Source organism: Dethiosulfatarculus sandiegensis (assembly GCF_000931935.2).
In the GTDB taxonomy this organism is placed as follows: domain Bacteria; phylum Desulfobacterota; class Desulfarculia; order Desulfarculales; family Desulfarculaceae; genus Dethiosulfatarculus; species Dethiosulfatarculus sandiegensis.
In genome coordinates this window covers 1-57,671 of sequence record NZ_AZAC01000078.1, presented here as the reverse complement: position 1 = coordinate 57,671, position 57,671 = coordinate 1, and the positions used below count along the sequence as shown (strand labels likewise).

Here is a 57,671-nt window from a genome sequence, read left to right as displayed (position 1 = left end):
TCGTCGAGTCTTATCTGGGCTCCGCCGGGAGATGAGATTATCAGGTTTTCAATGTCTTTGGGGCCCTCAAAGGAACCCGTTTCCGAAATACGCACCCTGGCGTCTCCGCAATTGACCGCGCCTGAGGCGAGCATTCGGTTTTGGGAGGAGAGGGTTTTGACTATGCTGACCGGGCTGATTCCCGCACCACTGCATTTGGCGCGGGAAATGCCGACATTTATTACTTCAGTGCGCTCACCCACCAGGTTGATGCGTTTGACATCTTTCACCAGGACCAGTTCGCGCTTCATGAATTCGGCATAATCCTTGAGTTCCGCGTAACTGAAACCCTCGCCTGTCAAGGCCAGGAAGATGCCGAAGACATCGCTGTAATCGTCCATCACAATCGGCGGCCCGGCCTGGGGCGGGAGTTTGCCCTGCACCTCGCCGACCCTGCGCCTTAAGATGTCCCAGAGCTGCTGTATCTTGTCGGTGCGGTTGTATTCATATATATTCACCCAGATTATGGATTGTCCGGGCCGGGAAAGGGATTTGATGCTCTCCACCTCTTCCGCAGCCTGAATGGCCCTTTCAACCACCCTGGTCACCTGTTGATCAACCTCATGGGCCGAGGCGCCGGGATAGGCGGTTACCACCATGGCTGTCTTGATGGTAAAGGTGGGGTCTTCCAGCTTCCCCATTTTGGTGTAGGCCAAAACGCCGCCCACAATCAAAATAAACATGAAAAATAAAACAGTGACCCTGTTTTTCAGGGAATAGTTAACCAGATTCATGAGACGATTCTTTCCCGATAATGGTCCTTAAAACCATTTTGCCGCGGTTTTTCATAGGCATCCCTTTTGCCAAGGGTCTCTGACCGCTTAAACGCCTTTTACATTTCTTTTCCGATATTGGTTGTGCTCGGCTCATCGAAAAGCCTTACCTGGGAGTCTTTTTCAAGTTGGCTCACTCCGGCGGTGATCACCCATTGCCCAGGATTAAGCTCTCCTGTGATCTCGGCTCCCTGTTCCTTAAGGCCCAGGATGGAGACCTGGGTGAGGACCGGCTTTTTGGTCTTGGTGTCAAGCACCCAGACATAGGACTTTTGCCCACCCTTGTTGACCAGAGCGCTTAAGGGCACCACAAAGCTGTTGTTTAAGGGCTTTGGCGCAAGTTCGATTAAGACCTCGGCCGACATACCCGGCCGCACCAGGGCTGCGGGCCGGTCATCCAGATAAAGTAAAAGGGGATAGGTTCGGCTGGCCGGGTCTGATTTTTTACCGACTTCCTTGAAGCGGGCTTTAAAGGCCTGGCCGGGCAAGGCCTCGAAAGTGCAGGAAAAGGACTTGAACCGTTTGATTATCGGCAAAAGGTCTTCGGAAAGGGAGAGCCTCACCTCCATATTCTCAAGATCCACCAAAGAGGCCACTGGCTGGCCCGGCTGCACGGTTTCATGGTTGTCCACGAATTTTTGGTTTATGTAGCCGGAAAAGGGGGCTTTCAGCACTGTATCCACCAGTGCGTTCCCGGCGTTTTCCAAGGCCTTTTCCGCGCTCTGTTTTTGGGCCAGGGCCATTTCATAGGCGGCCTTGACGCGGTCATACTCGGCTTGGGCCACCGCCTTGTATTTAACTAATTTGGAGTAGCGCTTGTATTGCAGTCGCGCCTCTTCCAAGTGGGCCCTGGCCGAGGCCAGAGCGGCTCGGCAGGTCTTGATCCTGATCTGAAAATCCCGAGGGTCTATCCTGGCCAACACCTCGCCTTTTTTGACCTGTCTGCCCGTATCCGCGTTCAAGTGGATCAAGGGACCGCCAACCCGAAAAGAAAGGTCCGTGTCTTTATGCGCCTTGGCCACGCCGGGCAGATTAAGGCGGTTTTCGCCTTGTGATTCGCTGAGTTGAACCGCCTTAACCGGCCTTATGGTTTTAGGGGCCGGATTGGTCTGGGCTCCACTGGGGTCGCAGGCGGAAAGGCTTGCCAAGAGAGCCGCGATTGCGCTTAATCCTAAAATTGTTTTAGCTTTGGATTTGAACCGTAATATCATTTTCTGACTTTCTTAATTTGCGTGTTTTTTGGGGAAAATGTGCTTTGCTTCACCCTTCCAGAAAAAATGGTTAACCATGCCCTTTAAGCGCAGGGACTCTGCCAGATGGGTGCCCAAAGGCGTTTTTTCTTTTTGTTCAACTCCCCAGAAAAGCTGAATGCTGAAGTCTCCGGGCAATTGACGGTTTTTAAACAACCTGGCTTCTTGAGGCGGCATCAGATCTGCCCAACCCCCCAGCAGCTGTTCAAAAATCATGGTCACCAAATGGCTGTCAGCGGGGTTGAACAACCTGATGTTTATGGTTTCCATTGGTTCCATATAATTTTTCCGATTTATTGGTGTGACGTTTCTCTTTGAGATCTGTGCCTTGTTTATGCTTTTTGTGTCCGCGCCTCAGGCAGGCGTCAAAGCACGCTTCCAGCCCCAGCTGGCTTGAAAACGCAGTGAGGGAGCCGGATAAAAGAGCAAGACCAAGCCGTGAAACAATTTTAAAAAGATCGCCTTGGAGCAGGGAGTGGTCCGGGATGACTAATAAAAGGCCGCTCAAGCCGTATGCCGCCCACAGATTGCCTGTCCAAAGGAGTTCTTTGATAAAGCAGAGGCTCACACCGGCGCCCAAAAAAAAAGCGCATGAGTAGGAGAGGGCTCTCGCTATAAGTGTCGAATATCTCATTTAAAATACCTTTAAGCCTGTCCGGTGACGGCCAGTGGCCTTCGTTATCTGGGTTGAATCACTCTCAGCTTTCAGACAGGGGAATAGCTATAACTGTGCCAAGATAATTAGTTGTGTAAAAATAATGGGTTGTCTATTTGACTGGAAATAGAAATATCTTATATGGTATTTTAAATATCGAATAAGATATTTTTTGAGGGTAAGTGTCTAATATGACATGGAGGTGGTTTTGCAGGTTGATGAACATGCCTTTTTCCATGCTGCCACAATGCACATATGCAGCAGCCTGGATATCTCGGAATCAGTGGCCAACTGTTATGAATTTTTGCAGAATTACATACCGTTGGAAGGCCTGCATATAAACATCTACGAGCCTGAGCTAAGGAGCATCCGCATAATAGCCGCCCAGGGGGGGAGATCCAAAAAATCTTTAACAAACCAACTTGTTCCTCTTGATAAAAGGGGCATTGAGTTTGTTGAATACACCAGCGACCACCTGGAGGAGCTGGACAGGGTCATGGTGGGCCGGTTGCCGGATGCCAGGTCAATTGCGACAGGCATGCAGGAGCGCATTGGTTTTGAAAACGGCTCTTACATGGTGCTGCATTTAAGCGTGCAAGAGGTGAAGCTGGGGGTGTTGGTTGTTTCATCCAGTTCTGAAAACGCCTTTACCGAAAAACACAAATCCCTTTTAACCCTTTTACACGACCCCTTTGCCATAGCCCTTTCCAATGCCGTGCGTTTTCGTGAAGTTCTGCGCTTTAAGGAGATGTTAAACGATGAAAATATATTTCTGAGAAGGGAGCTTTTACATATCACCGGTGACGAGATTGTGGGCCGGGATTTTGGCCTGCGCGAGGTGATGACCATGGTGGGGCAGGTGGCAACCCTGGACAGCAATGTGCTTCTTCTGGGTGAGACCGGAACCGGCAAAGAGGTGATAGCGGGAGCTATTCATCATTCTTCCACCAGGGCCGCAGGCCCCATGATCAAGGTGAATTGCGGGGCCATTGCCGATTCTATCTTGGACAGCGAGCTGTTTGGCCATGAAAAAGGGGCTTTTACCGGCGCGGTGGAGCAAAAGCGGGGACGTTTTGAAAGGGCTCATAAGGGCACCATTTTTTTGGACGAAGTGGCTGAACTCCCTCCGGCGGCTCAGGTCAGGCTTTTGAGGGTTATCCAGACCAGGCAGATCGAGCGGGTGGGCGGAACCAAGACCGTGCCTGTGGATGTAAGGATTATCGCCGCCACTCACAGAAACCTGCCTCAGATGGTTAGAGACGGCAAGTTCAGGGAAGACCTTTGGTTCAGGCTCAATGTGTTCCCCATAATCATTCCCCCTTTGCGCATGCGCAAAATGGATATACCGGCCTTGGTGGAGCATTTTATCCAGCGCAAGGCCAAGGATATGAAATTATCCTATACTCCCCCCTTGGCCAGGGGGGCCCTTGGCAGGCTTAACGCACATGATTGGCCGGGAAATGTGCGCGAGCTTGAAAATGCAGTGGAAAGGGAGCTGATTCGGTCCCGGGCGGCAGGGCCGGGGACACCCCTTGGGTTTGATGATTTCAATCCCGGCGCGGACTCGGTCAAGGCCCCGGTGCAAGCCCGGGCCAAAAGCCTTTTCGAAAACCTCACCTTAGATGAAGCCATCCGGGCGCACATTGAGCAGGCCATGAGAAAATGCAAGGGCAAGGTGCAGGGAGAGGACGGGGCTGCCGCACTGTTGGGATTGCATCCCAGCACCCTTAGAAACCGCATGCGAAAGTTGGGCATTCCCTTTGGCAGGTCCAGTTCTTGACCAAAAAATTCCCGGTTTTTTGCTGAAAAAACCTCTTTTTTGAGGCTTGCTTTTTCTTTGGCCAACATGGCAGGGTTGTAAGCTGGATTTAAAGATTGCCAAAACCAATTACCCGAGGGGAAGGTTGCTTTGCCGGGCGGATTGAAAAAATATTCAGATAAATGGTATTCAGGCTATGCCTTTCAAGGCGCGGCCGTGCTGGGGCTGATCCCGATTCTCCTTCCCATAATTGTGGCCAAGCTGGGAGGCAGTTCCCAGGCGGGCATGGTGGTGGCGGCTTTTTACCTTGGCCAGCTCACGGCTCCCTTTTGGGGGCAAATCACCGACCGCACGGGGTGCCACCGCCTGATCTATTCTTTGGGCTATGTGCTTCTTGGTTTGGGCATGGGTTTTTTTGCCTTGACCGAGGATCTTTATTTCTGGTTGGGGCTTGCCTTTATGCAGGGGGCGGGCTCCGCCGCCACCAACACCGTGGCGGCCATGTTCATTGTGGAGTTCAAGCCCAAGCAGGAATGGAATCCGCGCATTGGCTGGTTGCAGACCTTTTACGGCACAGGCCAGGCCCTGGGCCTGGGGCTGGCTGCGGCGGCCCAGCTGGCCCCTTTATGGGGAATGGGCCTGGCGGCCCTTTTGATGGCGCCCGGGCTTTTCCTGGGTCGGATGGGGTTGCCGCCTGCAAAAAATCATAAAAAGGTGACAGTTGCACTTTTAAATCACCATAAGCTCAAACATCCGGCCCGGGCCTGGCATCAGCTTCACTTGAGCCACAGCATATCCATCAAAGGCATAAAGCATTTGATAGATGAATGGGACGGCCCTTTTGGCATTTTTATCCTGAGCTGGTTTGTGACCATGCTCGGCACCTGGATGGTCTACAACCTCTTCCCCCTTTTAATGGAAAGCCTCTACGGAGTGGACGCGGGCATGAGTTCCCTGGCCTATGCCATTGCCGCCACCTTGGGCATCTTCGCCTATGCGCCTTCAGGTGTTATCGCCGAGAAGATCGGCGATGGGCCGGTGGTGTTGATCGGCATACTCATGACCTTGGTTTCCATGGTCGGCATGGCCGTTTTGGCTTATGTGGACACCGGGATGAACTGGTGGCTGAGCCAGGTGGTTTTTATTTCCATGCCTGTTGCCTGGTCTCCCTTGATTGTGGCTGGAACCGCCTACACCGCCCAGTTGGCCACCATGCCGGAAGGCAATGCCCTGGGGGTCTTCAACTCCAGCACGGCAGTGGCCTCGGTTTTAGGCGCTTTGGCCGCGGGCTGGCTCTCTGATGCCTGGGGTTACGGCGTGGTCATGATAGGAGCATGCGTTTTGACTGTTGCCGGTCTTTTTGTTCTGGTTGTTTGTCTTAAAAAAACGCCCGCCAAGTGATTGATATATAATTGCCTTTAGCCCGCTTATGGTGAAAGTGTATATGGCTGATGGCTTTTATAGTGGTTGGCTAGGTTGTTATATTAGGATTCTATTACTTTTTTTGTAACCCCAAAAACAATCAGGATTACTATTTTTACGTAAGGTATTTAAAATGCCTGTTGGTATAGAACCGCATAAATGGGCCCATAGCCCCAAAAAAAACTTAACTGACCGTTAGTAAAAGGAGAAAATGGTGTCGCCTGTTTTGAAAGAGATCCAAGGTGTGGAGATCTTGAGCCTTCAGGACAATTATATTGACGTACTCACCATGGATGCGGGAGAAGTGGTGAAAAGGCCCATGCTGGTGAGGCCCGAGGCTGAGAAAGAGGTTACTCTCACTAAAAGCCCCAAGGCAGAGCACGGTTTTTCTTCCTTTATTACAGTCACGGGCGAGGCCGGCCCCAAAAATATGCTTTTTGATTTCGGCTGTTCGGATGACGGCGCTGCCTTTAACGCCGATCTTTTGGGAATAGACTTAAGCCGGGTCGAGGCCCTGGCCCTTTCCCATGGCCATTTTGATCACTTTGGCGGCATGAAAGAGCTGGTAAAACGCACCCGTCGAGATGATCTCACCCTGGTCGCCCATCCCGGAGTTTTCCGGAGAGATCGTTTCATGGCCCTGCCCGGAGGGGTTAAACTGAAATTCCCGCTTTTCAGCCGGGAAGACGTCAAGGCCGCCGGAGCCGATATCGCCGAAAGTAAAGAGCCGCGTTCCCTACTGGATGGAACCTGCCTGTTTCTGGGCGAGATCCCCAGGGAGACAGAGTTTGAAAAGGGAATGACAAACGCCTATTACCTGGAGAAAGGGAAAGAGGTTTTTGATCCCCTTGCCGACGACACCTCCCTGGTATTTCATGTAAAGGGAAAGGGCCTGGTAATCCTCTCGGGCTGTGCCCATTCCGGCATAATCAATACAGTCAAACACGCCTGCCGGGTGACCGGCGTGGACCGGGTATACGCTGTTATGGGCGGCTTTCACCTGACCGGCCCGACCTTTGAACACCAGATCAAGCCCACCATCAAGGCCCTCTTGGAGATCAACCCCGAGTATGTGGTTCCAGCCCATTGCACCGGCAGAAACGCCACCCTGGCTATTGAAAGAGCCATGCCCGGTAAGTTTTTGCTGAACATGTCATGCACCAGCATGTTGTTTAAAGCTTGATTCCGTTTTATTTTGCCTCCCCGGTTTTATAGCCGGGGAGGTTCACAAAAAACGGCTACTTGCGTTTCCAGAAAACCTTTTCCTTGTCACCCTTGTACCAGGACCAGCCACTGACTGTTTTGAGATCCTTGGCCAATTTAACCTCATAGCGGACAGTATCGCCGTTTACCTTGAATGAGAATTTGAGACTCTTCCCAGACAATCTGGCCTGTCCCCCGACCTTGATCCCATAGGTGTTTTTAAAGCTAAAAACATAAGCTCCCGGGCCTTTTTGGGTAAAGGTCCAGGAGCCACTGGCCTGTTTGTCGAGCCAGACCCCGGCCAAGGGGTCTTTTTCCGTTTGTTTGGGCAAGGGGGCGGGTTTGGGCATGGGCGCAAGGGAGACCACCGGCCTGGGCTTACCCGGGGCCACATATTGATAGATGTATTTCTGCTCCCATCCCTTGGGGCAGACATTCAGGGTGAGCTGGTCTCCGTGTTTGGAGGGCTTGGGTATCTTAAATTGCACTTTTTTCCGGGCGCTTGATTCTTTCACCTTGGAACGGACTCTGACACTGCCAAGGCTGCCGCCGGTGGTGTAGCCGCAGGAGATGCGAACCGGCTCCAGATAAACCGTTATGCCTCCGTTTTGAAAGAGACTCTTTTCCTGGGCCAGGCGGGTGGCGGCTATCTCCACATGGGCCTTTTGTTCCGGAAGCAGCCTGGCAGGGGGCCTGGTCCAGGTTTGGCTGGCCACGAATTTGGATTTGGGCTTGGTGCAAAGGTTATGCACCGTAAAGACCACAGAGCCTTCGCCTCCGCTAACAACATCTTTGTAGCATTGATGCTTGCCGGGCTTGAGTTTTCGGCCAAGCACCTTGACCAGGAGCCATTCGCCCTCACCTTCGGCCACTTGGTTTTTATCCGTCTTTGCGGCAAGCTTTTTTTCAATGGCTTTCAGCTCACGATTTCTTTGCGGGCTTGCCTGAAGCTTAAGGCTTTGCTTGAGCAGTGAAAGCCCTTCATCGGTTTTTCCTTGATTGATAAGCAGCTTGCCCTGTTGCCAAAGCTGGTCTGCATTCTGCTTTGGCGAGACTTGGCCGGTTTGGGCGGCCAGGACCTCTGGGGAACGCTCACCGCCGTTGGCAGAGAGGATGCCTATGCGGTCCATCCAGATGATGCCGAGGTCTATCACCCCGGCCTTGGCCAAGGCCGGGTCCAGGTCAAAGAGGTAGGTCTTCACAGGCCACAGATCCCGGTTGACCGTCTCGGCCGGGCCAAGGTCTGTGCGGCGCTCCCTTTTCTGGATCATAATTTCATATCGACCCGAGCGCAGGTCGTTAAAGGTGCAGTTAAAGGTCCCGTCCGCCCGGCTGTTGCAGATCTTCTGAGTCCATTGGGGGGCCAGGTAGATGTCGGCCTGGCCCACCGGGGCCTTGCTGCCCCTTCTGAGGGCGCGCCCCTTTATTTTCACCATTGGTATATCCGCAGGCGGTGCATTTGGCGCGGCCAGGGTTTCGGGCTTTTTCTTGCCCTGGTAAGCGGCCAGGGCTTCCTTGCCGACTAAAACAAGGTATTGCAGGTCTATTCTGTGGTTGTCTTCATTGCTGCCGTCCTCCAGGGTTACATTTATGCTGTAGCTCAACACAACCGTGCCTGCTCCCGCCTTCAGGCCGGTCACGGTGACGCCGTTGCCTGTGGTGCGGCTTTTCAGAATTCCAGGGCTGGCATAGTGGCCGCTCAGGCTGAGTTTTCGCCAGGAGGTGATGCGCAAGGGGGTTGGCTTGCCTGGGATGCGGGCAAACCATTGTCCGTTTTTAGTGAGCGACAGGGTCTGGCTTTCACCCACGCTAAGGGCTATGGTCCTTGAAGGCTTGGAGACAGCCAGGTCGGACGGCATTTTAAAGGAAGCGGCCGGCGCTCCCAAGGATGTGTTGTCCTGTTTTGGGGCTATAAGGGTGAAACCTGTCGAAGAAGCGGCCTGACCGCCCGAAAACGGAGACGATGCCGATGCCTTATACACCTTTCCCAAGGGCTTGAACACATAGCCATAGCGGGAAAGGCCCTGACGTTTAAGATAGACTTCCAGCCCGGTTCCACCGAAATCCGTATTGGGGCGCACCACTATGGTGAGGTTGCCCTTGGTGGGGTAATTTTTCATCAGCCCGCCGGTGCAGCCATAGTCCCCGCCTTTCCACTGGGCGGTAATGCTGGATCCGCTTTTTTCCCAGGAGCCGCTGAGGGTTCCCTTGAATTCGATTTGGGTCTTGGTCAACCGCATGCCGACTTTGCAGACCGGGTCCGCGGTCATGCTGCCGCTTACTTGCTTGCCGGTAAATATCAACTTGAGGCGGGTTTTTCTGCCGTCCGCCTCTGCCCTGCCGGAATTGTATTCAAAGACTTCCGCTTGAGAAGGAAGAGCCCAGGCGAGCAAAAAACAGACCAGAGTCGAAAAAAGGATTTTAATCAAGGCCGGTTGGTGGGGTCTTCTCATGTTTTGCCTCCAAAACCCAAAAAAGCGCACTAATTGTCAGACAAAGTCTTTACGGCGCCAGGTAAAAAGGCCTTTCAAATCCAAATGGAAAGTCCATTAGAGGTTTTTCCCTTTTTGTTGTGAAAAGTTGTTTGGTTGCTGCGAATGGTTTGAGACTGAAACATCCGGGCTAATAAATCAGGCAGGTCCGGGAAAAGATGTCAGTGCCAAGTCTTATTCGGTTAAGTCACTTCAGTCTCCCTATGATTTTGATATTAATCCTCTGGGGCCATTATGGTCAATCAATCCGGGCATGGAGAGCTGTTTTGGCGGAAGAATGCGGTTTGGCCTGCCTGAGGCGGGCAAATGCGTCAATTTTTCAAATTAAAGTAAAAGGTGGAAGTTTGCTGGCTGATGTGGAAGGGGGCGAACACCCGCGCCCCTGTGTCCGGGGCGCGGGTGTTTTTGGTTCAGCGGGTGGCCATGGCTTTTTGCGGTTCGCCGGTGGGCAAGATGCTCAAGCGGCCGTTCAGTTTTACAAACCAGGCCGCGGACTGGACCTGGATGATATAGGCCACTGCCACCACCAGGGCGGCGATGGAGCCTTCCTGGCCAAAGGCGTTCATGGCAATGGCCAAGGCAATGGAAAGGTTTCTGCTGACTGTGCCGAAAACCAGGGCAATGGCGTCTCCCTGGGGCAGGAACATGCGGCCGGTTATGGTGGCCAGGGTGAAATTTATGGCATACAAGAGTGCCAGGGGAGCCAGGATCAAAAGTAACAACTGGGGGGAGGCCACAATGGTTTGGGCCTTTAAGCTGATGGCGATAAAGACAATGCCCATGACCCCCAGGGTGGAGAGGGAGGGAAAGCGGGGGGCCAGTTTGTGCTGGAACTCCATCTCACCGTAACGCCGCACCAAAAGCCGCTGGGTCATGAAACCGGCCAACATGGGCAGGAATACGATCAAGAGGATCTGGCGCATCACCACCATCACATCCACTGAAAGATTTGTTCCCATTAAAAACTTAACGAAAAAGGGCGTGGCAATGGAACCCAGGGTCAGGCCCACGACAGTCATCTTGACTGCGGCAGCCACGTTGCCCTTGGCAAACCCGGTCCAGGAGATGGTCATGCCGCTGGTGGGGACAAGCCCTGCCAGCAAGAGCCCCAGGATCATGTAAGGCTGGTCTTTGAAAAAAAACGAGCCCAGGCCAAAGGCCACAAAGGGGATAACCCCGAAGTTAATGGCCTGGGTGATTATCTGAGCCTTCAAGTCTCCGCCTTCAAATACTTTTTTTATCTTAAGCGTCACCATCATGGGATAGACCATGAGAAAGGTGAAGGGGATTATCAGGCTCTTCAGGGGCTTGGGATCAATAAACAAACCTGTTATAAATCCGGCCAACATCATTACAGGGATGGCTATCACCAGGTTCTGACTTATCTTTTTCAGGGCATACCACATATTTCTACACCTCCGGCCAATTGGCTTGTGCTTGACCTTCAGACTGCGGAATTTTTAATTTTTCTGCAGTCTGTATTAATTTTAGTATTTAGTTTTATACGTTTATGAAGATTTTTATCTAAGACGGCCCGCCCCTTTCTGGTATGTTTTCGCGGTCCGTTTCGGGGCGGGCCTTTTGCGGCCTATTTATTCAACTCCTTGACCTGATCGGCCAGAAGATCTTTCAGGCGATCAAGGGTTATCGGGCAGGCCTGCATGGGAATCCCCATCCAGTCCGACATTTCAAGGACCTTTTCCGGGTCTTCATTCAGGAGCTTGTCAAAGTAGCCCAGCCCGTCCAGGACCGTGGCTCCGCCGGTGTGGCGGGGAAAGTTTTCATTGGCCATGGCCTTGTCCCAGCCCTTGAACACATCGTCTTTGAACCTCACCCAGCCCGGTGTCATCCACCAGACCGGTTCACCCCCTGCCGTTTCATTGCGGAAAGACTCGGAAGCCAGCATATCCATGCAATGGGTGGCGTTGATCCGGGCCACTCCCTCCCCCTGTTCGGCAATGATTTTCTGCATGGTGCGGGTGGGTTCGGCTGTGTTCACGTAACAGAATTTGCCCCCGTAAACCACCAGCACCTTGGCAAAGCGTTCCCTGGCCCTTTTAATGGCTTTCAGCAGTTGCCGCTCCAACTCTACACAGTCCTGGTGCAGGCCCGGAGTGGTGAAGATGATCTGGCCCGCATTAAGGAATCCTTCTTTTTTGAGCCGGTTAAGCTCAGGCGCCAGGGTTCCGCAGGCAACTATCGCAATATCCGAAAAATCAGGCTGATTCATTTTTTTGTTCCCGTTTGCGCCAAATGCGCATTAAAGTGTTTTCTTTAAGACTGTATATTCCTCGGGGGCACGGTAATAGGCTTTTGAATGACAGTGTGCATCTGTCGTCTCCGCTGCTTTAATCTTGGTTCATCTTGGCTTTTCCGGCCTATGATCATTTTCCGGCATCTGCCTGGGAGACATATCCGGATCCGGGGCATGTTCCGTTTTTAAAGACCAGTGTTCATCCAGGGAGCAGACCTGCCCCGCAGCAGGCCTTCAGCCGCCTTTACGGGGTGGCGGATTTTCGTCGGGCTTGGGCCAGGCCAGGCCCTGCGAGGCGTTATCCCGAACCGGACGGACCAGAAACACCTGTTTCCCCCGAGCGGTTGTGATCTCCAGGAGCTGATGGCCAATGGCTTGAATAAATTTCAGCAGTTCGTGGCCGCTTTTGTTTGTCGGGGCGATTATGCGGGCCTTTTGCCCTGGTCCAAGCTGGTCCAGAAAATTTTTCACCTTGAGCAGCATCAAGGGGCCATGCCATTCGGTTACATCAAAATCCCTTATTGGTTTTTGTTCTCCGTTTTTCAGGGGCATGGGCTCTTCCGCTTTGAGGTTTCCTGGCTGCAATAGTTAGTGGCAAACTGTGTGCCAGATTCCCAGGTGCGGGGCAGGTATTTTATAATTAGTTAGATTGACAGGGTTTTTTAACGGCAACCAGAAAGGGGTGAGTTGTGATAAACTGCTGTTAACCAGTGTTAGTTTTGTAAATTTATACTGTTAACCAGGTGCGGCATGGAACAGGATTACGGCCAGTATTGGCAGACCATAGTGGAGACCATGGAAGACGGGCTTTTGGTGGTTGCGCCGGACGGCACCATTGTGAGCCTGAACCCGGCCCTGGAGCGCATGTTGGGCTATAAACAGGAAGAGCTGGTGGGGCGGCCCTGCACTGTACTGGGCTGTGACCACTGCGCCGGGGTGATCACCGCCGGCGGGAAGCACCATTGCGCCCTGTTCAGCCAGGGGGGCATCAAACGCGGCCACTGCAATTTGACCCGCAAGGATGGAGGGTTTGTACCGGTTATTAAAAACGCCGCCCTTTTGCGGGACCCTTCGGGCGAGGTCATGGGCGGGGTGGAGACCCTGACCGACCTGAGCGCTGTGGCTGCCAAGGAAAGGGAGCTGGAAAACCTGCGCCGCCGCATGGGGGTCAACAACTCCTTTCAGGGGATTTTGGGAGTCAGCCGCCCCATGTTGGAGCTGTTTGAACTGATCCAGGCTGCTGCCCAGTCCCAGGCCCCGGTGCTTATCCTGGGCGAGAGCGGCACAGGCAAGGAGCTGGTGGCCGAGGCTATCCACAGCTTAAGCCCCCGGGCGAATAAGCCCTTTATAAAGGTTAACTGCGCCGCCTTAAATGAATCCCTTTTGGAGAGTGAACTTTTCGGGCATGTGCGGGGAGCCTTCACCGGTGCGGACAGGGACCGGATGGGCCGCTTCCAGGCGGCTCGGGGCGGGGATTTTTTCCTGGACGAGGTGGGGGATCTTCCTGCCTCCACCCAGGTTAAGTTGTTGAGGGTGTTGCAGGAAAACCTGGTGGAAAGGGTGGGGGACCATAAGCCCATACCTGTGGATGTGCGGGTTATATCAGCCACCCACCGGGACTTAAGGGCCAAGGTGGCTGAAGGCGTTTTCAGGCAGGATCTGTTTTTCAGGGTGGCGGTGATTCCCATCGAGGTGCCGCCCTTGCGCGAGCGAAAGGGGGATATTCCCCTTTTGACCGAGGCCCTGGTGGAAAGGCTGAGGGGCCGCACCGGCCGCAACATCATGGGCGTGGACCGGGATGCGCTGGAACTATTGGAGGCCTATAACTGGCCGGGCAATGTGCGGGAGCTGATAAATGTGCTGGAATACAGCTTTGTGGTCTGTAAAGGCGGGGAGATAAAACCCAAGCACCTGCCCAGGGAGGTTAGAGGCGAAAAAAAGGGCGCTGTAAAGGTGCGCACCCGCAGACCGGGCGGGCCCTCCAAAACAGACCAGGATTCAGTGCGCCAGGCCCTGGAAAAATGCAACGGAAATCGCACCCAGGCGGCCCGCCTTTTGGGTGTGAGCCGGGTTACCTTGTGGAAATGGCTGAAAAAAATGGAAGAAAACCAAAGGTGACAACAGGGCCGTTTTCACAAAGTTTGTCCAAAGCAGGCCAAGGATATTTCTCCAAAAAATAGAGGATGTTTATGACCAGATTAACGGCCGCTAAGTTAACAACAACTGTTAAGTACAAGATAATTATTTATTAAAACGGGAGTTGGTGAATCCGGCTAAGCCCAAGTAATGAATGACCTATCCAATTATGGGTTGTATTGGCACAACCCCTGCAAATCATTTGGTTAATCCCCAATAAGGGGGGTAACCCCAACCGGAGGATTAACCATGAGCCAGTTACAGATTACCTGCCCCTATTGTCAACACACCGAAACCATCCTGCACGACGGCCTCTTTGCACCCCGCTATGCAGACTGCTCCAAATGCGGCATGCAGTACATCTATGAGCCCAGGGCCGGTTATGTGGCCTTTTTCAAAAAAGGCGAAGCCGACTGCTGGAGCGACCCGGACTGCCGCGCCATTGAAATGTGCAGCCACGACGAGGAATAGGCCCAAAAAGGCTTTTGCCGGGGGCGAAAAGGCGGCTTGGGAAAGATGTTTTTCAATCACCCGCCGCTTTCAAGGCCTTACCCAGCCGCCCAGGCCAGGGAGGGGGGAGTGCGGGTTTTGAGACTTGCATGGGCGGGGAAAAGGGAAAGGGGTAAGAAGTCCCCGGTATAGGGCTATGATTCATCCCCGCGTATGCGGGGAACACCTTGGCGGGTGGTTGGTGGCTCAATCGCCCGCCGGTTCATCCCCGCGTATGCGGGGAACACGCGCACAGCGCCGCTCAGATCGCGTTGCCAGCCGGTTCATCCCCGCGTATGCGGGGAACACGCGCACAGCGCCGCTCAGATCGCGTTGCCAGCCGGTTCATCCCCGCGTATGCGGGGAACACACGTGCATAATTCGCCGCAGCCTCAACGATATCGGTTCATCCCCGCGTATGCGGGGAACACAAATAAAGGGATGTAGGTGTAATCATCATAATCGGTTCATCCCCGCGTATGCGGGGAACACTTTCCAGGTAAGATCAAGGGATTTACCAATCTCGGTTCATCCCCGCGTATGCGGGGAACACATGTCTGTTCGTGCGCTTTCCCGTCTTTCAGGCGGTTCATCCCCGCGTATGCGGGGAACACATAGGCATTAATACCTCGAATTCTCGCGTATACGGTTCATCCCCGCGTATGCGGGGAACACTCAAAACTAAACTTTTTTGCCAAATTTTATTACGGTTCATCCCCGCGTATGCGGGGAACACGGAACTTAACCGCCTTTGGCGCGCTCCAGTGGCAGGTTCATCCCCGCGTATGCGGGGAACACTTGAAAGGTTCGACAAAGGGAACATTCAAGTGCGGTTCATCCCCGCGTATGCGGGGAACACTAATCAAATCGATGATCTAACTAATGTGTTGCCGGTTCATCCCCGCGTATGCGGGGAACACTTAGACACTCCCCTGCTCCCGCTAACGCAAAGCGGTTCATCCCCGCGTATGCGGGGAACACCTTCACCACTAACGCGTTTTGCCTGTTCTGTGCGGTTCATCCCCGCGTATGCGGGGAACACTCGAATGCGAGGACGAACACGGGACTAGTTATCGGTTCATCCCCGCGTATGCGGGGAACACACTAAGCGCGTGCTTGTATTTAAGGTTTAAACCGGTTCATCCCCGCGTATGCGGGGAACACGCCACACCAGGGGCACGTTCAACCTCTTGGCCAGGTTCATCCCCGCGTATGCGGGGAACACCGACCAGTCTTCAGTTTTTCCTAATAATATGTCGGTTCATCCCCGCGTATGCGGGGAACACCTTATTTCCACGGCGTGGTCAGTGTCTAATGACGGTTCATCCCCGCGTATGCGGGGAACACTTTTGGACCTTGGCCAAAACCAAAGCCCCGGCCGGTTCATCCCCGCGTATGCGGGGAACACAACTTCGTTTTTTAAAAAACGAAGATACATTGCGGTTCATCCCCGCGTATGCGGGGAACACCTGCCGGTTTGTTTTGGTGACGATAAATATTCCGGTTCATCCCCGCGTATGCGGGGAACACTTGCCAGGTCAACACTTGTTTTTTCCCATTGCCGGTTCATCCCCGCGTATGCGGGGAACACAGCCTGTCTGGTATGACGAGAAAAGTCAACAACGGTTCATCCCCGCGTATGCGGGGAACACATGGTGGTCGGAAAAATGAGTGAGCGGCCATTCGGTTCATCCCCGCGTATGCGGGGAACACCCGAGGATTATGTAAGACATACAAAGTTTTGCCGGTTCATCCCCGCGTATGCGGGGAACACCTGTCGTTCTAACTGTGTAGAAAGCGCTTCACCGGTTCATCCCCGCGTATGCGGGGAACACTCTTCTTAAAAACACTTGAAATAATTGCGTTTTTTGAACGCGATTTTTTTACCGATTATTTTGCCTTTTTTAAGGCCTTAATCTGCCTTGGTTTCCAAGGGTAAAAAGGAGACCAGTTTAAGACCGTCCAGCTCCAGGGGTTCTCTTCTGTTCTTGCCCAGGGTGCGGAAATCAAACCCCTGTTCCGTATTAGTGGTCCAGGCCATGACAGCGTTTCCCTCTTCAATGCCTGTGGCTACATTGTCCCAGACCATCTCCCTGGCCCTTTGGGAGAGCTTGCCCACATAAACCCCGGCCCTTATCTCCAAAAGCCAGACCGCCAACCTGCCCCTGAGGCGCGGGGGCGCGTTTTCAACTACGATGACCAGCATCGCCAAGACTCTTTTCTTCCGGCAGGACCGGACCTTGAGAATCCTTCGGCGCTTTGGGCATCTTAAGGCCGCCAGCCGCCAGCACCTTTTCAATAGTTGGAATAATTCGCTTTAGAATCTTGGTTTGCCTGAACATATCCCGGCATCCCAGACGCACCTCCCTTTCCCAAAGAACGCCGGTTTTTGCGGCAACGCGAAAAGCCACCGGAACCACGGTCTGGAACTTGAAAAGGTCTGCCATGTCATAGACAAAGGAAAGTGGGCGTCCGCTGTGGATAAAACCGACAGCCGGTGAATAACCGGCGGCCAGAACGGCGGCCTCGGTTATGCCGTAAAGGCAGGCATTGGCCGCACTCAGGCATTTGTTGGCAATATCGGCCCTTTCCCAGTTCTGGGGGTTGTAGCGGCGTCCATGCCATTCAATGCGGTATTTACGGGCCAGTTGTTTGTACATCTCCCGCACCCTGGCCCCTTCGATTCCCCGCATCTGCTCCACGCTGCGCTTGATCGGCGGCTCCTGGCCAAAGCGCAGCTTATACATCTCGCGCACAACCTTGAGCCTGGCCTGGGGATCAGAGGCCAGGGCGGCCTGATACAAAAGGCGATCCGCCCTGGCCCCGCCGGGTTGCCCGGATGAATAGACCCTCACCCCGGCCTCTCCGACCCAGACCAAAAGGCAGCCCACCCTGGCGGCCAGGCTCACCGCGGCATGGGATACCCGGATCCCCGGTTCAAGCATAAGGCAGGCAACGCTGCCTATGGGAATGTGGGTGCGCACCCCGTTTTTATCCACCAGGACAAAAGAGCCGTCCAACACATCCAGCCTGCCCCTTTCCAGGAAAAGAATAGAGGTCCTTTCCTTCATGGCCAAGGGCTTCAGTTTGGGCAGTATGTCACTCATAGGGGCCTGACCAGAACCAAGCCGAAGCCATAGCCCTTGGCCGGGCCAAGGCCTTGATAAAGGGTCTTTAAAAACAATTCCTCGTCTGTGATCAAAAGCTCGCCGGACAGGTCAAGGCTGCTTAAGCTGACCGGCCTCCTGCCCTTGAAAAAGCGCTTTTGGTGATACCCCTCTGCCCTTATTTTATCTTTTGCAAAAGAAAATCCGTTTGGCTCGGCCCGGTTTTCAAGCCAGCCAACCCCGGCCTTTTGCACCAGTTCGGCCTGCATGGGCCAGCTGTCTCTGGCAACCCCGGCTGTTTTTAATTTTTGCTTTTGGTCCATGACCAGGTCGTGCCGGGTCTGTTTGCCGTTTGCATCCCTTCTTTTGACCACCGGGTTTATACGCATGGTAAACCCCAGTTTGGTTCCCTTGCTGAGGCGGGGTTCATAGGGCTTGGTTTGGATATTCCATAAAGGGTTTTGCAAAGGGGCGCGGTCTGATATGGCCAGGTATTGGGGGATGTTTCCGGTTTGCTGCATGCGGCGGAACAAAAAATCCCTTTTCCGCTCCGGGCTGTCAGAGAAGACCTGCCAAATGACTTTATGGTCCAGTTCTCCATGCCCCATGGCCAGTTGCCAGAAATCCGGGGTCTCCAAGGCCTTGGGGTTAAAGGTGAGCTTACTTATGTACATTTCAGTCCCCCCTTTTTAGCTCACTGATGGGTGTGAAATGCTCCTGGCGCACTGCAAACTGCCAGCGCCGGCGGCTTAAGGGAAGATCCCTGACCGGGTTGGTGAGCCGGGGCCTTATGGCCTCTTCCCGGCCCGTGTCTTCCCAAAAAAGCCCCCCGGCTTCTGCTTTGATTAATTTTTCAAATTGCTTGGGCAGATCCTCAGGCAATAGGCCGCAGGCCTGTTTAAGGCCTGTGGCTTGTATCACCTTGGGCTGCAAGGGAAGCCCCAAGGGGCAGGACTTTCTGCCCAGGTAAAGATGGTATTTGGGTTCTTTCAGGGCATCAGCCAACTCGGCCAGGCCATAGGGCGGATTGGGAGCCGCCTGCCAGAGCAGGATGTAATAAAGGCCATCTGTGCGGTAATCCCTGGAGGACAAGATAGTCCCCAGTTTGGGAGCGCTCAGCTCCTCGGCCCGGGTGTTGGCCCCGCCCATTTTTTTTAGTTGTGTTCTGTCAGGAACCTGGGCGGTATGGTAGTCGCGCAGGGGCAACCCTGCGGATTCAACCAATACCGCCAGCCCATAGGCTTGGCTCATTTGGCTGAAGGTTTCATCCTGATCCCGGTCCAGGCCCAGGGCGGCGGCCAAAAGCCCTAAAACCGCGGCCTTGCCGGGATGAAGGGCAGTGGGCCGTTTTGTGCCCACTGCTGTTTCACCCCATGAGGCCATGGCGCCGTATAATCTGAAATATAGATAATTTTTCATGGCTCACCCGGCGATAAAGTCCAGAAGTTCAGGCAGAGTGCCTTTTCTTTCCGGAACATTCATGACATAGGAATCTTCCGCGCAAGGCCCGTAGGCTGCGTCCATGTCGTCTCTGGTGTTTTCCAGGGCGGATATGGCCTCTGTGAGCATGTTTTTGCTTTTTACGGGATTCAAAAAGGAGACGGAAAGGGAGCGGGGCTGGCGGGAGCCCTTTTCCGCCAGGCAGTAACTGGTATAGGCATAACTGCCAAAGGAGTTGATTTTGCCTTTGGGCGCGCTGGTGGCCATGGCCTCCACAAAGGCCCGGATGCCCTTGTCGGCCAGTTCCCGGTCGCCGCCCAGGTTTTTGACTAAAAGGTCGTAGTTGATGCAGGCGTAGAGATAAAAATATCCGGCTGCAAATTCGGTCTCGCCAATGTGGCCTGCGCCCATGTCTTCCTCACCCTCGTTGAGTTCGTCCACTGCGCTGAAAAAATCTTCTTCCACAGCCACTTCGTGCACGCTCAAGGCATGGGCAACCTGGGCCGCCGCCTCCACATTGTAAGCGGGTTGTTTGGCCACCATGCGGCCAAACAAAGCCAGGTCCACCGCTGTTTGGGTCTGACCCATGATCTCTTTGGAATCCTTTTCAGTCGGCAGTTTTCCCTCTTCCAAATAGCGGAGAGCCATTTCCTCCATGGCCTTTTTTTCTTCCGGGCTGAAAAAGAAAAGTTCCTTGATATCCAGGAGTTTTTCTTCTTTTGGCTTATCGTCGCCTTTTTTGGGTTTTTCTATGGTGCCGAAGAACTCGACCAAGGCGGAGGTGCATGCCACGGCCTTTTCTTTATCAATCCCTTTTTCCAAAAGATTTCCCAAAAGGACCCTGCCCATGCGGCGGGTCCTTTGGCCCAAATTGCCTTTAAGGGCCTCCTCCACCACCGGAGAGGTCCTCCAGGTGCGTTTCAGGCATTGGGAGGAAATCCTCAGGCGCTGGGCTCCGCCCATGATCGCAGTTTTGGGGCGGCCCAGGTCGTCGCGGTTGAGGTTGGCGGGGGGATAAGAGGTAAGCATATGCAATTGAATGAACCGGCTCATGATTTATATCCTTTTACATAAGAGATGATTATTTGGTCTTGAGGTGGCTGTAATATTCCACGGCCCAACGGGTGCGGGTATCCTGCTTCCCTTGTTGGTTGAGGGTGTTTTTTTCCCACCAGTAAATTGATCTGGCCAGATCCCAAAGGTCGCAGACCCCGTCCAACATGCGCAAAACCCTGTACATGGGCAGATAAAGATCATCCAAAGTGGTTTTGCTTAAGATGCGCCTGAAGCGGAGCTCGCTCACCCTGGGGTTGTCCCCTTTTTTGGGGGGCAGGGCCATCTGTTTGGCCAGGGGCGTGTCTTCCACCCGGCCCTTTACATGGGCGGCCAGTCCGGCCATTACAGCCAGCTTGGGGCCGTTCCATTTGTTGACATTAAGCTCGGCCTGTCTGTAACGGGCCAAAAGGGAGTGATACGCCGGGCACATGGCCAACTCGCCGGGGCTGCGCGACCTGCGCAGCCAGGCCCTGTCTGCCGAGCTGTTGACCAGATCTTCCCACCATTCTAAAAAGATCCGGGTATCCGTTTGGTCCGGATAGGAGAAGTTGATGTTGTTTTTGCTTTTCATAAAGCCCTCCTTTATGGAACGGGATTATGCTGCTTTGGTTTTTTTATTTGTAAGGTCCAGGATTTTGCCTATTTTGGAGGTGGCGTTCAGGGCCTTTCCCAGGTCCAGACGGGCCAGGGCCACCCTTCTGGGCTCCACTGCCTCAAAATGGCCGGTCTGGGAAAGGGAATCAAAGATCTCAAGCGCCTTGTTTCTTAAGAGCCTTAGCCATTCCCTGCGGAGGTCCTCGGTGTCCCGGCCTTCTTCCACCAGCTGGATTGCCTGCTCCAGGGCTTCATAGAAACTGCTTTCCGTTTCCTGCCAAAAGCGCTGGTCTATGATGGAGAAATCCCCTTTGGCATCGCCCGGCCTTTTGTACCAGGCCTTTTTCAGGTTGGTGCGCAAGAGCCAGACCGCCAGATCAGCCGCCCGAACCAGGCGGGAGATGTTTTTCTCCAAAAGGGGCATGTGTTGGCTGTCTATATCCACCAGGGGCATGGTGCTTTCGTACCAGCACCGGGCTTTCATATTGTCCATGTCAAAGCCAAAGCACCAAAGCCTGGGGCTGTGGCTGCCCTGGGGTTTCTGCAAAAGCCGAAAGCGGCGCTGATTTAAAAAGTGCTGCACAACTTTAGCCGGTCGGGTGTTGCCCTCGGCATCGGTTATGACCAGCCCCAGCCAATGGCGATAAACCATCCCGCCGGGCTGGGGGTGTCTGGCAATGGGCATGCCTTTCTTATCCCTGGTGTAGGGGGTCAGGGGGTGCTGCCAGGCTCCTTCATAATTCACCCCATAGTTTTTGGTTTGATAGGCGCTTGTGAGGTGTTGGCTCATGCGCCCGCAGATCTCGCAGACCCCTTGTTCCGGTTCCTGATCGATTATGCGAATGCGCCTGGGGGTGGCCCAGTACATCTGCAAGGGGTTGGTGTCCTGGGGCAGGGTGGCCTGGCCGGTTTTGGCCTCGCTGGTGCGGCAGGGGGCCAGCCAGGGAAAGATATCCTGGGGGTTGGTTTTTTGCGGGTTCCCGGCCAGGGCCTCAAAATCCCTTTTGGGCAACACATTGGCCCAGACCGTCTCCCACAGGGTGTTTGCCAGGATAATGGTGCTTAAAGGACCGCCTCCGCGTAATGAGGTGCGGTGCCCCACGCCGCCTGAAGGTGCGTTGATCTGCATGCAATAAAGGGCCGTGCCCAGGCAATGGGGGCATTGCCTGGTTGCCTGGCCCCTTTTGATAAAAAGGTCTGCATTGTTTTTTTCCGTGTTTCCGCCGGGAGATTCTATAAGCAGGTTGGATACGTTTTGTTCGGCGCCGTCTGTAAGGTCAAAGTCCTGTATAAAGCGGGGGCCGTTGCCTAGCAAATTAAAGTATGGTTCTAATTTGGAAAAGCTGTCTTTGAGTTCCTGGGGAGAGGGCGGTTTGGTGAGAATTTTTCGCCATGCTTTTTCTGATTCAGGGGCCCAGGTTGTCTGTAAAATGCCAATGAGAAATTGGTTCAACGCGCCGTTGAAATCAGGCCTGGGAGACTCAATGCCGATTATGGGGTCATTCTGAAAATTGTCGGTGATCTGCCAGGGAGCTATTATTTCTTTTTTGCCGCTTAGGCGCTTTACCGGAATCCAGGGAATGCGTAAGAGGTTGGAATCCATTTTACTCCCCCCTATAACAATAAGTTATGGTCAAAACTAAAAATAGTTTTTTGATTGTCGGGTTTTAACTTGAAGCTAAATACTTGCCTTCTAGACATGGGGATGGCTCAAGTCAAAAGTTTATGTCTGTAGGGATATCATGAAGATAGGTAGGAAGTAAAGTGTTTCTAAAATAAAACACGAAATGTGAAAAATGATGTTGAAAGTAGTCAGTTTTTTGTAAAAAAATTATGTAACTAATTTGCTTTAGTTACATGTTTTATTGTTAAATGCCTCCTTCTATTGGCTTAGATGAAAACAAAACTTTCTTCTTAGTTGTTTATCCCCGCAGAGCGGGGAACATGGCTCTTTTTGTTTTACAAACACGGTTCATCCCCACAACATGGGGAACTTACTGGCTTTTTACTTTGGTTGTAAAGAGAAAGAAACTGATTGAACCTATCATGCTCTATCGGGTCATGTAAACACAACAGGCAGTTGGCCTGATTTAAATCTCAACCCCAAAATCCCTGCTGCAGATAAGGGCCACCTTTTTCCCGCCGGAACCCCGCGCCTCACCCTGCCAACAGCCGGTAACAGGGTCCTTAAACAGGGGAAGCAGAACGGAAAATTTCCCCTTGTCAGGGAGCGACTCCTTGGTTTTTTCTATTGCGTCTGTAATAGGCTCTTCATACTCAGCCGGGCCTTCCACCTTGTAAGCCGCCACATTCACCTGGCTCATGGCCCAGGCATGGAGTGGGTCAGTTTCCTTGTACCAGGGAGTCAAACGCCCGCCATCCCACTTGGCCAGATAAAGGTTGGTGCTTTTCTCGCCTAAACGGGTCGGTGCGTTTTGATCGTCCAACCATTTGTCTCCCTGGGCGGCATAGCCTTCTTCCAGGTTTAATCGGTTGAAATAAGCCACGGACTGATGGGAAAGAGACTTCCCTTCAGCTTCATAAAAAGAGGCTTGCAAACCGCAAGGGATTTGCTCTTCCACCTCCGGGCCGTAAACCCCTTCCATCAGTTCCCGCACCCCTTCCGGAACCTGGATAAAACCTTTTTGTTTAAGCCCCCTGGCTGTGAGCCAAAGCCTGGCATGGTCCGGATAAACAAAGGCGGCTTTGGGAAAGGGCTTTTTATACCAGTCTTCCCCGGGCTCTTCGGTGAACTCCGGGGCATGGATTATGAGAATCGGTTCCAGGGTGCGGTAGGGCCTGGGGTGCCTTTGCAGACGACCGGCCCTTTGGATGATCAGGTCTATGGGGCCCAGATCGCTTATCAGCACATCAAAGTCCACATCAAGGGATTGTTCTATCACCTGCGTGCTTACAAGCACCTGGCCCGCCCTTTGCTCTTGAGTGCTGTTCTTTCCGAAAAGGTTTTGTATCTTCTCCTCCCTGGCCAGGCGGTCGCCCAAGGGAAAACGGGCGTGAAACAGATGCAGGTTTTCAGGAGGGATTTTATCTTTCAGCGTTTTCCAGGCATCAAAGGCATCGGCCACGGTGTTTCTTATCCAGCACACACAATGGCCTTGTTCGGCTGCGCTTAAGATGCGTTCAAGAACCTGCTCCTTATCGGAAACAAAATCCACCCTTACTTTTCTTTGATTGCGCTTCCAGGCAGGCGTCTTTATCTCCCGGACCTTTCCCCGGGCGCTCCAGGTGAGCAGGGGATAATGATCTTCTTTCAGTTGGATCGGCGGGTTTTTGAGGCCCCGGTTAAAGGCGTCGACCAGTTCCTGGCGAGTCTTTTGGGGCAGGCTGGCAGAGAGCAGGATCGCACTGCCCCCAAACGCGGCCTGATATTTAAGCAGATTGCATAACAGTCCGTGCATGTATGAGTCATAGGCATGCACCTCATCCACCAGCAGCAGGTTGCGGCTAAGTCCCAAAAGCCGCAAACATTGATGACGCAACGCAAGCACCCCCATAAGGGCCTGGTCAATGGTGCCAATACCCACCTGGGCCAAAAGGGCTTTTTTGCGGTTGTCCGCCAACCAGGCGGCGCAAAAGGCATCCTGTTCAAGGGGGTTTTTGTTTGATCTGTTTTTTTGCCTTAAGAATTTGGTCTGCAGCCTGCCTGAGCCATGGGCCAGCACCAATGAGGCTTTGGCTTCCGTGGTCTCCTGAAAAAGGCGGCCGTAAACATGGGCCATGCGGCTGTACATGGCGTTACTGGTCGCCATGGTCGGCAGGGCAAAGAAAAAACCTTGCCCTGCCCCATGGGCCATGAGCCGGTTGACCATGAGCAGGGCGGCCTCTGTTTTGCCCGCACCGGTGGCGTCTTCAATGATCACCAGTTGAGGGCTCTCTGTGGGTTCCCATTGCTCGGCCTTTGCCTGTAAGGGAGTGGGGGAGGTGAAGCCGGGGAATAATTTTGCCAGGTTCTGAACAGGCGCAACAGGCGGGGGAATCAGGCCTTCGCGTTCAAGCGCCTGCCGGGCTGATTTTTTGGCTATGGATTCAAAATATTCCCCGGGTTCAATCGGCTGGTTATGATAGGGGAAATGATTCGGGTTTGAGCCGAGCCAGTCGCAGAAAACCACCATCCCGGCCACAAGCCAGGAGGCAATTATGAGGCTTTCTTCATCATAATTATGCAGAAGATCCTCCAGCCAATCCAAGGTGGCCAGTTCACATAGCGTGTTGAACCAGTCTGTAATCGCCTTTTTGTCTTCGGCAGTGAGGCTGTCTTCCAGGCAATCGCTTTCCAAGGAAGGCGGGGCTCCGTGATGCCCCATAACCGCCCTGGCCAAGGGGATAAGTAAATCCTCCAGGTCATAGGCCTCCAGGTCCGGATGATTTTGGGAGAGTATTTCAAACAGGTTGGCAGCTAAATATTTTTTCCAAATATAGTAGCCTATTTCTGCATGATTGTTGTTTCCTGCCTTGGGGTGGGTGCGGTTAAGGAGTTTCTGGTAAAGCTCCGGGTTTTTACTTTGAAACGTATCGGCAAACTTGCCAATGTCATGCAGACAGAAAAAGAAGATTATTAAATTTTTAAGTTTTTCTAAAGATAGCTTAAGCAGCTTGCTTAAGCGGTTGGCAAGTGTTTTGTCCCGCTCTAAAAGCAGAAGGCCTTGCGCCGCCACATCCATGAGGTGAAAAGGCAGTAAATGCCAGTTGGTTGGATTGTTTTCCTGGAAGTTTGATATTTTTGCCCAATAGGGCCAATATGCTTTCATGAAACGGTTGCCCTGAGGCCAAGTAATAAATAATAGTTATATTGTTAATATTAAGAAGTTTTTACAGACTGGTCATTCAATCACAGTATCTGTTAAAACTCCAGGTTTTTGTATTCAAACTTTTAATTTTTTGGCTAAGTCACCTCAAAGGTCAATGGATAGCTGTCCCTTAATTGTTCCCCTTTGGTTTCGGAGTTTGACTATCTATGGCCTATCTGTAAGTTATAGGTTTATGATGGAAATATATTATTTTGCCTACCGTGAATTGGGGGGTGGGGAAAGATGATGGCTTTTGGCCGAGTCATTTTGGGGTTGCTGGTTTTGCTCCTTTCCCTCCCGGCTTATGCCCAGGATGCGGCCCCGCTTATACTGAACCCTTCTGAGTCCAGTTATGACTTGGCTGGTAACTATGCCTATCTGGTTGATAACTCATCTAAAATAGGTTTAAAGGAAATCCTCGGGCCTGATATGCAAAAAAGGTTCAAGCCCTCGGGCGGCAAGCCTCTTAACCTGGGTGTGATGCCTGACGAGGTGTGCTGGTTGAAAATCAAAATTGAGAACAGACAATCCCTGGCGAAAGAGATGGTCCTGGAGCTTGGCACCTCCACCATAAACCACGCCACTTTGTTTGTTTTAGATGAAAAAGGTGAATTTGAGGAAAAAATTACCGGTGACATGCATCCCATGAGCCAAAGGGATTATTATCACCGGCACCCGAATTTCAGTTTCAAGGTCAAGCCCGCCGGTATAACCACTATCTATTTAAAGTTAGAGACCCAGGCCATTTTAGAGACTTCGCTCACTCTTTTTGATGCCAAAAGTTTTGTAGCGAAATTCCCCTATGAATACATTTTACTGGGCCTTTTTTATGCGGCCTTTTTGGTGGCTATTTTTTATAACCTTTTTATTTATTTTTCCTTAAAAGACACCAACTACCTGCTCTATGTGCTCTATGCCGCCTCTTTCATGAGCCTGTGGGTGTATTTGGACGGCCTGGGGCAGCAGTTTATCTGGCCGGAAAATCCCTGGCAACAGGTGTGGGGAGCGCGTATTGCCAATACCACCACCTGCCTGTTCGTGGTCCTTTTTGCCTGCTCCTTTTTCAACTGCCGCAAGAATGCTCCAATTTTATTCAAGATATTCATGGCCATAGCCGCCTTATGCGTCTTCAATACCATTATGTCCTGCTTTTTGCCCCTGGTTGATTACAAAGCCCCGGTGCGCCTGGCCTGGCTTATATCTATTCCGGTTATCATCTTTACCGGTTTTCGTTTTTGGTTTTTGGGCTTTAAAAGAGCTCGTTATTTTCTGGTTGCCTGGCTTTTGGTCCTGGCCGGAGCCACAGTCTTCATGCTGGATATGTACCTGGGGCTGATCCCCAATTCCTTTTTCACCCGCTATGCCTGGCGCATGGCCTCCATGTTGGAGATTATTTTGCTGAGCCTGGCCCTGGCCGACCGCATAAACGTGCTTAACAGGCAAAAAGAAGAAGCTTTGGCCCGCGCCCTGGAGGCGGAGCAGCAGCTTGCCGAAGGCCTGGAAGAAAAGGTGGCCGAGCGCACCCGGGAACTGGAAAAAGCCTTGACCGAAGTTAAGCAATTGAGCGGCCTTTTACCGATCTGCGCCAATTGCAAGAAGATCAGAAACGAAGAGGAATATTGGCAACAGGTGGAGGACTATATCAGCCAACATTCGGAAGCCAGCTTTACCCACAGCATCTGCCCGGATTGCCTTAAAAAACTTTACCCAGCCTATGCGGAACAGGTGCTGGCAAAGCAAACTGAGTATGATCCGGATAAGAAAAAAAAGAAACACTGATCAGGCTATGTTTTTTTGCTTTTGATTCACACGCTCTGGAAGGAAAAGTTTCTGTGATAAGGCTTTTTAGAGAATCCGATATGGATTCTGTTTTGGATATATGGTTAAGGGCCTCCATAAAGGCCCATGATTTCGTGGAAAAAGAATTCTGGCAGAGTCATGTCAAGGACATGCGCGAGGTCTATATCCCCGGGTCCGAGACCTATGTGCTTGAGGATAATAACCAGGTATTGGGATTTTTTTCTCTTTACGAAAACACCCTGGCCGCGTTGTTTGTCGATCCTGATCATCAGGGTAAGGGTATTGGCACAAGGCTTATGGATAAGGCGAAATCTCTGCGGAGAAAAATTGATCTTTGCGTATACAGTGAAAACACAACTGCACTGGGGTTCTATGTAAAATGCGGATTTACCGCTAAAAAAGAAAGACCGGAACCGCACACGGGCCACAGGGAAACCTTAATGGAATATACCGGCGCGGCCTCCCCGCTATCTCAATCATAAAAAGTCTCCTGTAACTGGGTTGCCCTTTCCTCCGGGGTTGTGCGTTTAAGCCGGTCTCTTTCATTGCGAACAGTATCCATAAGATCTGGGAAATAATCTCTTTTGTCCGCCATCTCGATGAGTTTTCGCCGCCATTTGTAAAAGGCGTCCACATTGTTGAGGGTGTGGTCAGCGTTTTTGGGCCCGCCTTTTTCAGCTATCTCTCTTATACCCTTAACCACCTGTTTATCTTCCGGAACATAAAGCGGCACCATAAAGTCATGGCGCATTTTCAGCCACACCTTGCGGGCGGCTCGCTCCCTTTTACAGTCTTCGATGAACTTTTCCAGACTGAAGAAGTTAAGGCTGCCCATGGTCCCCATGGCATGGCGCAAAATGTGCACACCATATTCACGCAAGGTGTTCCTGCTCATCTCGGATTCATTAACTGCGGCTTCTATGTCTTTCAGGATACTGGTGCTGCCGCCGGATTGGGCCGAGGGAAAACCGGTGATCCACATGTTCAACCTGGCCATGGATGAGTTGATCAAAGGCTGGCCCGGATCGCTGTAGCCCAGATCGCCTCCGATGCCGAGCACATCCGGTATGCCGCCGTGCACACAGGTGATGCCGGGGTTGATGGTCTGGGCCAGGAGCATCATGAACAACACCTGGGCGTGAACCTGGGTTAGAAGCGCCTCCGGACTCATGGGGCCGGAGGAACCGGCAATGGTAAGGTCCAGTAATAAAAGGTTGTTGCCCAGCTCAGCGCTTCGGACAAAGGAATTAACCATGGTGGGCATAACCGCCAGCGAGGTTATCAGGCTGGTGCCGTCCAGCCAGTCTTCCCGCCCGCTGAAGAAAGCCGCCTCTTTATCTGTCATATTGCGGGTCTGTATCATTTTCAGGTCCGGGAAGCCGTCCATCAGTTTGGCGCTTTCTATATCCGTGATGGATTTGTCCGTGGCCACAGGCTGGCTGAATATGCCGAGGCTGTCTGTGAATTCAACCGCCTTTTCCACAATAGCCTCGAACTCTTGTCGGTTGGCCGGGGCCAGATCGTCCCTTTCCGGCCTCAACAGAAAAGGAGGGGTTGCGCCGGTGCCAAAGGCGTTTTCACCAGGGTCCGCATCCATGTCTGTGGGCGCCTGATCCAGGCAATAGTCCAGATAATCTTCCCTTATGGGTATGAACAGCGCCTTGTCACTTTCAAAATCAATGGCATCGGCCCGGGCCAGGATATCCATGATCCGCGGTGTATTGCTGAAATCAATACCGATCTCGGTGAGTATGCGCCGGGCATTGCGGTTTATCCTGCGGTAGAGCCTTTTTTCATTGCTGAGATCGTCCATATCCCCCATGCGGTCTCGGGCGATCTCAGCCTCTGTGCTTTCCGGATACAGGTGCACAATTTTCTTGTAGGCCTTTTTGGCGTTTTGAAACTCGTATTTTTGTTCAGCGGAAACAGCCGCGTCATACAGGGTGAGGATCTTTTTCTTTCTTTGACGCATTCTCGCCACCTCCCGGCCTGGTGGGTTGAGGCAGTTAAGTGAAAAATCCGGATGGTATTCAGCCGCTGACTGAATCAGGCTTTTGGTTTTGTAAGATCGTTATGTTTTTAACCAGGATAAATTCTGTATTTTTCCGATTGTTTAAGTCAGGTGTAATTAAGGGAAAAGCGGTTTAGAATAGTCGCCTTGTTGCTCATGGCGAAAAGTTGAAGATGTTTTGATCTGCTCTTAATTTGCAAAAGACCACTCATGAATTAGGGGCAGGGTAATGCCTTGTAATGATCTATTTATTTAGTGTGAAATTACTTGGGCCGTTAGTCAAGATGTGCCTTGCCTATAAACCGCATTGGTTATGATATTTCTTGTGTGCCTGCATTTAGGCGGTTTTTGTTTTCAGCGGATCAGTGGGCCAATTGAACCCCTTAGGTTGGGCCATGTTTTCCCTGATCCTTTGGGTGAGCCTTTTGTGAAGTATTTTTATCAGGTCAAGGGTTGATGGCGAGGGATTAAAGGCCAGGTTATTCATTTGTAACGGATCGTTTTGATTATCATAAAGTTCGTATTCAAATAAGCTTCCGTCGGCCGAGTAATACACCGCATAGGTATACCGTTCGTCGCGAAGGGCCTTTATGTGGGAGGCCGGCGAGTTTTTGGGCAAAAAGAAGTAATCGTCATAGGCAAAGAGTGCGTCTTGCCGCACCGAAGCGTCAGGGTTCAGGAGGACCGGAACCTGGCTCTTGCCCACCCCCAATCCGGGAACCCCGGCCAGGTGGGCCATGGTGGCGGCCAGGTCCACATGGGAATAGATGGCGTCTGTGGTTGCTGTTTTGGGAAACAACTCGGGGTTTGAAATGGTTAAAGGCACATGTATGGCCTCTTCATAGGCCACGTAGGATTTTTCCCTGAGGCCGTGCGACAGGCACATTTCTCCGTGGTCCGCGGTGCGGATGATAATGGTGTCCCTGGTGAGGCCGGCTGAATCCATGGCGTTTAGCAAGGCATCAATGGGGCCGTTGACCACCTGATGCAAATGGGCGTAGAAATTCACGTAATCAAGCCGCTCGGCATCACTTGCCAAGGGCGCTTCGCCTTCCAGATACTCCAACAGTTTTTTCTGGATGCCGGGTTTGGTGGAAAGGTCGTCTTTGATATTGGGCGGCAGGCCTATACCAAGATCCTTGAAATCAGCGAGATCGTATCCTCCTTCATCCCATCCGTTAGGGAAATAGGCGATGTCGTGGGGATTGACCAGGGAAACGAACAGGCAAAACGGTTTTCGTTTTTGCTTGGGAGTTCTGCCCAGTTGCCTTATGTATTCAATCGCGCTTTGGCCCATTCCCTTGGTCTGCTTGGGATTATCCGGGTTTAAACCCTGCACGAAGCGGCCGTCATTGTTGGCGTTTCCTCCCCCCAAGGTGGTTCTGGCCTTTAGGCTGTTGGTGACATCGTTGCCTGCCTCCGGCGGGTTCCATTGGGCCAGGCCATAGTTTTCTTCCATGGCTTTGATATCGGCTTCGGTCCAGACCTCGCCGTCCGGCGGACCGCCCTTAAACCCAATCGGATAACTCAAATGCCATTTGCCTTTCCACACCACTTCATAACCGGCTTTATCCGCCAGCCATGACCCGATGTTCGGCAGTACGGTTTTATTTGGCAGGCCGCCGGGGAACGCAAGGGAGGGAACTTGGTTCAGGTTGGAATAATGCCCAGTCAGTATGCAGGCCCGGCTGGGGGAGCATTGGGTGGCCGCGCAATAAGCCCGGTTGAAGGTCAGGCCGTTTTTTTGCAGCCTGCCCCAAGACGGCATGTGCCTTTTGGTAAAGCCCTGGGGCCAATGCAGGTGATGACGCTCCTGGTCGGTTAAGATTACCAGGAAATTTGGCCGCTGGGGCTTATCAACAGCGTGCCCGCTCTGGGGATAGGCGCCCAAGGCCGTGGATGCGCCAACTGCCGCCAACCATTTCATGAAATCACGTCGGTTCATCTCCATCGGCTCCGGATAAGCTTCTAAAAACCCGACTTAAAGCATGGGGCTCACTTCCGTCACCCGGTTAAATATCGCCTGCCGGAAAAAAGGTGTGGCTTGGGCGATCAACCTCCCTTTATTACTATTTTTTTAGAGACCGCATGCAATTTCATTCTAACATTCATTGCCCATGGCATATAAAGGCTTTTTCCGGCCTTGCCTTTGCCATGCCGGGTGGGTTCATTTGAGGGTGAACGGCGCATCATGGTAGATTGATAATGAAAAATATGATTGATTTTTCTGTCACCGGTTTGGGCTGTGGGCGGTCACATGCATTTTCAGGTAATGGCAAAACCTGTGGGCGCGGCATGTAACTTAAAGTGCGTCTACTGTTATTACACGGAAAAGAAAAGCCTGTATGACAGCCCCGCCCCATGGAAGATGCCGCTTGAAGTTCTTGAGACCTTTATTCAACAGTACATAGCTTGTCAGGAGAGCGGGGAGATTCAGTTCGTGTGGCAAGGCGGCGAGCCGGCTTTGCTTGGGGTTGAGTTTTTCAAATTGGTGGTCTCGCTGCAGAGAAAATACGCCGGTCGAAAAAAGGTGGTCAACAGCATCCAGACCAACGGCACCCTGCTGACCGATGAATGGTGTGCCTTTTTCAGAAAAAACGGATTTCTGGTTGGCCTGAGCATTGACGGGCCGCGGAAAATTCACAACCAATACCGGGTAACCAAAAGCGGGCAGCCCACTTTTGATTTGGTTATGTCTGGCGTGGAATTGCTTGCCAAGCATGGAGTGTCTTTCAACACCCTCACTGTAGTGAATGATCATAATTCCCTCCACCCTTTGAAGGTCTATCGATTTCTTAAAAATATCGGCCAGGGTCATATGCAGTTCATTCCGGCGGTGGAGCGCAGGCCGGACGATTTTGCTGTCGGGCTGGGAATGGGTTTCGCCATGCCGCCGTTTTATTCTGGATCCGCCGCCCACACTCAGGTGACCCCGTGGAGTGTCGATCCCAGGCGTTTGGCGGATTTTTACATCAGCATCTTTGACCACTGGGTGCGCCATGATGTGGGCAGGGTTTTTGTGCAGTTCTTTGAAGTGGCTCTTGCCAACTGGCTCGGTGCAGGGTCGGGCCTTTGCAACTTTTCACCGCGATGCGGCCTGGGCCCGGTGTTGGAACATAACGGCGATCTCTACTCGTGCGACCACTATGTGTATCCGGCTCACAGGCTCGGCAACATCATGGAAACTCCACTGCCCGTGCTTATGGATTCAAAGCCGCAGCGTCGTTTCGGGAATTACAAATGGGAGAGCCTGCCGGAGTGTTGTCTTGGGTGTGAAGTCCGCCCCGCTTGTCATGGCGACTGTCCCAAGAACAGATTCACCCCAACACCTGAAGGCGGACTTGGCCTGAGTTATCTGTGCGAGGCCTATAAGCGGATTTTTACTCATATGGCCCCTTACTTAGGCATCATGGCCGATCTGCTTTTGGAGGGAAGAACCGTTTCCCGCATCATGCAGATCTTGAATCGGCAAGGCATGCCATCGGCCATCTGAATAGGATCTCTCTTCAGGTCACACAGGCGTTTTGCCGCGCCCGGGAAACGCGGCAATACCGCTGGCCCGGCTTCACCGGATTAAATTAACCAGTCTGGAAGTCTTCCCTATGTCTTCTTGATTGTTTAATATCCTGGAGTGTCAGAGATTTTTAAGGCCAAATTACGATAAACCTTGTCAAGTGTGGTATCTTTCATTAGTTTGGACCTGTAAATAAAATTAATGATCCAAAAATCAACCTAGACTTAGAGTATGGATACCTTGCCTGTCAAACACGGACATCGCCATTGTCTTCTTTCAAAAATGGCCAGCGAGGGCTGCGAAGTTCCCAGACGGGTCCGCCTGGATCCAATTCCGCTGGCTGAGGCCACTGTATACCTCTTTAATGGAATAATGGCGGCTGTGGAAAGAGGGAGACAGCGCAAGTCCCATTCCATCTGCTGCTACGATACAGAGCCGTGCCTGTGGTTTATTTATCAACTGGAGGGAGTCACCAGGGTCAAAGCCCACAGTCAAGAGTTCGACCTAAAATCCGGAGAGATGATGGTGGTGACCGGAACAGAGGTGAACCGTGAGCTCCGCTCTTGTGAGGGCCGTAATTTCGGGTGCGCATATATCAGGTTGAACCAGGCCTTTTTACAAAGGCACTTCAGACAGGATGATGCCGGGCAATCCCGGGCAATCCGCCGATTTGTGGAAAACGGGCAGGGCCATTTTTGTGTTCACTCAGAAACCACCTCCGCAGGCGCAAAGTTGGCCCTTCGGCAATTATGCAATTCCCCCTATGACGCTCCTCTGGAGATGCTGTTTGCCGAAAGCAGAACCCTTGATATTGTCTGCGATTCCCTTTCCTTGATTATTGAGGATGCCACAGATAAGGGGGAGATCCCTCTTTCCGGCCAGGATGTTGAGAAAATACACTATGCCCGTGAGTTGCTGTTACAGGATCTCACTGCGTCTCCCCCCAGCATCAAAGGACTGGCCACTAAAGTCGGCATCAATGAGTTCAAGCTTAAAAAGGGGTTTCGTTTCCTGTTTAAGACCAGTATTTATAATTGCCATAGAAATGCACGCATGGATCTGGCCCGAAATCTTTTAACCCAGGGGCAACTTAATGTCTGCGAAGTGGCCTGCGCTGTGGGCTATTCCAATCCTTCTCATTTCTGCCGTGCCTTTCATAATCTGTTCAGCATCAATCCAGGAGCTTACCTGCGTGAGGTTCGTAATAAGGGTTTTCATGTAGCGGCCGCAACATCCCGGACAAATCCCGGACGCTTGTTTTCCTGAATAAACGGGCGCGCCCGCTGAATACAGCGGTGACAGCCCTGATCGATACCTCCTGTCCTTGAAACGAAATACGCGAATTGTTTCTAATTACGATTGTGTGGTCGGGCAGGAAAGAGAAATCATTGGGCCTTTAACCCGCCCTGTTTTCCCCCATCTTTGGTAGAGCCTGTAAATTTTTCTCCAACACTAGAGACCCCCATCTCTGTTTTTGTAAAATCACATCCATCCTAACTAAAATTTTAGGATTCCCCGCCGCAACTACGCTTTCTGACCTTGGTAAAAATTACAACCTTTCGGGGTAGAACCCGCTCGCCCTGTTTGCTATCTATGAACAGTTTTTAAGGGAAAGTAAAAAAAATTAGACAACGAAAAAAATAATCAAATAAATGCCAAGGGGAGATCCTTACATGAAAATAAAGCCAATTATAATAACCCTTTTACTAAGCTGCCTTCTGAGCTCTTCAGTCTATGCGGAAAAAAAGCCGGACACGAACAGCTCTTTTGAAAAAGAAAAGACTTATTCCTTTGGGGAGGTTACGGTGTCTGCCCGAAAGGAGGCGGAGAATATACAGAAGGTTACGGCAAGTGTTTACGCTTTTTCAGATGTTGAGATCGAGGACTCGGGGAGCAAGTCTTTTGCCGATCTGACGAGTCTCATGCCCAATATCTACTCGAACAGCAACTACGGAATTAACCGGATCGTTTTTCGTGGGCTGAAAGGGCCGGACAGCCTGCTCTGGGCTCCTTCCGGTTTTTATGTTGATGGGGTCAACTACCTGGCGGCTGAGATGCGGAACCCTGATCTCTTTGACTTGGAGAGCGTGGAAGTGCTGCGCGGACCCCAGGGGACCCTTTATGGTGGTAATTCCGAGACCGGCGTGGTCAATATCACCACCAAGAAGCCAAACAATGAATATTCCGCCAGCTTAAGGGGCGGATACAGTTCATTCAATACATATGATTTTACCGGTAAGGCAAATCTGCCCCTGGTCCAGGATAAGCTTCTGTTCAATGCGGCAGTCGCCACCCGAAACTCAGACGGCTACATGGAAAACGAATATACCGATGATTATGCCTCCGGTATAAAGCACTTAAGCCTTCGAGGCGCCTTGCGCTGGCTGGTGAGCGAGGCGTTCACTGTTTCTTTGACCGCCGATTATTTTAATTACGACGATGAAGATGGTTCTTTCCGCATTGATCAGGGCATTGGCAAGACTGACCGTTACAAGATTGATTACAACGGTCCCAACAACAATGAAAGAGACGGAAACACCCAGGCCCTGCGAGTGGATTATAAGGCAAGGGCCTATGATTTTGTTTCCATCACAACCAGAACCAACTTTTCACACACCTATGATGGGGATGGTGACCTGACCTCTGGTTCGGCCTCGACCGGTGATATGGAATATCACATGACAAAAGATTTTGACGCCTATACCCAGGAATTCCGCATCTCTTCTCCCGAAGGCAGGCGTCCGTGGAAATGGTTGGCCGGGTTCTACGGTATGCTCCAGGACACTGATGTGACCAAGCAAATCGACATGTTGGCCTGGCGTATGGGCGATGACCGCGTATCTGAGGTGAAATCTCAAAATATGGCCGCCTTTGGTCAGGTTACCTATTCCTTTATAGAAGAGTTGCACCTTACGGTTGGACTTCGGCTGGATCATACCAATCTGGAGGGTGAGCAGGACTATAAAAACTATTATGGAACGCCTTTTCACTTTGAGGATGACATAGAAAATACCGAAGTCCTGCCCAAGATGTCCCTGGCCTATGATCTGACTGAAGAGGCCATGGTTTACGCCTCTGTGAGCAAGGGAGTTCTTGCCGGAGGTTTCAATACATCCTTTGGGTCAAGTAAGGATCTTTTCACATACGACATCGAAGAAATGTGGAGCTATGAGGTCGGCGCCAAAACATCCTGGTTGGATGACCGCCTTATAGTGAATTTCTCGGCATTTTGGCAGGAAGTCAGTGATAAGCAGGTCAAAAAGGTGGTCATGAACGACCGCTGGATTGACAATGCCGACGGCGCCCGCTCGGTTGGGTTTGAGCTTAGTGTCAAGGCCAGACCTGTCCAGGGCCTGGATCTGTTTGCCGGGCTCGGGTTTGTGGATGCCCAGTTCACGGACTGGCGAACCAGTTTATATGATTACAAAGACAACACCCTCGCCTTTGCCCCCCAATACACCTATAGTGCAGGCATCCAGTACCGGCATGACTCCGGAGTCTTCAGTCGCCTGGATATGAGCGGGGTTAGTTCCTATTACACAGATCCTGAAAACGATATCGAATGCGATGGCTATGCACTCTTTAACCTGAAGCTTGGTTACGAGACGGATAACTGGGCTGTGAACCTCTGGTGCAGGAACCTTTTTGATAAAGAGTACCTGACTGACAAACGCTTCTGGAGCGATTCCGACATCGCTGTTATAGACGGTCCGCCTAGAACTGTGGGTATTGAGCTGAGCGCGCGTTTTTAGTTTTCGCTGAGTTGTAAGTTTTTCTGTTCCGCCTGCGTCCAAGTGTACCATGCCGGGTTTTTACGATAGGCAGACATAGGGCGCAGGCGGAATAGCCATAACCAATGGCCGTTCAAATCAGCCTTTCTACTGGGCAGGGAGAGGTTGGAAAGGGCGGCCAATGGTTTAATAATAACCTGGGGGTTCATATGCGGTTTTTTAAAAACAGACTCGCACCTGACAGGCTGCTTTTGGGCAGCCTGTTTTTTTATATGCCTTGGTCTTTTCTTGCCCACACAAGCATGGCTTTTATAAACCGGCCCGGTTCAAAGGCGGATTAGGTGAGGCCAGTTGATAATTTAACTGACCAAAGGCCCTAAAACGTGGTGTTTAATACGGGGTAATTAACCTTGCTTGGAAGGATTTCGAACTAAGCATAATCAGGCCCGGGTTGGGTTGGGATGAAATGGTTTAAACGGGAGGGGCTTGGGGGAATTTCAAAGATGGGAAGGGGCTGGTTTGGTTGGCCGGGAAAAGAATGCCAGAGGGGAAAAACCACCGAGCATTACTTTTTCCCGGCTTGTTTTTTATTACCTTAGGGCTTTACGGAAAAGGTCACACTGGAAGCATAGTAGAGCACCTGGGCCTTGTTTTTGAATTTAGCCATTTTGGGGTCCTGGCTGACCTTTTTTTGGGTCCAAACCTTGACCACCCACTGTCCTGCTGCGGGAACCCGAATTTTGCCCATGCCGTTATGCAACTTGCAGGTTATTTCGTTTCCATCCGAGGCTCCGAAAGAGGGGCTCTGGGCGCTGATGGATTCAATTCCTTTAAAGGAGCTGGAAAGCGGCTTGCCGTTTAAGAGCACCCGGAATTTCACCAGGTCTCCCACATGAACGTCACTTAAGTCATCTTGCGGCAGGATTTCCAGATCCAGCCCCAAGGGCTCGGGCTTGGTCCAGGACCCTACCGTGAAAAAAGATTTGCCGCTAAAAAAGCAGGCCATGCCAAGTATTGTTTTTTTCAGGTCCTTGATTTCATCCATGCCCTTTAAGGCGAATTTGGTTCTGCCTTTTTGGTTTTTATAAATGGTGAAGCAGGTTGGCTCAACCACTGCCGCCACCTGGTAGGTGCCCTTGGCCGCGTCTTTGGAAAGAATGATTTTGTTGGCGCTCAAACTTCCGGGCTGGGCCGAAAGTCCTTTGCTCAAGGGCTCAGGCTTGTAATAGGCGGGCTTGGCCAAATGCAGGTCCGAGCGTTTACCTTTGGGCCCCGCCACAAAATATTCACCCACCTTGATGGTATCCTTGCCGCTTATCAAAAAGTCGTCGATTGGCAAGGCATGCCCATAACCTATGGTTGTGGTCACATAGTTGGGGAAGTGATGCTCAGACTTAAAGGCATTTACCCAGAACATGTGAGCCGAGGCGCTTTCGGCAATAAACAGCATTGCCAGGCCCAAAACAAGTGTCGTTAGTTTTTTCATAAATCTCTCCCAGATCTGTTTGAATTTTTTGCCTAATTTTCGTGCATACAGGCAGAGAGATTCAGCCCCGTGCGGGAGTATTTTTTGCCTGGGAGAGGTTTTTTAAAGAAAAGGGATGTCGTTGATAGCGGGTTCCAGGAATATGGCGAAATTGTGGATATGAGCAGATCGGGAGGCACCTTTGGCAAAAAAGGATCCTACAAAAATATGTATACGGATTTAGAGATGAACCTATTTATAGGAGAATACTTGGCAGAGTGAACAACCGGCTTGTCTGGCATCAAACTTTAGGCAACTCGCAATACATGAAAAATCCATGGTTAAACTTGCCTCGATTTAAGGAAGTGGGTTGACATGCTTTTAGACCGATGATAATTATTCACTACTCTAAACTTTATTGTATTTTATTAATATGTGCGAGAAGCCAGACCAATAATTAACTACCGTTTTATTGTGTCAGTGTGTATCGCTCCTGTCCGTTAAATATGCCGTGCACCCCCCTGGTAAGGGCTAAAGGGGGAGGCAGACCTTTTTAAGATCCCGGTAAAAGTTTTTTTATTTCTGAGCCAAGCAGACTGATCCAAAATTCCATGCAACCATCGCTATACCGATTCTTAACCCCACGGGTTAAGGCTCCTTTCCTGGTTGCTTACCTGAAAAAATAATAAAACCTGGGTGGTGTAACCCAATAAACGTTTAGTTAAGGGGTTAAGTTGAATCTTGAAGTAAATGCAAGGGCTGAAGCGGATCGGATAGACATTTACAGGGTATTTGCCCTTTCTTCGGGTATCAGGGCGGAACTCATGCATTACTCTCTTGACGATGTCGTTATTTCCAGCCTTGAGAATGAAATGCCGGTATTTGGGTTTGGTTTTTGTGTCAGCGGATTCACCCGAAGCAGAATTTCTTGTTTCAAAAATGAGATCGAAATCAGAGGCGGGGAAAGCGCCATATATTATCTCCCTGAAACTAAAATATATTCTCAGACATCATCAAAAGAGGCAGTGTGGCGGATGTCTATCAATATCCCAAATGATATTTTGCGGGAAATGGTTGAGTCTGCTCCAGGAGCTTTTCCGTCATGTGCAAGAAGGCTTGCCTGCGGCAAAGTAACTGATCCGTTTAGAATTGCCGGCAGAATTACACCTCGGATGCGGCAGTTGATGATGCAGGTGCTTTATTGCCCCTTAAACGGTATTGCGGCAGCCTATTTTGTCGAAGCCAAGATCATGGAACTGATAGCGTGCAAGCTTGATGAACTGGAGGCATCTTCCGGTAAAAAAACTACCGGAGTGTTGTTGTCTCTGAAAAAGGACGATGTAGATCGCCTTCATTTTGCTAGAGACTTGCTGAAATCCCGGATGGAAAATCCACCCGAACTTTCGGAGCTGGCCAGAATGGTCGGCATTTCGAGGACAAAGTTGATCAATGGGTTCAGTTATCTTTTTGGAACCACACCAGCAGCCTGTTTGAGGGATATGCGCCTAAAACGTGCAAGGCAGCTTCTTTTCCAAAGGGAGAAAAGCCTCACAGAGATAGCTTCGATTGTTGGATATGCCAGCCTGAGTCATTTTTCCAAGGTTTTCAGAGCATATTACGGAGTTCCTCCAAGCAGGTATACCGGCTAGAGTTTGAAAAACGCCATCTTACCCCGCAACGCTTCATCTAAAGTAAATGATTTATCCTGTCATTGTGGAAACGGCTTTTGGCTAGCCCACTCTCTTGAGAATGGTTTTTCGCGGTAAGCTGCACCAAGCCTTTTAAACCACTATTCCCTCAAGGTGTGAAGGCAATCCGGCAGGCGCACCTTACCTGACCTGATTAGCCTAATCTTTAAAAATGTATTTACCCGCTAAAAATAAGTACGTGGGTGAAAGCCTCTGAAGATCGGCCTTGTTATGCTGCGGCCAATAATTTGAGATTAATTAAAAAAATTTTAACTACCAAATAAGATATCCCAAATCTGATAACTGGGCGGGTGCAGATGAAGAACATATTAAAGATGGCGACATTAGGGCTGGTACTTGTTGTTTTCATGACGGCATCTCGGTTATGGGCACAGGAAAGTGAACCTATAGGACTGGATACCATCACGGTGACAGCAGAAAAAAAAGATGCGGATGTGCAAAAAGTACCGATCAGCATGAATGCCTTTAATTCCATGGATCTTGAAGATGCCGGGATAGAAAGTACACCCGAAGTTACGCGATATATCCCCAATGTCTATTTCAAGGAAGCCACCATGGAAAACATCATTGTGGTTCGTGGCGTTTCTTCTGTTGATGGAGCCACTGTCAGCCCCACCGGCGTCTATGTCGATGACATAAATTATCCACTTTTGTTTATGCACAATTTACAGTTGTTGAATGTTGAGCGGGTTGAATTGCTTCGAGGCCCACAAGGCACCTTGTATGGGAGGAACACGGAATCCGGGGTGTTGAACATTATAACCAAGCAACCTGGAAATACGCTTAAAGGCTCCGTAAAGGGCAGTTATAGTTTTTATGATACTTCTCATGGGTTTATTCCCAAATATCAACTTAATGGGAACATAGATGTCCCGATAGTGGAAGATAAGTTGTTTTTGGGGGTTGCCGGTGTGGGGATTATGAGTGACGGTTTCATGAAAAATGTCCGTTTGGATAAAGACGATGCTGCTGAAATCGACAGGTCAAGCTTCAGGGCTTGTGCCCGGTGGCTCCCCACTGAGCGCCTTGAAATGTCCTTGATTGCGGACGCATCTGATTTTAGCGATAAGCAGGGCCTTTATAGAGTTTTTACAAGCCAAGGTGGTCTTAAAAATAATACCAACACCGAAACTAGTGGATTTTATGAGTCAAATTTAGATCAGAAAAATTCAGGTCAAGTGTTAAAAGCCAAGTACCTTGGAGAGATATTTGATTTTGTGTCAATCACGGGGAGGCGGGATTACAATAATTCTTCCACTCTCGGATCAGGTGTGGGGCTGGTCGATTACGGGAGAAATGACTGGGAATATGATGATCAATTCCTGAGTCAGGAGTTCCGCATTTCTTCAAAAGATAATTCAGGCCCTCTTGAATGGCTGCTTGGGTTATACGGGTTTAAAGAGGAAACAGATATCTATTTTTCAAAATTTGAGGCGTTTCAGATCAGGGATACCCAGGTCGACAAAATGGGAGCCGCTGCATTCCTCAATATGACCTATTCATTCCTTAAACGCTTTCACCTGACGGGTGGTTTGAGATACGACTTTATCAACCTTGAAGGACACCAGGACCTCAAAGGGTCGGATTGGAGCGGAAACGATATTTCCGCATCATACAAAAGGGATCGTGATTTTCATCAATGGCTGCCCAAGTTGGCTTTGGCGTATGATATGAACGAAAATTCAATGGTTTATGGCTCTGTGGCCAAAGGGTATCTTGAGGGAGGTTATAACTACGCCCAAGCAACTGATTCGGCAAGCTTCGTATATGATCCGGAATATACCTTAAACTATGAAATTGGGTTTAAAACAAGCTGGCTTGATAAACGATTAATTGCCAATGTAGCACTTTTTTATATCACCATAAATGATAAACAGGTGTCTGAATATACGGCAGGCGGGGCAGTGGCTTCTATTGATAATGCTGTTGAAGCCCACTCAAAAGGGATTGAGCTTGAACTAAAGGCCAAGCCTGCCAAAGGGCTGGATATATTTGCAACCTTTGGATATGTGGATACTGAAATAGACGAGTGGAAAGCAGGCTCTGCGGACTATACCGGAAACAAAATGCCGAATACGCCTGAATACACCTACAACCTAGGTGTTCAATACAGCCACGATAAGGGCCTGTTTTTCAGGGCCGATCTTCTCGGTACAGGAGAGATGTACGGTGATGTGAAGAACAGTAATCATGTAAAACTTGAAGATTATTATCTTTTGAATCTCCGCCTTGGATATGTATCGGAAAATTACGATGTGATTTTCTGGTGCAAAAATACCTTTGATGAAACCTACTATACTTCAGCCTTTGATTACGGAGATCCTAACGAAGCCATAGGTGTGGCGCAGAACGGTGAACCTAGAAGCATTGGCGTCACTCTGACGTATAGGTTCTAGATTAAAACCAGAGATAAAACGCTTGAAAAACAGGGCTATTAAACAATTAACCCTTCAGGATGACAAAAGTTCTTTGTTTGACCCGTGCGATATTTTTTTGAGCTGTTCAGGCACAAGGCGGTGGTCCTTAATCAATTAAGACCACCGCCTTGTCATGAAAATTAAAGATATCTCACGCCACTTGTCTTTTGAGTTTTGGCGCGGAGCGTAAGACATGTAAATCATAGGTGCAAAGCGCCAGCATGGCGGCCATGGCCACCCAGAATACGGCGCTGTGGCCCGTCATGAGAAGTACGGTTACAGCCAGCACAAATTCCGCACAGCGCCTGGCATAGCCCAACGGGGTTGTGTCTAATCCGTATATGGCGAATATGATGCCTGCCAGCCCTAAGCCCACTATGAGCATGGGGTATAAGGCGGCTGTGCTGCCTGCCAGCAGGTCAGGATGGAACAGAAAGAGCACCGGCAATATAAAGAGAGGGATTCCCAGCTTAAGCGATTGCCAGGCAGTGCTCCAAAAAGGAGCCTTGGAGATTTTGCAGGCCACCGCCGCGTTCAGGGCCACCGGCGGAGTCAGCCCGGACAGGATGGCGATATAGAACACAAAGAAATGGGAGACCAGCGGTTGGATGCCGAATTCCTCCAGGGCCGGGGCGGCCATGATGGCCACCATCAGGTAAGCCGCCACAGTGGGGACACCCATTCCAAAAAGCATGCATACCAGGGTGACAAAGAGGATCAGCACCCCGAAGTTGCTGCCCGCGGTTTCGGTCAGAGTGGTGGTTATCTTTAAGGTCAGGCCGGATACGTTAAGCACCGCGACTATCACGCCCATGAGGCTTAAAAGCAGGATCAGGCTCACCGATCCCTTAACGCCCATGATGAGTCCCTTGAACAGTTGCCTGGGGTATGCCTTTAACATTTCGGGCTTTTTTTTGAGCCAGAATATGCCTCCCAAAACAGCCTGACCCGCCAGCAGGGCAATAGTCGCCGCCAGGCCGGAGATCATGATGCCCATCATCAGATATCCCAGCATGAAGATGAGCACCGCCACTGCGGTGACCAGGGGAAGTATCTTGACTATGTCGGCCCAGGTTACCTTGAACTTGCTTAAATCTTCGTTTGCATCAAAGGTCAGATGCTTGCGGGAAAGGAAGTAGACGCTTAGGGCGGTTGCGCCAAAGAAAAGCAACCCCGGCACTATGCCCACCAGCATTAAATCAAAGTAGCGTACACCCAAAAACTCCACCATCAAAAACACCCCGGCGCCCATAATGGGAGGCATAACCTGGCCTCCGGTGGAGATCACCGCTTCGATGGCCCCGGCTATGGAGCCGGGCAGTCCATGACGCTTCATAAGTGGAATGGTGAAAGCGCCGGTGGCCGCCACGTTGGCTGCGGCGCTGCCGCTGAAACCACCGATTATAAGGCTTGAAACCACGGCGGTCTGGGGAACCCCGTAACGGGCGTAGCGGGGGATCACCTGACATATTTTCATCAGCACATCCAGACAACCGAAGCCTTCCGCTATGGAGGCGAGCAACACGAATATGGTTATCCAGGTGCAGCCCACCTGCGGCAAGAGCCCCCAGATTCCCTGGTTCATCTCTACCGAGGCGCTGCTTATCAACCGTGAGATCGAGATGCCGCCATGATGCAGAAAGCCCGGCAGGTAGTTGCCGAACAGGCTGTACAGGATGAAAAAGCCGATGATGTACAGAATTATGTTGCCGTGATCTTTTCTGACTACTTCCGCTATTACCAGAAAGGAAAGCAGGCCAATGCCAAAGTCCAGGTCGGTGAAGTCACCGGCCCGTTCATAGATCAGGCTGTTATAGTTAAACCAAAGATAGAATAAAGACAGAAAAGATAATGCCAACAAGGTTGTAAATAAAACCCGGTTCGCGGAGTCGCCCAAGCCTGCACGTACGGTTTTACCCTGATACAAAAGATGTATGATCAGACTGAGGGGCACAAGGACGGTAGTTAGACGGATGCGGCCTTCAAACCCGGTAATGGTGTAGTTAACCACCAAACCGACAAAGATTAAGGCGCAAATATTCGCTGCCAGCGTTAAAAAATTTCTATTTGCTTTTTGTGTCCCGCTCATATTAGAAGCGTCCTTAAAAGGTTTTTAAAAATTTTGCAATAAACAAATTTTCGGCAGGTGGTTTGTCTATCCCCGGACAATTATGGAAGTCCGGGGATAGTGGTTTTCCGCTTATTTGTCAGCGCCAACCTTCCAGGCGTCGTTCCAAACGCCTTTTTCTTTTAGATAACGAGCCAGACCGGCATGAACCGGAACATCGGGGATGGAGTTGATGACCGCTGTCTGGAACTCAAGTCCACCCTTTTGCATCCCCTTGAAGCCTTTGCTGACCTTCACCAGCTCGCCGGTGTGTTCCATAAGCGATTTGACGAAGTTGTACACATTATCAGCAGACATGTTGGGGCCGGTCTGGTATCCGAACACTATGGAAGGGCAGATAACAGCATCCACCCCTAATTTTTTACCAAAAACCGCTTTGGGATCATAGTTCACCATCACCACTCCGCCCTTTTTCAGCTTCTCTTCTTCTTCGGCGTTGAAATTGATAATCTTGAGATCGGAACGGGTGACCAGGTTTTCGGTGTAGGCATTGGGGGTGAGCTGGGCAACGCTGCAAGTGACCACGGCGTCCACCACCCCGGATTTCAACAGGTCCGGAGCCTGCATCAGGCTGATTTCCACATGCTTGACCTGGTCCACCATGCCCAGAATCTTGAAAACCTTTTTATACAAATCATGGGGGCCGGTGGCTGCCGGGTACATGAAGACCTTTTTGCCCTTCAGGTCGGATATGGTCTTGATGTCGTCCCTTTTCTTAAGGGTCATTACCGAGTATTCGGCAGTGTAGGTGTAGATGGTTTGATAAACTTTTCGCTGCAAGGTCTTTTTGGCAAAAGGGCCCTCATTGTGCAGGGCTTGCCAAAGCTGGAAATTGGAGGCATAGCACGAATCCACATCACCTTTGCCGAAGAGTTTCATGCTGGCTGTACTGCCCTGGGTCGGCGATACGGAAAAGCGGAGATTTTTGCTGTATTTACCCGCAACCTTTGCCACAGAGGCCGCAGTGGCATACCCGAAAGAGCCCATTTTGCCGGAACCCATACGCCAGTCTGTGGTGTCTGCAGCCATGGCCTGAGTACCGGCCATGGGGGCCATGATCAAAGCGGCCACCAGAGCCAGGCTCAGCACATAGTCCTTAAATCTCATGTCTCTCTCCTTTTATCGGTATATTAAATTAAAAAAAATTACATAAGATCACAAAGTAAACCGTTTTGTCGCGGTTAGTGGTTAAGGTTATGCATCCAGAATCGGTCTCAGATTAAACAGATCCAAGGTGCTGACCCCGGATTCTATTTTCCGGCGCTTTTCTTCCTCTTCAGCTTCCCGGGCCAGGGCGGCTTTGAGGACATCGCTTGCCTTTTCAGCCGCAACCACCACCGCCCCGTCACTGTCGGCCACAATGATATCGCCGGGGGAGATCATGACTCCACCAAGCTTGATGGACTGATTCATGGTTCCCTTGTTCTTTTTGGTGGTGCCTCCCATGAAAACCCCTGCCGAAAAAACAGGAAATTTCATTTCGTTTATGGTGTTGGAATCCCTTACACAGCCATCGGTCAACAAGCCTGCGATTCCCCTTTTCTGGGCGGCGAGCGTCAGGATGTCTCCCCAAAGGCCTCCGGCCAGATAGTGCCCGGTGCCGATGACCAGGATGTCGCCGGGGCCGGCTTGGGCTGCTGCGGCATGGGCCATGAGGTTGTCGCCTCCGCAGGATAATACCGGGAATGCCGGGCCACACAGCTTCATCCAAGGAAATAGTGGCCTAATATATATGGGCAAAGCGCCGACGCCGCCCTGTGCTTCATATATGGTGGCTGAATCTAATGCCGCCAATCCGTTGATTGTCTCTGCATCAACCATGAAATGCTGCTCCTTGGCAGGTTTATTGCCGTTTATTTTTTTAGTAGTGGTTTTCCCTAAGTTGCTTAGGCAAGCTAATGGCGTTGCCCGGCAGGTTCATTAACTGAAGCCATGCTAGCAAAACTGAATATTGATATAAAACGTATTTATTTTTGATATAATATGATTAAATTGCATATTAAGGACGCTTGTTATGTATGACAGGGGAATTGAGGCGTTTTTCGCCGTGGCTTCCAGCCGCAGCCTTTCCAAGGCCTCTGAACTTTTGCATATCTCCCAGACCGCGGTCAGCCGCAGGCTGAAGGATCTGGAAGAGCAGTTGGGCATAACCTTGGTTGATCGCCAAAAAGGGGTGAGAAGTTGTGAATTGACCCTGGCCGGAGAAAGGTTCTTGCCGATTGCGGAACGCTGGAACCGCCTTCAGCGTAAGCTTCACCAGTTTTCATCCGGTGTGTTGGCGGTTTCATTGCGTTTAGGCTGTGTGGACAGCTTGAGCAAGCACGTTATGCCGGACTTGTACAGGGCGCTAAGGGCCCATGATCCGCCCGTGTATTTAAGGATATTCACCACCAGATCCGTTGAGTTATATGACAAGATTGAACGCCGGGAATTGGATGTGGCTTTTGTACTGCAGGAGAAAAACTTGCAGAATGTCGAGGTTACGCCTTTTTACAAAGAGAAAATGATGGTCGCCAAAATGCAGGATGGCGTTTTTGCTTCATCGAAACTGCAGGCCGGGCAGCTTGATCCCAGACACGAACTCTATATTAATTGGGGCCCGGGACATCACATATGGCATGACCAGACTTGGGGGCCTGCCCGCAAGTCTGAGATTGAACTCGATTCGGTAGAGCTGGCTCGGGATTTAATCGAAGGCCCGGAAAATTGGGTGCTGGTTCCGGAATCTGTGATGAACTCCTATAAATGGAAAACCGATATGGCTTATTACAGATTAACCCCTCCGCCTCCCGACCGGATCACCTACATGATAACCCATTCCTTTCCCCGCCCAGGGGCGAGGGATGGCTTGGAGATAATTAAACAAATCGCCGAGGAGCAGGGGTTTTTCAATGTTGGGTGAAAGTTAAGAAAAGCGTTCCCCTATACACTGGGCGGCTTGAAAGCAGGGTGATACAGGCAAGAATCCTGGGCCGCATATGGGGCCTCGCGGGTTTTGCCTCGTTCGCATGGTTGACAGGTAAAAGGGTAGGTTGCGTACTTTAGTCTTTATACCGGCTTTAAGGCTTTTCGCCCTTTTCCCGGTATACAAGTTTGTGTTTTTTCATCAGGGCGCTGAAGTTGGAGCGATGCATGCCCACTTTTTTCGCCGCTTTGGTTATATTGCCTTGTTTCGCTTTTAAGGCCTTGATCAGAAAAGCCTTTTCTATGCGGCCAAAGGTGTTTTCCAAAAGGCTTTTTTTCAAGGCCTTTAGCTCGCTTAAGGTTTCCGGGACACTGTTATTCATATAAGGCAGTTGCGCCCCCATGTGGGAGGTCAACTGGATGATATCCATAATTCCGCCTTCGGACATTATAACCAGGCGTTCGATGATGTTCTTGAGTTGGCGCACGTTGCCGGACCACTCGTAATTTATCAGCACCTCAAGGGCGTCCTCGGTAAAGCCGTCTATATGTTTGCCGGTCTTCTGGCAAAAATGCCTGAGGTAATGATAGACCAGTTTGGGGATATCTCCCTTGCGTTCCCGCAAAGGCGGCAGAGAGATGGGAAAAACGTTCAGGCGATAGAACAGGTCCTCGCGAAAAGCGCCCTGTTCCACCATTGCAGCCAAGTTCTTGTTGGTTGCGGCCAGGATGCGGACATCACTTTTTTTAAAGAAACCAGCGCCCACAGGCTTATATTCCCTGGCCTCCAACACCCTCAGCAACTTTGCCTGGATATCCAGGTTTATATTCGCCACATCGTCTAAAAAAAGGGTGCCGGACTGAGCTAACTCAAAGATGCCGGCTTTATCGTGCTCTGCACCGGTAAACGCCCCCTTTACATGCCCAAAGAGCTCGCTTTCCAAAATGCTGGAAGAAAAGGTGCTGCAATCCACAGCCACGAATTGCTTGGCCGCCCTCCCGCTGTGAGCGTGAATCGCACGGGCAAAGAGCTCCTTGCCGGTTCCGCTTTCGCCGTAGATCAGCACAGTGCTGTCGGTGAGGGCCACCTTTCTCACCTTTTCAAAAACCCGGAGGATAGCCGGGCTGTCGCCGATTATTTTATCGCTTCGGAAACTGTCTGACAGCTCTTTGCGAAGGGCTATGTTTTCATCGATCAAGTTTTTCTTATCAACGGCTTTTTTGACGGATAACAGAAGTTCGTCATCTAAAAACGGCTTGGCCAGATAATCAAAGGCCCCTTGTTTCATGGCATCCACAGCGTTTTGCACTGTGGAGTATCCGGTTATGATAATGATAAATTGTCCGGGTTTTTCTTTACGCAGGGTGTTTAGAACTTCCATCCCGTCCAGATCCGGCATTTTCATATCCAAAAGGATCACGTCATAGTTGTCTTCCAGGGCGGCGGCCAGTCCGTCTGTGCCCGTGGATTTGGCCTCCACCGCATAACCTTCCTCGGACAAGACCAGTTGGCAGGCCTTGCAGAGCATCTTTTCATCGTCGATTATCAGGATGCTGTTTTTAGGCGGGTTCATCTTGATCACTCGCCAAAATTTTCGGCTTGCCGGGTTACCGGAAACTCCAGGATCACCTTGGTGCCTTCCCCCAAGCTGCTTTGGATATCGATAGTGCCCTGATGCCCCTTCATAATGCCGTAGCTCACCGATAAACCGAGCCCGGTTCCATTTGGTTTAGTGGAGAAAAACGGTTCAAACACTCTTGAAATATACTCACCGGAAATGCCTTTCCCACTGTCTGTCACCTCAACCTGTATGCGTTTCCCTTTTGAAATGGTGCGAGTTGTAACCGTTATTTTCCCCCGTTCATTGATAGATTGGATGGCGTTTAAAAGCAGATTTATCAATACCTGCTCGACCTGGTTTTGGTCCAACATGCTTTCCGGCAATTCAGAAGCAAAGTTTTTTTCAAGCTCAATGTGATTAAGATGTAGTTCGTTGCCGACCACGGCCAGGGCCTTGGCCATAACCTGGTTTACATCGGTCATTTTCTTTTGGGCTTCTCTTTCCCGACTGAACTCCAAAAGCTCTTGAATGATGTCGCGGCAACGCATGGCTTCGTGGGAGATGATCTCCAGGCCTTCCTTCAAGGGGCTGTCGTTTGGAACCTTTTTGGACATATTGGAGCTGTAGAGCAGAATCCCGGCCAGTGGATTGTTGATTTCATGGGCAATGCCCGCGGCCATGCGCCCCAATGCGGAGAGCTTTTCGGTTTGAGTGGCCAAGTGATCGTACCGGGATTTTTGGGTCTCCAGCAAGCGGGCCTTTTGAATGGCACAGGCGCATTGCTCCACTATGGAAACCACAAAATGCAGTTCCGCTTCGGAAAATTCCCTCTTTCGGCCCAGGAAGGTGCGCAGGATGCCGATTATGTTTTCCTCCATGGACATGGGGACATCGAGCATCATTTCGATTCCCTCTTCCCGGGCTTCCTTGGGGTACTGGACCCGAGGGTCATTCAGCATGTCTTTGATAATAACGACTTTGTTCTTTTTATAGAGGTCGCTGATCAGCCTTTTGCTGGAGATGGGTCCCTTGGCAAGATAACGCTCGCTCAAACCATAGGAGGCGCTTAACTCAAAGCGGTTTGTTTCCAGGTTGAGAAGGCGTATTAACGCGCCTTTGGCATTCAGCACTTGAGTGATTTTTAAGACCACCAGGTCCAAAACTTCCGTGGTTTCATTGCTGGCGTGGACCGCAGAAATAACCTCGCGGAAAGTGCGGTAAAAGGTCTCAAATTGGTCAAAATCAGTCATCATAAATCTCTCATACTTTATTTTACGAAGCTGAAATAAAATCACTCAAGAAAAAATTATCCACCTTTTCTATTGGTATTTTTATTACCCGCCCAAATCCGCAGGTTCTCCAGGGCACATTGCCAACCTTTTCAATAGCCACTGCCAGTCAATATGTATATTTTATTATACGCATATAAATAGTTATAATATTTAAAAGATTAAAAAAAATCCTCGCCGGGCGGATATTAAAAAATACGCTTTGCCATAAAACGGGCGGTTTCAAATCCCGGGGCTTTGGCTGTAACTACCTAATATGAAATATCTATTCCCAATATTAATTCCCTTTACAATCCCCCTGAATATTGGAATGCAGTTTGCAAAGTATAGAAATCGCAGGCTGATTCACTCCTATTTGTTTTTTGGAAAAAGGAGGGGATGTGATGGGCCTTAACACTCAAACCATTAAAGAAAGTGGTGGTTGGCATCCTCACATTCTCTTGGTTGAGGATGAGACCAATGTGGCCAAGGGGCTTAAGATGGTCCTCAGCGAGGAGGGATATGGGGTTGACGTGACCATGGACGGCAAAAGCGCCCTGGATACCTTCCGGGGCAACGGTTTTGACCTGGTTGTCGCCGACCTGAGATTGCCGGATATCGACGGCATGGAGGTTATCAGGACGGTGAAGGCGGAGCGTCCCGAGACCCAGGTGGTTATTATCACTGGGTTCCCCTCGGTATCCTCAGCCGTGGCCGCCGTGAAGATGGGCGTCCATGATTACCTTCGCAAACCTTTTACAGATGATGAATTCAAAAACGCAGTCAATAGCGCCCTTCTGAAAAAGAAAGAACCATCTGTTGAGAAGCTTTTGGTCAAAACCGAAAACGAGCGGCTCATTCAGAAGCAGGAAGTGATCAAGGTCTTGGAAAGAGCGAATCAGGAGCAGACCTTCTGGCGCAAACTCATGGAGGAAGGCTCCACGGCCCTTGGGGATTACCACCTGACCAGTGCGGCCAAGGCTGCCATTATTTCCGGTGATTTGCAGTGGATCCGCGACCATGTCGGCGATTTGAGCGAAAAGCAGCTGACCTTCATTTACAAGCGCCTGGAACGGGAAGCTTGGTAAGCATCGTCTGTGGACGATGGTTTTTAAAACGTTATGGGGAGGTGATTGCAAATGGCCCCAAACCAAGCGTCGCTTTTGGCCGGTGGAGAGGATGAAGCACAATTCGAATCACTTTTCAATGACTTGCGCCAGAGGTTTTCCGGCAGGGCTGAGGAGTTGATACCCATGTTGCAGAGAACCCAGAAGGTGTTGGGTTTTTTACCGCCTAAGGCACTGATCTTTATAGCTGAATTCATTGGTATGCCCCAGGCCAAGGTGTTTGGAGCGGCCACCTTTTACGCCCAGTTCAGGTTTGATCCTCCGGGCAGGCACACCATCAAGATCTGTCGGGGCACGGCCTGCCACGTAAGGGGCTCTGACCGGATTCAGGAGGATATCCAAACCCGCTTGAAGGTTAAGGCGGGCGAAACCACTTCCGACCGTTGTTTCAGCCTGGAGACTGTGGCCTGTTTTGGTAGTTGCGCCTTGGCCCCGGTGGTGGTGTTGGACGAGTCTGTCCATGGCCGGATGACTCCATTTAAGACCAGGAAAGTTTTACAACGCACCGTTGAAAAAGAGGAAGGGGCGTCTGCCAAAAAAGAAAACTCCCCCAAACCAGGAGGGTCCTGATGGATTACACAGAGTTGCAGAACAGGGCCGAACGCAAAATGCGCTCTCTGGGGGAATCCCGCATTCCCTTGATCCATATCGGCACCGGCACCTGCGGCCTGGCCGCCGGGGCCGGAGAGGTGTTGGCAGAGGCCAGGGCCTTTTTAAACAAGTCTGGCCTGTTGGCCCGGATTGTGGAGGTCGGTTGCCTGGGTCTTTGCTATCAGGAGCCTTTGTTGGGTATTAAATCACTCGGCCATCCCATGATCTACTATGGGCGCGTGTCCGCGGCAAACACAGCGGAGATACTGAAAGCTCAGCTCATAGACGGCGAACCGGACACAAAAGCGGCCCTTTTCACCATGGGCTCGGATGCAGTAAACGGAGTTCCCGATTTTCATGAACTGCCCTTTGTGCGTCCCCAGGTGAGGATCGCCTTGCGCAATTGCGGCCTGATCGATCCGGGCGAGATCGATCACTACCTGGCCCGCGGGGGGTATGAAGGGCTGAAAAGGGCTTTAGGGCTTTCTCCGCATGAGGTCATAGAAGAGATCAAGGCATCCGGACTGAGGGGGCGGGGGGGGGCCGGTTTCCCTACTGGCGTGAAATGGGATTTTGCCCATAAATCGAAGAGTTCTGAGAAATATTTTATCTGTAACGCCGATGAGGGAGACCCCGGCGCGTTTATGGACCGCTCCCTTTTGGAGGGAGACCCTCATGCGGTTTTGGAGGGCATGATCATCGGGGCTTATGCCATAGGGGCTTCTGAGGGCTACGTTTATATCCGCACCGAGTATCCCTTGGCCATCAAACGGCTTGAAACCGCCCTGGAGCAGATGAAGGCCTATGGCCTTCTGGGCGGCGGCATATTGGACAAGGGCTTTGCTTTTCATATTAAAATCAAGGAAGGGGCGGGCGCCTTTGTCTGCGGTGAGGAAACCGCGCTGATGGCCTCCATTGCCGGTGGGCGGGGCATGCCCCGGTCTCGGCCGCCTTTTCCGGCTCAGGCCGGTTTGTGGGAGCGGCCAACCAATATCAACAACGTTGAGACCCTGGCCAATGTGTCTGCCATCATGGAGCGCGGGGCAGACTGGTTCGCAGGCTATGGCACAAAAAAAAGCAAGGGAACCAAGACCTTTTCCCTGGCAGGCAAGATCAGGCGCACCGGCCTTATCGAGGTGCCCATGGGAACCAGGCTGAAGGAGATCATAGAGGAGATCGGCGGCGGAGTTATCGGCGGGGGTAATTTCAAGGCTGTTCAGACCGGCGGCCCCTCCGGCGGATGCATTCCCTTTAGCCTTAATCACCTGCCCGTGGATTACGAGTCTTTGGCTGAAGCGGGTTCGATCATGGGTTCCGGCGGGATGGTGGTGATGGACGAGCGCACCTGCATGGTGGATATGGCCCGCTATTTTCTCACCTTCACTGGAAACGAATCCTGCGGCAAATGCCTGCCCTGTCGGCTCGGCAGCCGCCAACTCCTGGATATTCTCATTGATATCTGCGAGGGGCGGGGCTCGCCGGAGGACCTGGACCTTTTGGAAGAGGTCGGCGAAGCCATGCAAAAGGCTTCTCTTTGCGGCCTGGGACAGACAGCCCCCAATCCGGTCATCTCCACCTTGAAATACTTCAGGCAGGAGTATGAAAAGCACGTGATTGACCATAAATGCCCGGCCGGAGTGTGTAAGGCCCTGTTCTTCTACCAGATAGATCCGGAAAAATGCACCGGTTGCATGGCCTGCTTGAGGAAGTGCCCGGCAAACGCCATCAGCGGAAGCAAAAAAGAGCCTCACGAAATTGACCAGGAAGCCTGCATCAGATGCGGTGAATGCTATGACTCATGCAAATTTGAGGCAGTGGCCATCATGTAGGCCTGTTCGCGTAAACCTGTTGCCAGGGAAGTGAACCAAGAACCAGGCTGGGGGTTAACCCGGTAACATTAAAGCAAAATTAAAGAGTCGTTCAGTTTCGGGATATGGATGATAACGAAATGGACGGTCCGAAAACAAAGGGAGCAAAAAAATGGAAGCCTTGCATCTGACCATTGACGGGCGCAGGCAAACCGTTGCCCCTGGGACCACGGTGCTGGAGGCCATCCGTCAGGCGGGCATCTACGTGCCCACCTTGTGTGATGACCCGGACCTTAAGCCATTCGGGGCCTGTCGGCTTTGCCTGGTTGAAATAGAGGGCATGCGGGGGCTTCCCACCTCCTGCACCACCCCGGCCCAGGATGGCATGGTGGTGTGGACCGAGAACGAAGAAATTCTCCGCATGCGCCGCATTATTATAGAGCTTCTCCTGGCCAATCATCCCCAGGACTGCCTTGTCTGCCCCAAGGCCGAGGAATGCGAACTCCTCAAGGTTGCCAACTATTTAGGCGCTGATAAGGCAAGGGTGGCGCGCCTGCGCCGGGGCAGGCTGGACAGGCCTGTGGACGATTCCACCCCGGGCTTTGTCTATGACCCCAACAAGTGCATTCTCTGCGGTAAATGCGTTCGCGCCTGCCAGGAGGTTGCCTTTGTGGGGGCGATCGATTTTGCCTATCGGGGCCAAAAGACCATAATCACGCCTTTTTGGAATCAGAGCCTGCTTGAATCTGTCTGCCAGAGCTGCGGCGAATGCGTGGCCCGCTGCCCCACCGGCGCTTTGACTATCAGGGAAAGCCTGCCCGCCACCAGGCAGGTTGAGACTATTTGCCCTTATTGTGGAGTTGGTTGCGGTGTGCGCTTGGGCGTGCGCCAGGAGCGGATAGTTAGGGTGGAGGGCGTTCGGGAAAATCCGGTAAGCCGTGGAGAATTATGCGTAAAAGGACGGTTTGGGCTTGATTTTGTGCATAGCCCGGAGCGTTTGGCAACGCCCTTGGTGCGAAAAGAGAATATTGGGCGTCTGGCCAAGCCGCCTGACCCCAGGCAGGCTTTCCGGGAGGCTGGCTGGGAAGAGGCCCTGGAGCTGACTGCCAATGCCTTGCAAGGCCTGATCCATGAATACGGGTCTGATTGCCTGGGTGTGTTGTCTTCCGCCAAATGCACCAATGAGGATAATTATGTCACCCAGAAGTTTGCCCGCGCGGTATTGAAGACCAATAATGTTGACCATTGCGCCCGTTTGTGCCACGCCTCCACAGTGACCGCAGCCTTGGCCGCCTTTGGCGACGGGGCCATGAGCAATTCTATTTCTGATTTTGAAAAGGCCGATGTGATCCTGGTCATCGGCTCCAACACAACCGAATGCCACCCTGTAATCGGCCGCCGCATCAAGCGGGCTGTGCAGGAAAAAGGGGCCAAGCTTTTGGTGGCAGACCCTCGGGCAGTTGAGCTGAGCGACCAGGCCGAGCTTTTCCTTAATCATCTGCCCGGAACCGATGTTGCCCTGTTAAACGGCCTGATGAACCGGATTGTGGAATTGAAGCTTCACAATCGCCGCTTTATTGCCAGGCGGTGTGAAAACTATGAGGCCTTTGCCGAATCATTGGCCGGCTACACTCCAGAGGTCACCGAGGCTACGACCGGCGTTCCGGCGGAGAAGATCCAAAGAGCCGCCCGGATTCTGGGCAAGGCCAAGCGACTGGTGGTGGCCTATGGCATGGGCATCACCCAACACGTGACCGGCACGGATAACGTAAAGGCCGTGGCCAACCTTTTGATGCTCACCGGAAATATGGGGCGGCTGGGGTGTGGTTTTGCGCCCTTGCGGGGCCAGAACAACGTGCAGGGGGCTTGCGACATGGGTGCCTTGCCCAATGTTTATCCGGGCTACCAGCGGGTGGATAATCCCGAGGTCAAGGCCAAGTTCGAGCTTGCCTGGGGCGCTATACTTAGCGACCGTCCGGGCCTGACCTTGACTGAAATGATAAAGGCAGCCCATACCGGCAGCCTGAAAGGGCTTTATATTGTAGGCGAAAACCCCATGCTGAGCGAGGCGGACCTTAACCACGCCCAAGAGGCCATGGCCAGACTTGGTTTTATCGCTGTGCAGGATATCTTTTTGACCGAAACTGCGGCTTTGGCTGATGTTGTTTTTCCTTCCGCCTGCTTTGCCGAAAAGGAGGGCAGCTTCACGAATACGGAACGGCGCATCCAGAAGGTGAACCGTGCGCTCAACCCGCCGGGGCAGGCCAGGGAAGACTGGCGCATACTCTCCGATCTGGCGGCTCTTTTGGGACGGCCCTTTGCCTTTGCAAACAGCGCTGAGATTATGGATGAAATCGCTTCCCTGACCCCCATCTACGGCGGGATCAGCCATGACCGCCTTGGGCTGCGCGGATTGCAATGGCCCTGCTGGAACCGGCGTCACAAAGGCAGCGCCATGCTCCATAAAGGGCGCTTCACCAGGGGTAGGGGCAGGTTCCATGTGGTTCACGACCGTCCCCCGGCAGAGCTGCCCTCTGCGGAATATCCTCTCCTGCTCACCACCGGCCGCATCCTGGAACACTGGCACACAGGCTCCATGACCCACCGCTCGCGAGTGCTCGAAACCCTGGCCCCTGAAAGTAGGATCGAGATCAATCCCCAGGACGCAGCCGAACTCGGCGTGACCGAAGGAGACACCCTTTCCATCAAGTCCAGGCGTGGACAGGTCCGCTCCAAGGCCCGCACCAGCCGAAGGGTGAGGCCCGGCCAGACCTTTATGGCCTTTCATTGGCAGGACGCACCGGCCAACTCCCTCACCAACCCGAGCGTGGACCCGGTGGCCAACATACCAGAGTATAAGGTCGCCTCCGTAAAGGCGGTGCTCGATGTCCTGGACCTGGCAGCCGAAAATAACGCCTTTTTGACCGCGTTGTCCGAAAACCCGGCCGGAATCCTTAACGACTACGACTTGAGCCCCGAGCACAGATTGGCCCTCCTGAACCTTGATTTCGATAAGCTACAGGAATGGGTGGGGCCGCTGAATGAAAGGTTGAGGCTCTGGCTGCATGACCGCTTGGCCAAAGAGAAATGGGTGGAGACGGAGTGAGGGGGGAATTGATTATGGTTGTTTGTCGGGAGCCCAAGTCCGCAAGAAATTGGGCTTTTCTAAAATTTGGCGTGCCGGGTTTGATTGAGCTGGTGGCCAGTTTGTGAATACAATTTGGGGCCTATATTGATTAAGCCTCCAGGCCCTTATTTAGAATTTTTATAAATTGAGAGTAGCTGAATATCCGGTTTCTTTTCCGTTTGGTTAACTCTTGGACAATGCCCAGGTCAATGAGGTGGGCCATCCTTATCGGGCAAAGCGTAAAATTAATAGAATACCGGTTTTACACCGTTCTCAATAGCGTCTGTATGATTGGTTAGTTATCCCAACTTGAGGACCAACCAGCTTGAGACTCATAAACAGTTAGCCCATCTTCTGATAACTCGAATGACCGTCCTTTTACATACCGATTACATGGGTGCTTGATTTTGATAAGGTCCTCCCTTAAAGGATTTGCAATTCCATGTTTAAGATAATTTATCCTGGCCCTGGTCAGGCTTAAACCGTGATTTGGGCCACCTGTTATTACGTCAGCATTTTCATTGTCTTGGCTGTAGTCTTCCCACCAGCAGACCATGCAGATGTCGCAACAGTCTCTTTCATCCAGGGTTCTATATCCACAGCAGGGGCATGCTTCTAAGAGAAGCGGCGATCCCTCGATATTGTCGACATTAATATTCATGGACCTCAGTTCTTCAATAAGATACTCATTGGCAGCGGCTTCATATTCTTGGGTCAGGTCGGCCTTGTGGTGTTCTTCGCAGAGCATAGAGGATAACTTTTGTAATATTTTTTCGTTTTTGAATTCACTCAACAAATCAGGAGGCAACTCATTATGGCCGAGCTCCTTGGGCGGAAAGGGCAGCATCATATAATCAAGCTCTTCTAGCCATTGATCAACGGTTAGCCTTTTGATATCCCGGTTAACAATCAGCCTTATTGCTTCTTGTCTTTTCATTGTTACCTTCATGTGTTTTGTAGAGTAATTATTTGGCTAAACATATGGAATGAGAAATTATTTTAGATCTATATAAAGATAACGTAAGATATTTT

Annotated in this window: 41 protein-coding genes and 1 CRISPR repeat array (1 of these 42 running past the window's edge); of the genes, 17 read left to right on the top strand and 24 right to left on the bottom strand. The window is 51.4% G+C overall.

Features of this window, described 5'->3' with window-relative positions; all coding sequences use genetic code 11:
* The 3 genes from X474_RS24050 to X474_RS24040 all read right to left on the bottom strand — a co-directional run.
* Nucleotides 1-773: the beginning of an efflux RND transporter permease subunit gene (locus X474_RS24050; protein ID WP_044352621.1), read on the bottom strand. It extends 2,257 nt beyond the left edge of the window; the window shows 773 of its 3,030 coding nt (coding positions 1-773); its start codon is at nt 771-773; the stop codon falls past the left edge of the window.
* 98 nt (nt 774-871) lie between these two features.
* On the bottom strand, nt 872-2,023 hold the full coding sequence (locus X474_RS24045) for an efflux RND transporter periplasmic adaptor subunit (protein ID WP_044352620.1): 1,152 nt from the start codon (nt 2,021-2,023) through the stop codon (nt 872-874).
* Nucleotides 2,024-2,035: 12 nt separating this feature from the next.
* On the bottom strand, nt 2,036-2,341 hold the full coding sequence (locus X474_RS24040; RefSeq protein WP_156360916.1) for a hypothetical protein: 306 nt from the start codon (nt 2,339-2,341) through the stop codon (nt 2,036-2,038).
* A gap of 578 nt (nt 2,342-2,919) precedes the next feature.
* Here X474_RS24040 and X474_RS24030 point away from each other — a divergent pair.
* From X474_RS24030 to X474_RS24020, 3 genes are all read left to right on the top strand, one after another.
* Complete coding sequence (locus X474_RS24030) at nt 2,920-4,497, top strand: sigma-54 interaction domain-containing protein (RefSeq protein ID WP_353743142.1); 1,578 nt, start codon at nt 2,920-2,922, stop codon at nt 4,495-4,497.
* Between the two features lie 129 nt (nt 4,498-4,626).
* A complete protein-coding gene (locus tag X474_RS24025; RefSeq protein WP_044352614.1) occupies nt 4,627-5,877 on the top strand; it encodes an MFS transporter in 1,251 nt (416 codons plus the stop codon).
* 232 nt (nt 5,878-6,109) lie between these two features.
* Nucleotides 6,110-7,081: an MBL fold metallo-hydrolase gene (locus X474_RS24020; protein WP_044352613.1), complete on the top strand. Its 972-nt coding sequence runs from the start codon at nt 6,110-6,112 to the stop codon at nt 7,079-7,081.
* A 55-nt stretch (nt 7,082-7,136) separates the two neighbouring features.
* Here X474_RS24020 and X474_RS24015 read toward each other — a convergent pair whose 3' ends face one another.
* From X474_RS24015 to X474_RS24000, 4 genes are all read right to left on the bottom strand, one after another.
* Entirely contained in the window at nt 7,137-9,554 is a 2,418-nt protein-coding gene (locus X474_RS24015) for a hypothetical protein (RefSeq protein ID WP_044352612.1), read from the bottom strand.
* A gap of 449 nt (nt 9,555-10,003) precedes the next feature.
* Nucleotides 10,004-10,999 (bottom strand): arsenic resistance protein, encoded by a 996-nt coding sequence (locus X474_RS24010; RefSeq protein ID WP_044352610.1) that lies wholly within the window; start codon nt 10,997-10,999, stop codon nt 10,004-10,006.
* 182 nt (nt 11,000-11,181) lie between these two features.
* Nucleotides 11,182-11,823: a DUF1638 domain-containing protein gene (locus tag X474_RS24005; protein WP_044352609.1), complete on the bottom strand. Its 642-nt coding sequence runs from the start codon at nt 11,821-11,823 to the stop codon at nt 11,182-11,184.
* Nucleotides 11,824-12,081: 258 nt separating this feature from the next.
* On the bottom strand, nt 12,082-12,399 hold the full coding sequence (locus tag X474_RS24000; RefSeq protein ID WP_044352608.1) for a sulfurtransferase TusA family protein: 318 nt from the start codon (nt 12,397-12,399) through the stop codon (nt 12,082-12,084).
* Between the two features lie 198 nt (nt 12,400-12,597).
* Between X474_RS24000 and X474_RS23995 the strand changes: the two genes are divergently transcribed.
* Both X474_RS23995 and X474_RS23990 read left to right on the top strand, forming a co-directional pair.
* Entirely contained in the window at nt 12,598-13,965 is a 1,368-nt protein-coding gene (locus tag X474_RS23995; protein ID WP_044352607.1) for a sigma-54 interaction domain-containing protein, read from the top strand.
* A gap of 267 nt (nt 13,966-14,232) precedes the next feature.
* Nucleotides 14,233-14,454: a hypothetical protein gene (locus tag X474_RS23990; RefSeq protein WP_044352605.1), complete on the top strand. Its 222-nt coding sequence runs from the start codon at nt 14,233-14,235 to the stop codon at nt 14,452-14,454.
* 176 nt (nt 14,455-14,630) lie between these two features.
* Nucleotides 14,631-16,307: direct repeats of the CRISPR family, unit length 29 nt; unit sequence CGGTTCATCCCCGCGTATGCGGGGAACAC.
* A gap of 77 nt (nt 16,308-16,384) precedes the next feature.
* Here the strand turns inward: X474_RS23990 and cas2e are convergent.
* The 8 genes from cas2e to X474_RS23950 all read right to left on the bottom strand — a co-directional run bounded on the left by cas2e (nt 16,385) and on the right by X474_RS23950 (nt 25,438).
* Entirely contained in the window at nt 16,385-16,678 is a 294-nt protein-coding gene (gene cas2e / locus X474_RS23985; protein WP_044352604.1) for a type I-E CRISPR-associated endoribonuclease Cas2e, read from the bottom strand.
* On the bottom strand, nt 16,659-17,579 hold the full coding sequence (gene cas1e / locus X474_RS23980; RefSeq protein ID WP_156360915.1) for a type I-E CRISPR-associated endonuclease Cas1e: 921 nt from the start codon (nt 17,577-17,579) through the stop codon (nt 16,659-16,661). Before cas1e ends, cas2e begins: the two co-directional genes overlap by 20 nt.
* Complete coding sequence (gene cas6e / locus X474_RS23975) at nt 17,576-18,253, bottom strand: type I-E CRISPR-associated protein Cas6/Cse3/CasE (protein WP_052515588.1); 678 nt, start codon at nt 18,251-18,253, stop codon at nt 17,576-17,578. Before cas6e ends, cas1e begins: the two co-directional genes overlap by 4 nt.
* Nucleotide 18,254: 1 nt before the next feature.
* Entirely contained in the window at nt 18,255-18,998 is a 744-nt protein-coding gene (gene cas5e / locus X474_RS23970) for a type I-E CRISPR-associated protein Cas5/CasD (protein WP_044352603.1), read from the bottom strand.
* 3 nt (nt 18,999-19,001) lie between these two features.
* Nucleotides 19,002-20,072: a type I-E CRISPR-associated protein Cas7/Cse4/CasC gene (gene cas7e, locus X474_RS23965; protein WP_044352602.1), complete on the bottom strand. Its 1,071-nt coding sequence runs from the start codon at nt 20,070-20,072 to the stop codon at nt 19,002-19,004.
* A 28-nt stretch (nt 20,073-20,100) separates the two neighbouring features.
* Entirely contained in the window at nt 20,101-20,646 is a 546-nt protein-coding gene (casB, locus tag X474_RS23960) for a type I-E CRISPR-associated protein Cse2/CasB (protein WP_052515587.1), read from the bottom strand.
* Between the two features lie 24 nt (nt 20,647-20,670).
* Nucleotides 20,671-22,272, bottom strand: a complete 1,602-nt coding sequence (gene casA, locus X474_RS23955; protein ID WP_044352601.1) for a type I-E CRISPR-associated protein Cse1/CasA — start codon at nt 22,270-22,272, stop codon at nt 20,671-20,673.
* Between the two features lie 487 nt (nt 22,273-22,759).
* The gene (locus tag X474_RS23950) at nt 22,760-25,438 is read right to left on the bottom strand and encodes a CRISPR-associated helicase/endonuclease Cas3 (protein WP_052515586.1); all 2,679 of its coding nucleotides are present in this window, start codon (nt 25,436-25,438) and stop codon (nt 22,760-22,762) included.
* Nucleotides 25,439-25,720: 282 nt separating this feature from the next.
* Between X474_RS23950 and X474_RS23945 the strand changes: the two genes are divergently transcribed.
* Both X474_RS23945 and X474_RS23940 read left to right on the top strand, forming a co-directional pair.
* Nucleotides 25,721-27,256 (top strand): 7TM diverse intracellular signaling domain-containing protein, encoded by a 1,536-nt coding sequence (locus X474_RS23945; protein WP_044352600.1) that lies wholly within the window; start codon nt 25,721-25,723, stop codon nt 27,254-27,256.
* Nucleotides 27,257-27,336: 80 nt separating this feature from the next.
* Nucleotides 27,337-27,759: a GNAT family N-acetyltransferase gene (locus tag X474_RS23940; RefSeq protein ID WP_197282255.1), complete on the top strand. Its 423-nt coding sequence runs from the start codon at nt 27,337-27,339 to the stop codon at nt 27,757-27,759.
* Here the strand turns inward: X474_RS23940 and X474_RS23935 are convergent.
* Together X474_RS23935 and X474_RS23930 are read right to left on the bottom strand one after the other, a co-directional pair.
* Nucleotides 27,750-29,249, bottom strand: a complete 1,500-nt coding sequence (locus X474_RS23935) for a trimethylamine--corrinoid methyltransferase (protein WP_044352597.1) — start codon at nt 29,247-29,249, stop codon at nt 27,750-27,752. The genes X474_RS23940 and X474_RS23935 overlap by 10 nt on opposite strands.
* Before the next feature lie 376 nt (nt 29,250-29,625).
* Nucleotides 29,626-31,233: a sulfatase-like hydrolase/transferase gene (locus X474_RS23930; protein ID WP_044352596.1), complete on the bottom strand. Its 1,608-nt coding sequence runs from the start codon at nt 31,231-31,233 to the stop codon at nt 29,626-29,628.
* Between the two features lie 312 nt (nt 31,234-31,545).
* On the opposite strand from X474_RS23930, the gene X474_RS23925 reads away from it, so the two are divergent.
* The 3 genes from X474_RS23925 to X474_RS23915 all read left to right on the top strand — a co-directional run bounded on the left by X474_RS23925 (nt 31,546) and on the right by X474_RS23915 (nt 36,554).
* Nucleotides 31,546-32,781, top strand: a complete 1,236-nt coding sequence (locus X474_RS23925) for an anaerobic sulfatase maturase (RefSeq protein WP_044352594.1) — start codon at nt 31,546-31,548, stop codon at nt 32,779-32,781.
* A gap of 252 nt (nt 32,782-33,033) precedes the next feature.
* The gene (locus X474_RS23920) at nt 33,034-34,068 is read left to right on the top strand and encodes a helix-turn-helix transcriptional regulator (RefSeq protein WP_082464615.1); all 1,035 of its coding nucleotides are present in this window, start codon (nt 33,034-33,036) and stop codon (nt 34,066-34,068) included.
* Between the two features lie 407 nt (nt 34,069-34,475).
* A complete protein-coding gene (locus X474_RS23915; RefSeq protein WP_044352592.1) occupies nt 34,476-36,554 on the top strand; it encodes a TonB-dependent receptor in 2,079 nt (692 codons plus the stop codon).
* Between the two features lie 574 nt (nt 36,555-37,128).
* Here the strand turns inward: X474_RS23915 and X474_RS23905 are convergent.
* Nucleotides 37,129-38,019 carry a DUF4198 domain-containing protein gene (locus tag X474_RS23905; RefSeq protein ID WP_044352589.1) on the bottom strand — a complete coding sequence of 297 codons (891 nt, stop codon included), beginning with the start codon at nt 38,017-38,019 and terminating at the stop codon, nt 37,129-37,131.
* A gap of 713 nt (nt 38,020-38,732) precedes the next feature.
* Here X474_RS23905 and X474_RS23900 point away from each other — a divergent pair.
* Both X474_RS23900 and X474_RS23895 read left to right on the top strand, forming a co-directional pair.
* The gene (locus X474_RS23900) at nt 38,733-39,647 is read left to right on the top strand and encodes a helix-turn-helix domain-containing protein (RefSeq protein WP_052515584.1); all 915 of its coding nucleotides are present in this window, start codon (nt 38,733-38,735) and stop codon (nt 39,645-39,647) included.
* A 356-nt stretch (nt 39,648-40,003) separates the two neighbouring features.
* Nucleotides 40,004-42,103, top strand: coding sequence for a TonB-dependent receptor (locus X474_RS23895; protein ID WP_044352588.1), 2,100 nt, complete (start codon nt 40,004-40,006; stop codon nt 42,101-42,103).
* Nucleotides 42,104-42,275: 172 nt separating this feature from the next.
* Here X474_RS23895 and X474_RS23890 read toward each other — a convergent pair whose 3' ends face one another.
* The 3 genes from X474_RS23890 to X474_RS23880 form a co-directional block, all read right to left on the bottom strand.
* Entirely contained in the window at nt 42,276-44,213 is a 1,938-nt protein-coding gene (locus X474_RS23890; protein ID WP_044352586.1) for a TRAP transporter permease, read from the bottom strand.
* A gap of 111 nt (nt 44,214-44,324) precedes the next feature.
* Nucleotides 44,325-45,359, bottom strand: a complete 1,035-nt coding sequence (locus tag X474_RS23885; protein WP_044352584.1) for a TAXI family TRAP transporter solute-binding subunit — start codon at nt 45,357-45,359, stop codon at nt 44,325-44,327.
* 87 nt (nt 45,360-45,446) lie between these two features.
* Nucleotides 45,447-46,073 carry a 4-carboxy-4-hydroxy-2-oxoadipate aldolase/oxaloacetate decarboxylase gene (locus tag X474_RS23880; RefSeq protein ID WP_044352583.1) on the bottom strand — a complete coding sequence of 209 codons (627 nt, stop codon included), beginning with the start codon at nt 46,071-46,073 and terminating at the stop codon, nt 45,447-45,449.
* Between the two features lie 193 nt (nt 46,074-46,266).
* On the opposite strand from X474_RS23880, the gene X474_RS23875 reads away from it, so the two are divergent.
* Entirely contained in the window at nt 46,267-47,154 is an 888-nt protein-coding gene (locus X474_RS23875) for a LysR family transcriptional regulator (RefSeq protein WP_052515583.1), read from the top strand.
* A gap of 157 nt (nt 47,155-47,311) precedes the next feature.
* Here the strand turns inward: X474_RS23875 and X474_RS23870 are convergent, their stop codons facing one another.
* Together X474_RS23870 and X474_RS23865 are read right to left on the bottom strand one after the other, a co-directional pair.
* A complete protein-coding gene (locus X474_RS23870; RefSeq protein WP_044352582.1) occupies nt 47,312-48,730 on the bottom strand; it encodes a sigma-54-dependent transcriptional regulator in 1,419 nt (472 codons plus the stop codon).
* A 5-nt stretch (nt 48,731-48,735) separates the two neighbouring features.
* Nucleotides 48,736-49,971 carry a GAF domain-containing sensor histidine kinase gene (locus X474_RS23865; RefSeq protein WP_156360914.1) on the bottom strand — a complete coding sequence of 412 codons (1,236 nt, stop codon included), beginning with the start codon at nt 49,969-49,971 and terminating at the stop codon, nt 48,736-48,738.
* A 419-nt stretch (nt 49,972-50,390) separates the two neighbouring features.
* On the opposite strand from X474_RS23865, the gene X474_RS23860 reads away from it, so the two are divergent.
* The 4 genes from X474_RS23860 to fdhF all read left to right on the top strand — a co-directional run bounded on the left by X474_RS23860 (nt 50,391) and on the right by fdhF (nt 56,618).
* Entirely contained in the window at nt 50,391-51,074 is a 684-nt protein-coding gene (locus tag X474_RS23860) for a response regulator (RefSeq protein ID WP_044352580.1), read from the top strand.
* A 51-nt stretch (nt 51,075-51,125) separates the two neighbouring features.
* A complete protein-coding gene (locus X474_RS23855) occupies nt 51,126-51,683 on the top strand; it encodes an NADH-quinone oxidoreductase subunit NuoE family protein (protein WP_044352579.1) in 558 nt (185 codons plus the stop codon).
* A complete protein-coding gene (locus tag X474_RS23850) occupies nt 51,683-53,533 on the top strand; it encodes an NADH-quinone oxidoreductase subunit NuoF (RefSeq protein ID WP_052515582.1) in 1,851 nt (616 codons plus the stop codon). The genes X474_RS23855 and X474_RS23850 overlap by 1 nt, the downstream gene beginning before the upstream one ends.
* Before the next feature lie 151 nt (nt 53,534-53,684).
* The gene (fdhF, locus tag X474_RS23845) at nt 53,685-56,618 is read left to right on the top strand and encodes a formate dehydrogenase subunit alpha (RefSeq protein WP_082464612.1); all 2,934 of its coding nucleotides are present in this window, start codon (nt 53,685-53,687) and stop codon (nt 56,616-56,618) included.
* Between the two features lie 316 nt (nt 56,619-56,934).
* Here fdhF and X474_RS26660 read toward each other — a convergent pair whose 3' ends face one another.
* Nucleotides 56,935-57,576, bottom strand: coding sequence for a CPCC family cysteine-rich protein (locus X474_RS26660; RefSeq protein ID WP_052515581.1), 642 nt, complete (start codon nt 57,574-57,576; stop codon nt 56,935-56,937).
* Between the last annotated feature and the right edge of the window lie 95 nt (nt 57,577-57,671).

Excerpts from the sequence above, each read along its gene's own strand:
- X474_RS23915 (WP_044352592.1), top strand. The coding sequence starts at position 34,476 with ATGAAAATAAAGCCAATTATAATAACCCTTTTACTAAGCTGCCTTCTG.
- fdhF (WP_082464612.1), top strand. The coding sequence starts at position 53,685 with ATGGAAGCCTTGCATCTGACCATTGACGGGCGCAGGCAAACCGTTGCC.
- X474_RS23860 (WP_044352580.1), top strand. The coding sequence starts at position 50,391 with ATGGGCCTTAACACTCAAACCATTAAAGAAAGTGGTGGTTGGCATCCT.
- X474_RS24000 (WP_044352608.1), bottom strand. The coding sequence starts at position 12,399 with ATGCCCCTGAAAAACGGAGAACAAAAACCAATAAGGGATTTTGATGTA.
- cas5e (WP_044352603.1), bottom strand. The coding sequence starts at position 18,998 with ATGAAAAATTATCTATATTTCAGATTATACGGCGCCATGGCCTCATGG.
- X474_RS23875 (WP_052515583.1), top strand. The coding sequence starts at position 46,267 with ATGTATGACAGGGGAATTGAGGCGTTTTTCGCCGTGGCTTCCAGCCGC.
- X474_RS24045 (WP_044352620.1), bottom strand. The coding sequence starts at position 2,023 with ATGATATTACGGTTCAAATCCAAAGCTAAAACAATTTTAGGATTAAGC.
- X474_RS23870 (WP_044352582.1), bottom strand. The coding sequence starts at position 48,730 with ATGAACCCGCCTAAAAACAGCATCCTGATAATCGACGATGAAAAGATG.
- X474_RS23895 (WP_044352588.1), top strand. The coding sequence starts at position 40,004 with ATGAAGAACATATTAAAGATGGCGACATTAGGGCTGGTACTTGTTGTT.
- X474_RS23935 (WP_044352597.1), bottom strand. The coding sequence starts at position 29,249 with ATGCGTCAAAGAAAGAAAAAGATCCTCACCCTGTATGACGCGGCTGTT.
- cas1e (WP_156360915.1), bottom strand. The coding sequence starts at position 17,579 with ATGAGTGACATACTGCCCAAACTGAAGCCCTTGGCCATGAAGGAAAGG.
- X474_RS23850 (WP_052515582.1), top strand. The coding sequence starts at position 51,683 with ATGGATTACACAGAGTTGCAGAACAGGGCCGAACGCAAAATGCGCTCT.
- X474_RS23880 (WP_044352583.1), bottom strand. The coding sequence starts at position 46,073 with ATGGTTGATGCAGAGACAATCAACGGATTGGCGGCATTAGATTCAGCC.
- X474_RS23885 (WP_044352584.1), bottom strand. The coding sequence starts at position 45,359 with ATGAGATTTAAGGACTATGTGCTGAGCCTGGCTCTGGTGGCCGCTTTG.
- X474_RS24020 (WP_044352613.1), top strand. The coding sequence starts at position 6,110 with ATGGTGTCGCCTGTTTTGAAAGAGATCCAAGGTGTGGAGATCTTGAGC.
- X474_RS23855 (WP_044352579.1), top strand. The coding sequence starts at position 51,126 with ATGGCCCCAAACCAAGCGTCGCTTTTGGCCGGTGGAGAGGATGAAGCA.
- casB (WP_052515587.1), bottom strand. The coding sequence starts at position 20,646 with ATGAAAAGCAAAAACAACATCAACTTCTCCTATCCGGACCAAACGGAT.
- cas6e (WP_052515588.1), bottom strand. The coding sequence starts at position 18,253 with ATGTACATAAGTAAGCTCACCTTTAACCCCAAGGCCTTGGAGACCCCG.
- X474_RS24040 (WP_156360916.1), bottom strand. The coding sequence starts at position 2,341 with ATGGAACCAATGGAAACCATAAACATCAGGTTGTTCAACCCCGCTGAC.
- cas2e (WP_044352604.1), bottom strand. The coding sequence starts at position 16,678 with ATGCTGGTCATCGTAGTTGAAAACGCGCCCCCGCGCCTCAGGGGCAGG.
- X474_RS23925 (WP_044352594.1), top strand. The coding sequence starts at position 31,546 with ATGCATTTTCAGGTAATGGCAAAACCTGTGGGCGCGGCATGTAACTTA.
- cas7e (WP_044352602.1), bottom strand. The coding sequence starts at position 20,072 with ATGAGCCGGTTCATTCAATTGCATATGCTTACCTCTTATCCCCCCGCC.
- X474_RS23940 (WP_197282255.1), top strand. The coding sequence starts at position 27,337 with ATGGATTCTGTTTTGGATATATGGTTAAGGGCCTCCATAAAGGCCCAT.
- X474_RS23905 (WP_044352589.1), bottom strand. The coding sequence starts at position 38,019 with ATGAAAAAACTAACGACACTTGTTTTGGGCCTGGCAATGCTGTTTATT.
- X474_RS23995 (WP_044352607.1), top strand. The coding sequence starts at position 12,598 with ATGGAACAGGATTACGGCCAGTATTGGCAGACCATAGTGGAGACCATG.
- X474_RS23920 (WP_082464615.1), top strand. The coding sequence starts at position 33,034 with ATGGATACCTTGCCTGTCAAACACGGACATCGCCATTGTCTTCTTTCA.
- X474_RS23865 (WP_156360914.1), bottom strand. The coding sequence starts at position 49,971 with ATGATGACTGATTTTGACCAATTTGAGACCTTTTACCGCACTTTCCGC.
- X474_RS23950 (WP_052515586.1), bottom strand. The coding sequence starts at position 25,438 with ATGAAAGCATATTGGCCCTATTGGGCAAAAATATCAAACTTCCAGGAA.
- X474_RS23990 (WP_044352605.1), top strand. The coding sequence starts at position 14,233 with ATGAGCCAGTTACAGATTACCTGCCCCTATTGTCAACACACCGAAACC.
- X474_RS23930 (WP_044352596.1), bottom strand. The coding sequence starts at position 31,233 with ATGAACCGACGTGATTTCATGAAATGGTTGGCGGCAGTTGGCGCATCC.
- X474_RS26660 (WP_052515581.1), bottom strand. The coding sequence starts at position 57,576 with ATGAAAAGACAAGAAGCAATAAGGCTGATTGTTAACCGGGATATCAAA.
- X474_RS24015 (WP_044352612.1), bottom strand. The coding sequence starts at position 9,554 with ATGAGAAGACCCCACCAACCGGCCTTGATTAAAATCCTTTTTTCGACT.
- X474_RS24010 (WP_044352610.1), bottom strand. The coding sequence starts at position 10,999 with ATGTGGTATGCCCTGAAAAAGATAAGTCAGAACCTGGTGATAGCCATC.
- X474_RS23890 (WP_044352586.1), bottom strand. The coding sequence starts at position 44,213 with ATGAGCGGGACACAAAAAGCAAATAGAAATTTTTTAACGCTGGCAGCG.
- casA (WP_044352601.1), bottom strand. The coding sequence starts at position 22,272 with ATGGATTCCAACCTCTTACGCATTCCCTGGATTCCGGTAAAGCGCCTA.
- X474_RS23945 (WP_044352600.1), top strand. The coding sequence starts at position 25,721 with ATGATGGCTTTTGGCCGAGTCATTTTGGGGTTGCTGGTTTTGCTCCTT.
- X474_RS24005 (WP_044352609.1), bottom strand. The coding sequence starts at position 11,823 with ATGAATCAGCCTGATTTTTCGGATATTGCGATAGTTGCCTGCGGAACC.